Annotated in this window: 55 protein-coding genes, 2 pseudogenes and 1 riboswitch; of the genes and pseudogenes, 34 read left to right on the top strand and 23 right to left on the bottom strand. The window is 62.7% G+C overall.

Translation table 11 applies throughout. The annotated features are described in order from the left end of the window. Positions 1–35: 35 nt before the first annotated feature. Together aroC and ribB are read left to right on the top strand one after the other, a co-directional pair. Positions 36–1,142 (top strand): chorismate synthase, encoded by a 1,107-nt coding sequence (gene aroC, locus FJW04_RS15100; protein ID WP_140715016.1) that lies wholly within the window; start codon positions 36–38, stop codon positions 1,140–1,142. A 149-nt stretch (positions 1,143–1,291) separates the two neighbouring features. Then, positions 1,292–2,392, top strand: a complete 1,101-nt coding sequence (gene ribB / locus FJW04_RS15095) for a 3,4-dihydroxy-2-butanone-4-phosphate synthase (protein WP_015318814.1) — start codon at positions 1,292–1,294, stop codon at positions 2,390–2,392. Positions 2,393–2,411: 19 nt separating this feature from the next. Here ribB and FJW04_RS15090 read toward each other — a convergent pair whose 3' ends face one another. Next, complete coding sequence (locus FJW04_RS15090) at positions 2,412–3,632, bottom strand: MFS transporter (protein WP_140715014.1); 1,221 nt, start codon at positions 3,630–3,632, stop codon at positions 2,412–2,414. A gap of 120 nt (positions 3,633–3,752) precedes the next feature. Here FJW04_RS15090 and FJW04_RS15085 point away from each other — a divergent pair, with 120 nt between their 5' ends. Further along, positions 3,753–4,361: a TetR/AcrR family transcriptional regulator gene (locus tag FJW04_RS15085; RefSeq protein ID WP_140715012.1), complete on the top strand. Its 609-nt coding sequence runs from the start codon at positions 3,753–3,755 to the stop codon at positions 4,359–4,361. A gap of 90 nt (positions 4,362–4,451) precedes the next feature. Then, entirely contained in the window at positions 4,452–5,435 is a 984-nt protein-coding gene (locus FJW04_RS15080) for a hypothetical protein (protein ID WP_015318811.1), read from the top strand. Between the two features lie 116 nt (positions 5,436–5,551). Here the strand turns inward: FJW04_RS15080 and bluB are convergent. Beyond that, positions 5,552–6,157 (bottom strand): annotated as a pseudogene (bluB, locus tag FJW04_RS30300) (5,6-dimethylbenzimidazole synthase); the annotation flags it as partial. A gap of 71 nt (positions 6,158–6,228) precedes the next feature. Then, positions 6,229–6,411, bottom strand: a riboswitch (cobalamin riboswitch). Between the two features lie 178 nt (positions 6,412–6,589). On the opposite strand from bluB, the gene FJW04_RS15070 reads away from it, so the two are divergent. The 6 genes from FJW04_RS15070 to FJW04_RS15045 all read left to right on the top strand — a co-directional run bounded on the left by FJW04_RS15070 (position 6,590) and on the right by FJW04_RS15045 (position 11,544). Beyond that, complete coding sequence (locus FJW04_RS15070; RefSeq protein ID WP_140715008.1) at positions 6,590–7,516, top strand: histone deacetylase family protein; 927 nt, start codon at positions 6,590–6,592, stop codon at positions 7,514–7,516. A 3-nt stretch (positions 7,517–7,519) separates the two neighbouring features. After that, entirely contained in the window at positions 7,520–7,771 is a 252-nt protein-coding gene (locus FJW04_RS15065; protein ID WP_015318808.1) for an exodeoxyribonuclease VII small subunit, read from the top strand. 91 nt (positions 7,772–7,862) lie between these two features. Next, positions 7,863–8,129, top strand: a complete 267-nt coding sequence (locus tag FJW04_RS15060) for a DUF2277 domain-containing protein (RefSeq protein WP_015318807.1) — start codon at positions 7,863–7,865, stop codon at positions 8,127–8,129. Between the two features lie 39 nt (positions 8,130–8,168). Next, positions 8,169–9,089 carry a pirin family protein gene (locus tag FJW04_RS15055; RefSeq protein ID WP_140715006.1) on the top strand — a complete coding sequence of 307 codons (921 nt, stop codon included), beginning with the start codon at positions 8,169–8,171 and terminating at the stop codon, positions 9,087–9,089. A gap of 75 nt (positions 9,090–9,164) precedes the next feature. Then, complete coding sequence (gene dxs / locus FJW04_RS15050) at positions 9,165–11,102, top strand: 1-deoxy-D-xylulose-5-phosphate synthase (protein WP_015318805.1); 1,938 nt, start codon at positions 9,165–9,167, stop codon at positions 11,100–11,102. Between the two features lie 148 nt (positions 11,103–11,250). Continuing rightward, entirely contained in the window at positions 11,251–11,544 is a 294-nt protein-coding gene (locus FJW04_RS15045) for a hypothetical protein (protein ID WP_015318804.1), read from the top strand. Here the strand turns inward: FJW04_RS15045 and FJW04_RS30295 are convergent. Further along, a pseudogene (locus FJW04_RS30295) lies at positions 11,541–11,941 on the bottom strand (GFA family protein). The gene FJW04_RS15045 and the pseudogene FJW04_RS30295 overlap by 4 nt on opposite strands. 174 nt (positions 11,942–12,115) lie before the next feature. On the opposite strand from FJW04_RS30295, the gene FJW04_RS15035 reads away from it, so the two are divergent. Then, complete coding sequence (locus FJW04_RS15035; protein ID WP_140715004.1) at positions 12,116–12,880, top strand: TlyA family RNA methyltransferase; 765 nt, start codon at positions 12,116–12,118, stop codon at positions 12,878–12,880. Next, positions 12,877–14,121, top strand: coding sequence for a class I SAM-dependent RNA methyltransferase (locus FJW04_RS15030; protein WP_140715002.1), 1,245 nt, complete (start codon positions 12,877–12,879; stop codon positions 14,119–14,121). Before FJW04_RS15035 ends, FJW04_RS15030 begins: the two co-directional genes overlap by 4 nt. 222 nt (positions 14,122–14,343) lie before the next feature. Here FJW04_RS15030 and FJW04_RS15025 read toward each other — a convergent pair whose 3' ends face one another. From FJW04_RS15025 to FJW04_RS15015, 3 genes are all read right to left on the bottom strand, one after another. After that, on the bottom strand, positions 14,344–15,027 hold the full coding sequence (locus FJW04_RS15025) for a transglutaminase-like cysteine peptidase (RefSeq protein ID WP_181172947.1): 684 nt from the start codon (positions 15,025–15,027) through the stop codon (positions 14,344–14,346). A 235-nt stretch (positions 15,028–15,262) separates the two neighbouring features. Beyond that, positions 15,263–16,675, bottom strand: coding sequence for a metalloprotease TldD (tldD, locus tag FJW04_RS15020; protein ID WP_140715000.1), 1,413 nt, complete (start codon positions 16,673–16,675; stop codon positions 15,263–15,265). 171 nt (positions 16,676–16,846) lie between these two features. Then, entirely contained in the window at positions 16,847–17,407 is a 561-nt protein-coding gene (locus FJW04_RS15015) for an invasion associated locus B family protein (protein WP_015318798.1), read from the bottom strand. Between the two features lie 377 nt (positions 17,408–17,784). Here FJW04_RS15015 and coxB point away from each other — a divergent pair, with 377 nt between their 5' ends. From coxB to FJW04_RS14945, 15 genes are all read left to right on the top strand, one after another. Continuing rightward, positions 17,785–18,651 carry a cytochrome c oxidase subunit II gene (gene coxB, locus FJW04_RS15010; RefSeq protein ID WP_015318797.1) on the top strand — a complete coding sequence of 289 codons (867 nt, stop codon included), beginning with the start codon at positions 17,785–17,787 and terminating at the stop codon, positions 18,649–18,651. 38 nt (positions 18,652–18,689) lie between these two features. After that, complete coding sequence (gene ctaD, locus FJW04_RS15005; protein ID WP_015318796.1) at positions 18,690–20,342, top strand: cytochrome c oxidase subunit I; 1,653 nt, start codon at positions 18,690–18,692, stop codon at positions 20,340–20,342. 76 nt (positions 20,343–20,418) lie between these two features. Beyond that, entirely contained in the window at positions 20,419–21,363 is a 945-nt protein-coding gene (locus FJW04_RS15000; protein ID WP_140714998.1) for a heme o synthase, read from the top strand. A 2-nt stretch (positions 21,364–21,365) separates the two neighbouring features. Continuing rightward, positions 21,366–21,527, top strand: coding sequence for a hypothetical protein (locus tag FJW04_RS14995; protein WP_015318794.1), 162 nt, complete (start codon positions 21,366–21,368; stop codon positions 21,525–21,527). After that, complete coding sequence (locus FJW04_RS14990; RefSeq protein WP_015318793.1) at positions 21,527–22,159, top strand: cytochrome c oxidase assembly protein; 633 nt, start codon at positions 21,527–21,529, stop codon at positions 22,157–22,159. The genes FJW04_RS14995 and FJW04_RS14990 overlap by 1 nt, the downstream gene beginning before the upstream one ends. Position 22,160: 1 nt before the next feature. Further along, a complete protein-coding gene (locus FJW04_RS14985) occupies positions 22,161–23,042 on the top strand; it encodes a cytochrome c oxidase subunit 3 (protein WP_015318792.1) in 882 nt (293 codons plus the stop codon). 160 nt (positions 23,043–23,202) lie between these two features. Continuing rightward, positions 23,203–23,355, top strand: coding sequence for a hypothetical protein (locus FJW04_RS29940; protein WP_181172946.1), 153 nt, complete (start codon positions 23,203–23,205; stop codon positions 23,353–23,355). Positions 23,356–23,376: 21 nt separating this feature from the next. After that, the gene (locus FJW04_RS14980; protein WP_015318791.1) at positions 23,377–23,763 is read left to right on the top strand and encodes a DUF983 domain-containing protein; all 387 of its coding nucleotides are present in this window, start codon (positions 23,377–23,379) and stop codon (positions 23,761–23,763) included. Next, a complete protein-coding gene (locus FJW04_RS14975) occupies positions 23,760–24,515 on the top strand; it encodes an SURF1 family protein (protein WP_181172945.1) in 756 nt (251 codons plus the stop codon). Before FJW04_RS14980 ends, FJW04_RS14975 begins: the two co-directional genes overlap by 4 nt. 88 nt (positions 24,516–24,603) lie before the next feature. After that, complete coding sequence (gene ispH, locus FJW04_RS14970) at positions 24,604–25,614, top strand: 4-hydroxy-3-methylbut-2-enyl diphosphate reductase (protein WP_015318789.1); 1,011 nt, start codon at positions 24,604–24,606, stop codon at positions 25,612–25,614. Positions 25,615–25,620: 6 nt separating this feature from the next. Continuing rightward, positions 25,621–26,598 carry a homoserine kinase gene (locus FJW04_RS14965; RefSeq protein ID WP_140714996.1) on the top strand — a complete coding sequence of 326 codons (978 nt, stop codon included), beginning with the start codon at positions 25,621–25,623 and terminating at the stop codon, positions 26,596–26,598. Continuing rightward, entirely contained in the window at positions 26,595–27,128 is a 534-nt protein-coding gene (gene rnhA / locus FJW04_RS14960) for a ribonuclease HI (protein ID WP_015318787.1), read from the top strand. The genes FJW04_RS14965 and rnhA overlap by 4 nt, the downstream gene beginning before the upstream one ends. Before the next feature lie 57 nt (positions 27,129–27,185). After that, on the top strand, positions 27,186–27,719 hold the full coding sequence (locus FJW04_RS14955; RefSeq protein WP_281405545.1) for a histidine phosphatase family protein: 534 nt from the start codon (positions 27,186–27,188) through the stop codon (positions 27,717–27,719). 122 nt (positions 27,720–27,841) lie between these two features. After that, positions 27,842–28,123 (top strand): type II toxin-antitoxin system ParD family antitoxin, encoded by a 282-nt coding sequence (locus FJW04_RS14950; protein WP_140714993.1) that lies wholly within the window; start codon positions 27,842–27,844, stop codon positions 28,121–28,123. Beyond that, entirely contained in the window at positions 28,113–28,424 is a 312-nt protein-coding gene (locus tag FJW04_RS14945) for a type II toxin-antitoxin system RelE/ParE family toxin (protein ID WP_140714991.1), read from the top strand. Before FJW04_RS14950 ends, FJW04_RS14945 begins: the two co-directional genes overlap by 11 nt. 4 nt (positions 28,425–28,428) lie before the next feature. Here the strand turns inward: FJW04_RS14945 and FJW04_RS14940 are convergent, their stop codons facing one another. From FJW04_RS14940 to FJW04_RS14930, 3 genes are all read right to left on the bottom strand, one after another. Further along, complete coding sequence (locus FJW04_RS14940) at positions 28,429–28,905, bottom strand: DUF2938 domain-containing protein (protein WP_140714989.1); 477 nt, start codon at positions 28,903–28,905, stop codon at positions 28,429–28,431. Between the two features lie 93 nt (positions 28,906–28,998). Continuing rightward, positions 28,999–29,481, bottom strand: coding sequence for a peroxiredoxin (locus FJW04_RS14935; RefSeq protein ID WP_015318782.1), 483 nt, complete (start codon positions 29,479–29,481; stop codon positions 28,999–29,001). A 77-nt stretch (positions 29,482–29,558) separates the two neighbouring features. Beyond that, positions 29,559–30,365 (bottom strand): protein-disulfide reductase DsbD domain-containing protein, encoded by an 807-nt coding sequence (locus FJW04_RS14930; protein ID WP_140617285.1) that lies wholly within the window; start codon positions 30,363–30,365, stop codon positions 29,559–29,561. 172 nt (positions 30,366–30,537) lie between these two features. Between FJW04_RS14930 and FJW04_RS14925 the strand changes: the two genes are divergently transcribed. Further along, complete coding sequence (locus FJW04_RS14925) at positions 30,538–31,146, top strand: YqgE/AlgH family protein (protein ID WP_015318780.1); 609 nt, start codon at positions 30,538–30,540, stop codon at positions 31,144–31,146. Positions 31,147–31,299: 153 nt separating this feature from the next. Here the strand turns inward: FJW04_RS14925 and FJW04_RS14920 are convergent, their stop codons facing one another. Then, on the bottom strand, positions 31,300–32,121 hold the full coding sequence (locus tag FJW04_RS14920; protein WP_181172944.1) for an MBL fold metallo-hydrolase: 822 nt from the start codon (positions 32,119–32,121) through the stop codon (positions 31,300–31,302). Positions 32,122–32,189: 68 nt separating this feature from the next. Here FJW04_RS14920 and FJW04_RS14915 point away from each other — a divergent pair, with 68 nt between their 5' ends. Further along, positions 32,190–33,080, top strand: a complete 891-nt coding sequence (locus FJW04_RS14915; protein ID WP_140714985.1) for a LysR family transcriptional regulator — start codon at positions 32,190–32,192, stop codon at positions 33,078–33,080. Positions 33,081–33,129: 49 nt separating this feature from the next. On the opposite strand, the gene FJW04_RS14910 is transcribed toward FJW04_RS14915, so the two are convergent. The 4 genes from FJW04_RS14910 to thrC are packed head-to-tail and all read right to left on the bottom strand — an operon-like array spanning position 33,130 to position 39,335. Then, positions 33,130–36,018 carry an EAL domain-containing protein gene (locus tag FJW04_RS14910; protein ID WP_140617282.1) on the bottom strand — a complete coding sequence of 963 codons (2,889 nt, stop codon included), beginning with the start codon at positions 36,016–36,018 and terminating at the stop codon, positions 33,130–33,132. Between the two features lie 3 nt (positions 36,019–36,021). Next, entirely contained in the window at positions 36,022–36,618 is a 597-nt protein-coding gene (locus FJW04_RS14905) for a GNAT family protein (protein WP_140661409.1), read from the bottom strand. Between the two features lie 12 nt (positions 36,619–36,630). Next, positions 36,631–37,923 (bottom strand): pitrilysin family protein, encoded by a 1,293-nt coding sequence (locus FJW04_RS14900; protein WP_140617280.1) that lies wholly within the window; start codon positions 37,921–37,923, stop codon positions 36,631–36,633. Between the two features lie 14 nt (positions 37,924–37,937). Beyond that, positions 37,938–39,335 (bottom strand): threonine synthase, encoded by a 1,398-nt coding sequence (gene thrC / locus FJW04_RS14895; RefSeq protein WP_140714983.1) that lies wholly within the window; start codon positions 39,333–39,335, stop codon positions 37,938–37,940. 129 nt (positions 39,336–39,464) lie between these two features. On the opposite strand from thrC, the gene FJW04_RS14890 reads away from it, so the two are divergent. Further along, complete coding sequence (locus FJW04_RS14890) at positions 39,465–40,196, top strand: hypothetical protein (protein ID WP_140661407.1); 732 nt, start codon at positions 39,465–39,467, stop codon at positions 40,194–40,196. A gap of 42 nt (positions 40,197–40,238) precedes the next feature. Here the strand turns inward: FJW04_RS14890 and FJW04_RS14885 are convergent, their stop codons facing one another. Further along, positions 40,239–40,928 (bottom strand): HAD family phosphatase, encoded by a 690-nt coding sequence (locus FJW04_RS14885; protein ID WP_015318772.1) that lies wholly within the window; start codon positions 40,926–40,928, stop codon positions 40,239–40,241. Positions 40,929–41,106: 178 nt separating this feature from the next. On the opposite strand from FJW04_RS14885, the gene FJW04_RS14880 reads away from it, so the two are divergent. Next, complete coding sequence (locus FJW04_RS14880) at positions 41,107–42,240, top strand: site-specific DNA-methyltransferase (RefSeq protein ID WP_140714981.1); 1,134 nt, start codon at positions 41,107–41,109, stop codon at positions 42,238–42,240. 65 nt (positions 42,241–42,305) lie between these two features. On the opposite strand, the gene FJW04_RS14875 is transcribed toward FJW04_RS14880, so the two are convergent. Together FJW04_RS14875 and mutY are read right to left on the bottom strand one after the other, a co-directional pair. Next, positions 42,306–42,917, bottom strand: a complete 612-nt coding sequence (locus FJW04_RS14875) for an HAD family phosphatase (RefSeq protein ID WP_140714979.1) — start codon at positions 42,915–42,917, stop codon at positions 42,306–42,308. 15 nt (positions 42,918–42,932) lie between these two features. Continuing rightward, complete coding sequence (mutY, locus tag FJW04_RS14870; RefSeq protein WP_140714977.1) at positions 42,933–44,048, bottom strand: A/G-specific adenine glycosylase; 1,116 nt, start codon at positions 44,046–44,048, stop codon at positions 42,933–42,935. Positions 44,049–44,101: 53 nt separating this feature from the next. Here mutY and FJW04_RS14865 point away from each other — a divergent pair, with 53 nt between their 5' ends. The 3 genes from FJW04_RS14865 to smc all read left to right on the top strand — a co-directional run bounded on the left by FJW04_RS14865 (position 44,102) and on the right by smc (position 49,196). Beyond that, entirely contained in the window at positions 44,102–44,602 is a 501-nt protein-coding gene (locus tag FJW04_RS14865; RefSeq protein WP_140714975.1) for a DUF721 domain-containing protein, read from the top strand. 268 nt (positions 44,603–44,870) lie between these two features. Further along, positions 44,871–45,614 (top strand): DsbA family protein, encoded by a 744-nt coding sequence (locus tag FJW04_RS14860; protein ID WP_140617272.1) that lies wholly within the window; start codon positions 44,871–44,873, stop codon positions 45,612–45,614. A gap of 123 nt (positions 45,615–45,737) precedes the next feature. Beyond that, positions 45,738–49,196 (top strand): chromosome segregation protein SMC, encoded by a 3,459-nt coding sequence (gene smc, locus FJW04_RS14855; protein ID WP_140714973.1) that lies wholly within the window; start codon positions 45,738–45,740, stop codon positions 49,194–49,196. Positions 49,197–49,408: 212 nt separating this feature from the next. On the opposite strand, the gene FJW04_RS14850 is transcribed toward smc, so the two are convergent. The 6 genes from FJW04_RS14850 to FJW04_RS14825 all read right to left on the bottom strand — a co-directional run. Beyond that, positions 49,409–49,777, bottom strand: coding sequence for a VanZ family protein (locus FJW04_RS14850; RefSeq protein WP_140617270.1), 369 nt, complete (start codon positions 49,775–49,777; stop codon positions 49,409–49,411). Between the two features lie 224 nt (positions 49,778–50,001). Further along, entirely contained in the window at positions 50,002–50,781 is a 780-nt protein-coding gene (locus tag FJW04_RS14845) for a GGDEF domain-containing protein (protein ID WP_246673831.1), read from the bottom strand. A gap of 121 nt (positions 50,782–50,902) precedes the next feature. Then, entirely contained in the window at positions 50,903–51,562 is a 660-nt protein-coding gene (locus FJW04_RS14840; RefSeq protein WP_246673829.1) for a thermonuclease family protein, read from the bottom strand. 49 nt (positions 51,563–51,611) lie between these two features. Then, entirely contained in the window at positions 51,612–52,814 is a 1,203-nt protein-coding gene (locus FJW04_RS14835) for an ABC transporter substrate-binding protein (protein ID WP_140714971.1), read from the bottom strand. A 27-nt stretch (positions 52,815–52,841) separates the two neighbouring features. Next, positions 52,842–53,210, bottom strand: coding sequence for a hypothetical protein (locus tag FJW04_RS14830; protein ID WP_140714969.1), 369 nt, complete (start codon positions 53,208–53,210; stop codon positions 52,842–52,844). Between the two features lie 72 nt (positions 53,211–53,282). Then, a partial coding sequence (locus FJW04_RS14825) for a type I secretion C-terminal target domain-containing protein (RefSeq protein WP_140714967.1) occupies positions 53,283–55,820 on the bottom strand: 2,538 nt, incomplete at its 5' end.

The following is a 55,820-nucleotide window of genomic DNA, read 5'->3' as shown; positions in this document are numbered from 1 at the left end:
TTCAGCCGGTTTCGATGCCGGGCAGGGCACTTTCCATGTCTCACAACACGTTCGGCCATCTTTTCCGCGTCACCACCTGGGGCGAGAGCCATGGCGCGGCGCTCGGCTGCGTGGTCGATGGTTGTCCGCCGGGTATCCGTTTCACGCGCGATGAAATCCAGGCCGAACTCGACAAGCGCCGCCCGGGTCAGTCGCGCTTCGTCACGCAGCGCCGCGAGCCGGACGAAGTGAAGATGCTCTCAGGCTTCGTCCTCGACGAGGACGGCGCGACGATGATCACCACCGGCACGCCGGTGTCGATGTTGATCGAGAATGTCGATCAACGCTCGAAGGACTATGGCGAGATCGCCCGCCAGTTCCGGCCGGGCCATGCCGACTACACCTACGACGTCAAATACGGCATACGCGACTATCGCGGCGGCGGCCGCTCCTCGGCACGCGAGACCGCTGCCAGGGTCGCTGCCGGCGCGCTCGCCCGCAAAGTGGTGCCGGGCATGGTGGTGCGCGGCGCGCTCGTGTCGATGGGCGAAAAGTCGATCGACCGCGCCAACTGGAACTGGAATTTCATCGGCGATGCCGAGAACCCGTTCTTCACGCCGGATCCGGCTTCGATTCCTGTTTTCACGCGGTATCTCGACGGTATCCGCAAGGCCGGTTCCTCGGTTGGCGCGGTGATCGAGATCGTCGCCGACGGTGTGCCTGCCGGCCTCGGCGCGCCGATCTACGCCAAGCTCGACCAGGACATCGCGTCCGGCTTGATGTCGATCAACGCCGTCAAGGGCGTCGAGATCGGCAATGGTTTCGAGGCCGCCCGCATCACCGGCGAACAGAATGCCGACGAGATGCGCATGGGCAATGACGGCAAGCCGGTGTTCCTGTCCAACAATGCCGGCGGCATCCTGGGCGGCATCTCGACGGGCCAGGCGATCGTCGCCCGTTTTGCGGTGAAGCCGACTTCGTCGATCCTGACGCCCCGGAAGTCGATCGACAAGGACGGCAACGACGTGGAGGTGATGACCAAGGGTCGCCACGATCCCTGCGTCGGCATCCGAGCCGTGCCGATCGGCGAGGCCATGGTTGCCTGCGCCATTGCCGACCACTATCTGCGGCACAGAGGACAGACGGGGAAGGGAGGGGAATAGGGCCGTAGGGCAGTAGGGCAGTAGGGCAGTAGGGCAGTAGGGCAGTAGGCAGTAGGTTACGCAGCCAGCCGAAACAGCCAGGATTTTCCTTTCCCCTACTGCCTTACTGCCCTATTCCCCTACTGCCCTGCGAGCAAAGCGAGCGTTCCATGCCTTATGACCAGAAGAAGATCGTCGAAGCCATCCGCGCCTTCGAACGCGGCGAGATCGTCGTCGTCATGGACGATGACGGGCGCGAGAACGAGGGCGACCTGATCGTCGCCGCCGTCCATTGCACGCCGGAGAAGATGGCCTTCATCGTTCGCAACACGTCGGGTATTGTCTGCACGCCGATGCCGCGCGAGGAGGCTAAACGGCTGAACCTCGCGCCGATGGTGGCCGACAATGATTCGGCTCACACCACCGCCTTTACCGTCAGCGTCGACTTCAAGCATGGCACGACGACAGGCATTTCGGCCGACGACCGCACGCTGACCGTGCGCAACCTCGCCAACGGCAATGTCGGCGCCTCCGATTTCGTCCGCCCTGGCCACATCTTCCCGCTCATCGCGCGCGAGGGCGGCGTCTTGATGCGCTCGGGTCATACCGAGGCGGCGGTCGATTTGTGCAAGCTCGCCGGCCTGCCGCCGATCGGCGTGATCTCGGAACTGGTCAACGACGACGGCACCGTCAAGCGCGGCCCGCAGGTCGCGGCTTTCGCCGAGGAGCATGGCCTCAAGCAGGTATCGGTCGCCGACCTCATCGCTTACCGGCAGCGCAAGGAGACCCTGGTCGAGCGCGTCGCCTGCTCCGACATCGAGACGCTGGGCGGCAAGGCGCAGGTCTTCACCTACACGCTGCCCTGGGACACGATGCATCACGTCGCCATCGTCTTCGGCGACATCCGCGATGGCGAGGAGGTGCCGGTGCGGCTGCATTCGGAGGATGTGGTGACCGACGTGTTCGGAACCAGCCACCGGCTCGACGGCATCATGAAGGCGATGGGCGAGCGCAAGCGCGGCGTCATTGTCTATCTCAGGGAAGGCTCGGTCGGCGTTGCCCACCAGGAGCGCAACCGGCCGGCGCCAGGCGACCGCGAGGACCATGAAGAGGCGCGCCGGCGCGAGAGCGAATGGCGCGAGATCGGCCTTGGCGCCCAGATCCTGAAGGACCTCGGCATTTCATCCATTAACCTGATTGCCTCGCGCGAACGCCACTATGTCGGCCTCGAGGGTTTTGGCATTCACATCGCCAAGACCGAGATCCTCTGATCTCGACAAACCCTGCCTGTCACTCGGCCGGGATTGCCGCCTCGCATCCTTCCAACTCGCATTCGTGGGTGGCGAGGCTGCGCTGGCCGAGCAGCACCGTGATCAGCGCGATAGCGCCTGACGTCACCGAGACCCAGAATCCGTTCTGGGCGCCGAATGCATCCACCACGGCGCCGGCGGCGAAGGAGCCCAGCGCCATGCCGATGCCGATCCCGGTGGTTACCCAGGTGATGCCTTCGGTCAGCATCGCTTCCGGGACATGCCGCTCGATCAGGCCGAAGGCGGTGATGAAGGTCGGCGAGATCGCCACGCCACTGATGAAGACAGTCAGCGCGAGCGCTGGCACGGTGCTGGCGGTAAGCGGCAGCAGTGTGCCGAGCGCGACCAAGGCAACCGCGATGGCGAGCTGGCGTTGCAGCGGTGCTTTCAGGTTGAGCGCGCCGATGATGATGCCGAGCACGAAGGAGCCCAGCGCATAGACGCCGATGACGAGACTGGCAGTGCCCGGCTGGCCGAGTTCCTTGGTGATCGCCACCGTGCTCACCTCCGTCGTCGCGAAGGTCGCGCCGATGAAGATCATGGCGAAGGTGATGATTTGGACCGGCCCCAGGCGGATTGCCGAGCCGCTGGAGCCATGGTCCACCGGCCGCACTTGCGGCTCGGTCGAACGCTGCAGAATGAAGGCTGTCGAGCCCAAGGCGAGGAACAGCGTGCTGACGGCAACGCCCGCTTCCGGGAACAGCGCGGCGCTGAGGCCCACAGATAGCGATGCGCCGGCAATATAGACCAGTTCGTCCGCCGCCGACTCGAAGGCGAAGGCGGTGTTCATCTCGGGCCGGCCCCGGAAAATCTCGGTCCAGCGCGCCCGCACCATGGCCGGCATGCTTGGCATCGCCGCGGCCAGCAGCGCCGACGCGAACAGCGTCCATACCGGCCAGTCTTGATTGGCCGATGCGATCAGGGCCGCGAATGCGAGCACGGAGATGATGGTGGTGGGTACGACAACCCGCGTCTGGCCGAGGCGGTCGACCAACCTCGATATCTGCGGCGCCAGGAAGGCATTGGCCAAGGCGAATGTCGCCGAAACCGCACCCGCCACCCAGTATTCGCCACGCGTCTGCGACAGCATAGCCACGATGCCGATCGGGGCCATGGCGATCGGCAGGCGCGCCATGAAGCCGGCGGCGGCAAAGCCCCTGGCTCCGGGAGCGCGAAACATTTCCGAATAGGGGTTTTGCATGATCCTGTTCCTCGACAAGGGGCGATTCAACAATTACATACGAGACGTATAAGTGTTAAATAGAGCATACGTCGCGTATGTCAATTGGCATACGGAGCGTATGTAAGTAAGGCCGGAAGCATGCATCGACCGCGCAAGGAGATGATCGCCGAAACACGCGCCAAGCTGATCACCGCGGCACGCCAGGCTTTCGGTACCATCGGCTATGCCGAAGCGTCGATGGATGATTTCACCGCGTCGGCCGGGCTGACGCGCGGCGCCCTTTATCATCACTTCGGCGACAAGAGGGGACTGCTTGAGGCGGTTATCGCCGAAATCGACGCGGAAATGGCGGCCCGGGTGAATGAGGTCGCGTCGCGGGCGCCGACCCGCTGGCAGCATTTCGTCGACGAATGCACCACCTATATCGAAATGGCGCTGGAGCCGGAAATCCAGCGCATCATGTTCCGGGATGGTCCGGCTGTGCTGGGCGATCCGGCACTGTGGTCGAATGCCAATGCCTGCGTCGGTTCAATGACCGATCATCTGACAGCGCTGCAGCGGGAAGGGGTGGTCGTCCCCGGCGTCGACCCGGAGTCGGCAGCGCGGCTGATCAATGGGGCGAGCAGCCAGGCCGCGCAGCGCATCGCCAATTCGCAAGATCCCGAAACGACATCGAAGATGGTGGTGGCCGCGTTCAAGCAATTGCTCGAAGGCCTGCTGAAAAAGCCGGAAGCGCTTTCAAGATGAACCACCATGGCAGTCCCGCCACTGCCTGCAATTGACAATAGCCGGTTTGAGCGCATCCTCCGCAGCCATCTCTGAGGGGAGATTCGGGGCATGTGGGATTTCGATATCGGCAGGTCGGTGTCCATCATGATGCGGACCTGGCCTTTCATTGTCTTTCGCATGATCGTCTATTTCGGCATCACGCTGGCCTACATCGTGGCCACCGGCACCGGCGCCTCCGTCGGCTATGGCGTCGGCCATATTTCTACCGATCCCGACGGACCATTGTCTTTTGCGATGTGGGGTGGCGTGGTCGGTTTCGGCATCGTCTCGATCGCCGTCTACTGGATCCGCGAATACATCCTCTACGTCGTCAAGGCGGGCCATATCGCCGTCATGGTGCATCTGATCGACGGCAATGATATTCCCCACGGCCAGAACCAGATCGCCTACGCGAAAGAAGTCGTGACCGAGCGTTTTGCCGAGGCCAATATCCTTTTCGTCGTCGACCAATTGGTCAAGGGCGCCATACGCGCCATCACCGGCCTGCTCGGCGGCATCGCGGCCTTCCTGCCCATTCCTGGCCTGAGCGGCCTGGTTTCGTTCCTCAACACGGTGATTCGCCTGTCGCTGACCTATGTCGACGAGATCATTCTCGGCTACAACATCCGCATCAGTTCGTCCTCGCCGTTCGAAACCGCGCGCCAAGGCGTTGTGCTCTACGCCCAGAACGGCAAGACCATGGTCAAGAATGCCGTCTGGCTAGGGGTCATCATGTGGGGCGTGTCGTTCGTGATTTTCCTGCTGATGCTGGCTCCGGCAGCCGCTATTCTTTACGTCATGCCCGGGCAGCTCGCCGGCTGGGCTTTCGTGCTGGCAATCGTCTTTGCCTGGGCCTTCAAGGCGGCCTTCATTGAGCCGTTCGCCATTGCCTGCCTGATGCAGGTCTATTTCAAGACCATCGAGGGTCAGGTGCCCGATGCCGCCTGGGACGCCAGGCTGGCCGAAGCCTCGTCGAAGTTCAGGGAACTCAAGGACAAGGCGCTCTCCACTTTCGGCGGTTCGCGCTGGGGCACGGCCGGCGCGACGCGCTGATCGGCTAGGCTCGCGGGCGCACCGGCGGCGGTACAGAGCCACGCCACTGCTGATTTGAGCGGCGCTTCGCCTTGTCCGCGAAAAGTCTCGCTCATGATAAGCTCGGGCAACGGCAGCCGCCGGCCCCAGCCGTGTGTTTCGAGATCCGGCTTCGGTGCGAATTCGGAAACGCGGCCGACGCAGAGATAGGCGATCGGCGTCACTTGATCGGGAATGGCCAGCAAGCTTTTCAGCGCTTGCGCCTCGATGATGCTGACCCAGCCGACGCCGACGCCCTCGGCGCGTGCCGCCAGCCAGAAATTCTGCACCGCGCAGACCGTGCTGTAGAGATCCATCTCCGGATTGTGCCAGCGCCCCAGCGGCGAGCCTTTCGAGCGCTCGCGGTCGCAGGTGATGCAGATGTTGAGCGCGCTTTCGCAAATGCCTTCGAGCTTGAGCTTGCGGTAGAGCGCCTGCCGTTCTGCCTCGATTTCAGGCAGTTCCCGTTCTCGCGCGGCCAGGAACAGGTCGCGCACTTCCGCCCGCCGCGCGGCATCGCGAATGACGATGAAATTCCAAGGTTGCATGAAGCCGACCGATGGCGCGTGGTGGGCGGCAAGCAGCAGCCGCGCCAGCACCTCGTCGTCGATGGCCTCCGATGTAAAATGGCTGCGGACGTCGCGCCGCGTGAAGATGGCGCGGTAAACAGCGTCGCGCGCAATCTGGTCAAATCCATCGCCCATTGGAGTGGTCATAGCTTCCGGCATCGCTTGTCCCCTTGCGATTGCAACCGATGTCATCCGCCTGACCATGCGGATGACGATGCCTGCCAGGCCGGTCTTCTGGCTCGGGATCAACCCGCGTCCGGTGCCTTCCCGTCATCGACAGTGGCATTTACCGGCGCGGTCCCCCTCACAGCGTTGGGCACGCCACGGAGTTCAACCGTGTTCCCGATTCTCCCGCCAGGGCATTTGCAGCCAAGTGGAATCACTTGGCGTCGCAGAATGCGGCTAAAACAAACAGACCGGCAGGCACCAGGCAGTAGCGGCAGTCTTACTCCGAAGGGCCGGCGACGCCAATGCCCGCAGCGACATCAATGGACGCAGGTTCGATTTTCCCCAGCGATCAAGCCGCGACGCATGGCCATCACGGCGCCGGGGCACTAGATAGGGGGCATGGCCACCCGTCTCTACACGCACCCGATCTTTCTCGAACACATCACCCCGCCCGGTCACCCTGAGCGGCCCGACCGCCTGCGCGCCATCGAGCGCGTGCTCGACGACGAAGCTTTTGCCGCGCTTGACCGCGTCGAGGCACTGCAAGGCGACGAGGCGACCATCCTCTACGCGCATCCCGCCGATTTCGTCGCGCGTGTCCGCGCCGCCATCCCCGACGAAGGCATTGCCCGCATCGACGCCGACACCACCGCCAGCCCGAAAAGCTGGCAGGCGGTGATTACGGCGATCGGTGCCGCCAATGCCGCCGTCGACGACGTCTTTGCGGGCCGCGCCGACAACGTCTTCGTCGCCGCCCGCCCGCCCGGCCACCATGCCGAAAAGACCACGGCCATGGGCTTCTGCTTCTTCAACACGGCGGCAATCGCAGCGCGCCATGCGCAGAGGAAGCATGGCGCCGAGCGTGTCGCTGTCGTCGACTGGGACGTGCATCACGGCAACGGCACCCAGGATATTTTTTGGGACGATCCCTCGGTGCTCTATTGCTCGACGCACCAGATGCCGCTTTATCCCGGCACGGGCGCGAAGAGTGAGACCGGCGCCGGCAACATCGTCAATGCGCCGCTGGCGCCTCGGACGGGCAGCGAGGTGTTTCGCGATGCGTTCCTGTCGCGCGTGCTGCCGGCACTCGACAATTTCGCGCCGGATCTGATTATCGTTTCGGCCGGCTTCGACGCGCACCATCGCGACCCGCTGGCGGAAATCAATCTGACCGAAGACGATTTCGACTGGGCGACCGGCCAGCTGATGCAGCGCGCCGCAATCCACGGCGGCAACCGGCTCGTCAGCCTGCTCGAGGGCGGCTACGATCTGCAGGGATTGGCATTTTCGGTCGCCGCCCATGTCGGGCGACTGATGAAAGGATGAATGATGACCGGTGAGATCAACGAAGACGTCAAGGCGATGAGCTTTGAACAGGCACTCGACGCACTGGAGAAGATCGTCGATGATCTGGAGCGTGGCGACGTGCCGCTCGACCAGTCGATCCGGATTTACGAGCGGGGCGAGGCGCTGAAGGTCCATTGCGACCGGCTGCTGAAGGCCGCCGAGGACAAGGTCGAGAAGATCAGGCTGTCGCGCGACGGCAAGCCGGTTGGAACCGAGCCGCTCGACGCGGACTGAGGTCCGGAGCAGCCTACCGGTTTTTGGACACGATCATCATTGAGGATACAGTTCGTCCCGATTGAAACGGACAAGAGGAGATACGGAAGCGATGTGCAGAAACATCAAGACCCTGTTCAATTTTGATCCGCCGGCAACCAACGACGAAGTCCGCGACGCGGCACTGCAGTTTGTCCGCAAGCTGAGCGGCACAACGCGGCCTTCTGCCAAGAACCAGCATGCGTTCGATCATGCCGTCGAAGCCATCGCGGCATCCGCACGCGAATTGCTCGATTCCCTCGAAACCCACCAGCATCCGCGCAATCGCGAAGAGGTGGCGGCCAAATTAAAAGCAAAAGCGGCGATCCGGTTCGCCTGATATGCCCAAGCGCCCATTGACCGCTGACGAGGAGAGTTCATGAGCTTCTTCCCCGGCAAGGACCCTGAGGCCGGCGATGCCTTCGCCAGCGACCAGATCGAGTTGATGGTTATCCCCAACGCCAAGGACATTGGCGGTTTCGAGGTGCGTCGCGCCTTGCCGACAGCCAAGCGGCGCCTGGTCGGGCCGTTCATCTTCTTCGATCGAATGGGCCCCGCGATCATGCGTGCCGGCCAGGCGCTCGATGTTCGTCCGCACCCGCATATCGGCCTGTCGACCGTGACCTATCTGTTCGACGGCAAGATCAGGCATCGCGATTCGCTCGGCACCGAGATGGTCATCCAACCCGGCGACGTGAACCTGATGACGGCTGGTCGCGGCATCGTCCACTCCGAGCGCACGCCGCAGGAATTGCGCGGCGCGCCGATGTCGATCTCCGGCCTGCAGACCTGGTTGGCTCTGCCGGACGGCAAGGAAGAGGTGGCGCCGGTGTTCGAGAACACAGCGGCGCTGCGGCTTCCCGAAATCGACGCCGAAGGCGTCAGCGGCCGCGTCGTCATCGGTGATTTCCAGGGTTTGCGGTCTCCGGTGCGGGCCGATTCCGAGACACTCTATGCAGATTTGCGGCTGGCGCCCGGCGCCAGCGTCAAGATCCCGGCCGATGCCGAGGAGCGCGCCATCTACACGCTGGAGGGCGAGGTCTCGATTTCGGGTGATGTCTTTCCAGCGGAACGGCTGCTGGTGTTCCGGCCCGGCGACGAGATCGTCATATCGTCATCGACGGGTGCGCATTTCATGCTGTTCGGCGGCGCGTCTCTCGGTTCGAAGCGCTACATCTGGTGGAATTTCGTTTCCTCGTCCAAGGAGCGCATCGAGCAGGCCAAGCAGGAATGGAAGACCGGCCGCTTCGATATCGTTCCTGGCGATGAGAAAGAATTCATCCCGCTGCCGGAAGGCTGAGAAGATCGGTGAGGGGCTGACCGTCCGCGTCAGCGACACGCATTTACTTTCGCCGGCCGGCGGCCTATCCCGCCGATGAACAGAAAGTCTGGGCCCAACGTGAACGCAACGCCGCATACGCCGCTTCTCGATAGGGTTCGCGTCCCGGCCGACCTGCGCACGCTGGCCGAGAGCGACTTGCCGCAATTGGCATCAGAGCTTCGCCTCGAACTGATCGACGCGGTGTCGCGCACCGGCGGCCATCTCGGTGCCGGCCTTGGCGTGGTCGAACTGACCGTGGCGCTGCATTATGTCTTCAACACACCCGATGACCGGCTGATCTGGGATGTCGGCCACCAGGCCTATCCGCACAAGATACTGACCGGCCGTCGCGACCGCATCCGCACCTTGCGCCAGGAAGGCGGGTTGTCGGGCTTCACCCGCCGAGCCGAGAGCGAATATGACCCGTTCGGCGCCGCCCACTCCTCGACATCGATATCGGCCGGCCTCGGCATGGCCGCCGCCCGCGACCTCTCAGGCGGGCGCAACAATGTCATCTCCGTCATCGGCGACGGCGCCATGTCGGCCGGCATGGCTTATGAGGCGATGAACAATGCCGGCGCGCTCGATGCGCGCCTCATCGTCATCCTCAACGACAATGACATGTCGATCGCCCCGCCAACCGGCGCCATGAGCGCCTATCTGGCGCGTCTGGCTTCCGGCAAGGCCTATGTCGGCCTGCGCGACTTTGGCAAGAAGCTGACCTCCTATCTCGGCAAGCGGGCCGATCGAGCCATCACCCGCGCGGTCGAGCATGCGCGCGGTTACGTCACCGGCGGCACCTTGTTCGAGGAACTCGGCTTCTATCACATCGGCCCGATTGACGGTCACAATCTGGAGCATCTCATCCCGGTCCTGAAAAATGTCCGTGACAACGGCAAGGGTCCGGTGCTGATCCATGTCGTCACCCAGAAGGGCAAGGGCTACGCGCCGGCGGAAGCGGCCGCCGACAAGTATCATGGCGTCAACAAATTCGACGTCATCACCGGCGCACAGGCCAAGGCGCCGGCCAATGCACCGGCCTACACCAAGGTGTTTGCCGAAAGCCTGATCCAGGAGGGCCGCGAGGACGACCGCATCGTCGCCGTCACCGCCGCCATGCCGGGCGGCACCGGCCTCGACCTGTTCGGCGAGGTGTTTCCGTCAAGGACTTTCGACGTCGGCATTGCCGAGCAGCATGCGGTGACCTTCGCCGCCGGCCTGGCGACGGAAGGCTACAAGCCCTTCGCCGCGATCTATTCGACCTTCCTGCAGCGTGCCTACGATCAGGTCGTCCATGACGTCGCGATCCAGAAACTGCCGGTGCGTTTCCCCATCGATCGCGCCGGCTTTGTCGGCGCCGACGGTGCCACCCATTGCGGCGCGTTCGACACCACCTTCCTGGCAAGCCTGCCGGGCTTTGTCGTAATGGCCGCGGCCGACGAGGCGGAATTGCGTCACATGGTGCGCACCGCCGCCAGCTATGACGACGGGCCGATCGCCTTCCGCTATCCGCGCGGCAACGGCGTCGGCGTCGACATGCCCGAGCGCGGCTCTGTTCTGGAGATCGGCAAAGGCCGCGTCGTCCGGGAAGGCAGCAAGGTTGCCCTCCTGTCCTTCGGCACAAGGCTGCAGGATTGCCTCATCGCGGCCGAGGAACTCGGCGCGGCCGGGCTTTCCACCACGGTCGCCGATGCCCGTTTCGCCAAGCCGCTCGACCAGGATCTGATCCGGCGGCTGGCCCGCTCGCATGAGGTTCTGGTGACGGTGGAGGAGGGCGCAATTGGCGGCTTCGCCAGCCATGTGCTGCAATTCCTCGCCCATGAAGGACTGCTCGAAAGCGGCCTGAAGGTACGCCCGCTGGTGCTGCCGGATGACTTCACCGACCACGCCAAGCCAGAGAAGATGTATGCCGATGCTGGCCTCGACGTCGCCGGAATCGTGCGCACCGTATTCACCGCGCTCGGTCATACGGTCCGCGCCCAGCGCGCCTGAATCAAAACCTCAACAGCTTGAATCAGTTTGCCGGCTCGATTTTATAAGGCATTGTTAACGTTGCCGTTTGGCGTTTTGCTTACCCTGTCCCTTGGCCGTTTTTCAACGCCGCCCTGCTAGATCACAGCCAGGCAGGGAGACAACGAGAATGAAGACGCTTCTGTGCGGCGCGGCCTTCTTGGCGGTGATGGTCGTACCGGCTGCCGCCGAAACGCCCTACGACCGCAATCTCGAAAAGGCGGCGATAGGCATTGTCGCCGGCAAGATGGGCGATATCCGCGGCGGCTTTTCCTACAAGCAAATTCCGCAGCTTGTGGTGCCGCCGGATCCTTCGCCTGTATCACCTGTTGCGACCGGGCATGCGCGTGAGCAGGCTTCAGGCGGTCGAGACGACGGTTTGTCTCCAGCCATCGAGCGCCAGGCTCCGCGAACCATCTTCTAAAACCACATGTCGCGTACGCAGCGGCGTCGCGCGGCAGATCGTCGTACGTGTCGAGACCATCGAAATGGTCGATCGGCAGATCGGCGACGGCCTCGGGGGGCGCCAGCCGGACATTGACGGCCATGCGTCTTCGACCCGAGGCGCTGGCGCGCAGTCCGCGCCAGCCGAGCACGCAGGCGCAACGCGGGCAGAACAGGATCTCGAGCGACGGGTCTTCCTGTCCGGCGCGCGTATAGCTGCCCATTGGCCCCGAAACGCGAATGCGTTCGTCGACATAATCATAGGCCCAGAGCGTGCCATAGCGGCGGCAAAGCGTGCAGTTGCAGGCCGTCACCGGGCCGGGGTCGCCCTCCAGCGTCCAGTGGGCGGCGCCACAGTGGCAGGTTCCCGTCAGCATTCGTTCTCCTTCGAGTTGCGACAAACAGAGGGCTCTTCGTGACCAATATTCTGCCGGACCCGGCATGATGGGCGCAAGCCGCAGCCTGGTTCGATGCACCAGCCGCTCTCGTAGGATCACTTTGGTCCATCTAATGTCCTTGCCTTCACCGCGGGCTTTCGTCAGAGAAGGCCGATGAACTCGCCTCTGCCAGCCAGCACACGCCAGCGGCTCGACGACCTGCTCGTCCAGCGCGGGCTGTTTGCCAGCCGCTCGCGCGCCCGCGACGCGGTGGAGCGCGGCACGGTGACGGTCGACGGCGCCATAGCCCGCAAGCCCGGCCAGAACGTTTCGCCGCAATGCGTTGTCGCCATCGACGATCCGGCGCAAACCTATGTCTCGCGCGCCGCGCTCAAGCTGATCGCCGGGCTCGACCATTTCAGCCTCGACCCGGCCGGTCGCGAGGCCCTCGACATCGGCGCCTCGACCGGCGGTTTCACCCAGGTGCTGCTCGAACGCGGCGCGTCCCATGTCACGGCAATCGATGTCGGGCATGGCCAGATGCATCCTGATGTCGGTGGTGATCCGCGCGTGACCGTGATCGAGGGCCTGAACGCGCGCGATCTCACCGTTGCCGATCTTGCCGGCCGCAATCCGGATTTCATCGTTTCCGACGTCAGTTTCATCTCGGTGAAACTGGCGCTGCCGCCGGCACTCGCCATTGCCAATCCCGGCGCCGGTGCGATCTTTCTGGTCAAGCCGCAATTCGAGGCCGGTCGCGAGGCGATCGGCAAGGGCGGTTTGTTGAAGGATCCCTTCGATGCCGCCCGTGTCGCGGGCCTGCTGCAGGATTGGCTGGATGCCGTTCCCGGCTGGCGCTCGCTTGGCCTGCATCTGTCGCCGATCGAAGGTGGCGACGGCAATCGCGAATTCCTGCTCGGTGGGATCAAGGACCGATGAGCGTACGCTTCACAATACGAAAGCTCGGATCGCAGGGCGACGGCATCGCCGAAACCGAGAGCGGCGATCTGTTCATTCCCTTCACGCTGCCAGGCGAGATCGTCACCGCCGCGCGCGAGCGGGATCGCGCCACGCTGATGGCGGTGCTGGAAGCCTCTCCGCTGCGCGTCGAACCAGCCTGCCGCCATTTCACCGAATGCGGCGGCTGTGCCCTCCAGCATTTCGAGACCGAAGCCTATCGCCGATGGAAACGCGAAAAGGTGGTGCACGCATTGAAGGGCAAGGGCATCGAGTGCGAGATTGGCGAACTGGTCGCCTGCGCGCCGCAGTCGCGCCGCCGCGTCGTGCTTGCCGCCCGGCGCACGGACGCAGGCATGCTGCTCGGCTTCAATCGCCATCTGTCGCCCGAGATCATCTCCATATCCGAATGCCCGATCTCACTGCCCGAGATCGTCGCGGCACTCGGCCAGCTGAGGGCGCTGGCCGAATTGATATGCGCCACCACCAAATCGTTCCGGATGGCGGTCACCGTTACGGGTTCCGGCCTCGACATCGCGGTGCACGAGTCAGGCAAGCTCGGCGAACACCAGCGCCGTATCGCCTCCAACTTTGTCGTTGCGCAAGGCTTTGCCAGGCTGTCCATCGATGACGAGATCGTCATCGAACCAAGGAAGCCCGTGGTCATGTTCGGCAGTGTTGCGGTCGCCGTGCCGCCCGGCGCCTTTCTGCAGGCGACGGAGGCCGCCGAACGGACCATGGCCGAGATCGTCGGCGGACATCTGAAGCGTGCAAAAAAAATTGCCGATCTCTTTGCCGGTTGCGGCAGCTTTGCCTTGCGGCTGGCGGCGAAATCGGAAGTCCATGCGGTCGAAGGCGACGCGGCCGCGCTTTCGGCGCTCGACCGGGGATCACGTTTCGCGACCGGCCTCAAGCGGGTGACGGGCGAACGACGCGACCTGTTTCGCCGGCCACTGACCTTCAAGGAGTTGAACGCCTTCGACGGCCTTGTCTTCGATCCGCCGCGCGCCGGCGCCGAAGACCAGTCGAAGCAGATCGCCCGCTCGGATGTTCCATACGTTGCCGCGGTGTCCTGCAACCCGGTGACGCTGGCCCGCGACCTGCGCATTCTCATCGACGGCGGCTATACCTTGACCAGCGTGACGCCAATCGATCAGTTCCTGTGGTCGCCACATGTCGAGGCGGTCGCCTTGCTGGAAAAACCCAAGAAGAGGCGCGGCTGAGCACGTTTCGTTCAGACTACTGAGCCACAGAAAACCGCGCTTCCCAAGCGCTGCTGCGGGATCCTCCGGTTAAAGCGACTCCAGGAAGAATGGGTAGCGGTTTTCCGTCCGGAATTGCGTCGAAATGAAGAGAGAGCGGTTCAGCGATTCTATCAAACACCGAACCGCTCTAAAAAAGCCGCCGAAGGCCTGTAATGCCTGAACCGTACGGTCCAGGCAGGCTCAATCTACGAGCTTTGCAGCATTCGCGAAGGTTTTCGGCGTGCCGCCTCGCTGGTTGACCGACTGCCAGACATTCGGATTCTGCTGCGATTGACGTTTCAGGAAGTAGTAGCCGGTTGCATTCCAGGGCCTGATTTGGTCGACCATATTGTCGAGGACAAGATCGCCTTTATCGGTTTTCACCGTCAGGACGGTGTGGCCCTCATTGTTGAGATCGCGCACGACCGTCATCAACAGCGCTTGCCGGGGAAATCCAGCCTCTTGAAGGAGCTTGCGTTTGTAGAGGGCGTAGATCTTGCAATCGCCTTTGCCGTCAACCGGATAATCCCAATGGTCCGCCATCGTGCCCCAGTGATCGAAATTGCTGACGGGTTTGATGGCGCTGTTCGCCTTCTGATTTATCCGCTTGAGGATGCGGAAGGTCCGCGCTGTCAGCTTGACATTCGCGGCCGGCAGAGCCGGCACCTTGCACTCTTTTGGGCGGCGATGACAGAAATCGATCCAACCGTAGGGGACGCTGGTGCTTCCACCCACGGAGGCAGAGCGCGACCCATCCATGGAAGATTGGGTCGATCGCGACTTGAACAAAGTCGACTGGGCCGACGCCGGACTGGCTAGCAGCGATGCCGCACCAATCAACGAAACAAAGCCAAGCAGGAGAGCCAGGACGGGGGAGTGCCGCATTGCCAAAACCACCACCGCAACGAGGAACTGGTGCTGCGTTCGTGCGCGAGAGGCAGCCCAGGCAGTCAAAGACCTAATAATTTGTTAATGTGGATTGTGTCCACTTCAAGGTCCCGGCCGCCGAAAAGCCGGTCCCTGTCAGGCCGGCCCCTGTCAGGATGACAATGGGCATGGTGGAGGGCGCCTGCATCCGGAAACGTCACGGCGGGCGATGACACCGGAACGGCACCGAGTTTCAAACCCGCGTGCCGCCGACCGTCATCTGGTTCATCCTGAGATGCGGCTGGCCAACGCCGACGGGTACGCCCTGGCCGGCCTTGCCGCACATGCCGATGCCGTTGTCGAGCTTCATGTCGTTGCCGACCATCGAGACGCGGTGCATGGCATCAGGCCCGTTGCCGATCAGCATCGCGCCTTTGATCGGCTGCGTCACCTTGCCGTTCTCGATCATGTAGGCCTCGGTGCAGCCGAACACGAATTTGCCCGACGTGATGTCGACCTGGCCACCGCCGAAGGATACGGCGTAGATGCCGTTCTTGACGGAGGCGATGATTTCGTCCGGCTCCATGTCGCCTGAGGTCATGTAAGTGTTGGTCATGCGCGGCATCGGCTGGTGCGCATAGCCTTCTCGCCGGCCATTGCCGGTGGCTTTCATGCCCATCAGCCGGGCATTCTGCCGGTCCTGCATGTAGCCGACCAGTTTGCCGTCCTCGATCAAGACGTTGCGGGCCGAAGGCGTGCCTTCGTCGTCGACGGTGAGTGAGCCGCGCCGCTCTGGGATGGTACCGTCGTCGACGACCGTCACCCCCTTGGCGGCCACCTGCTGCCCCATCAGGCCGGCGAACGCCGACGTCTTCTTGCGGTTGAAATCGCCTTCAAGACCATGACCGACGGCTTCGTGCAGCATCACGCCCGGCCAGCCATTGGATAGCACGATGTCGAAAGTGCCTGCCGGGGCCGGGATTGCCTCCAGGTTGACCACCGCTTGCCGGAGTGCCTCGCTGGCGGCGTGCTTCCAACTATCCTCGATCAGGAATTCGCCGAATGCCTTGCGCCCGCCCATGCCATAGGAGCCGCTTTCCTGGCGGTCGCCGTCGCCGACGACGACCGAGACGTTGACGCGGACCATCGGCCTGATATCGCGCACTATCTGGCCGTCGGCACGAACGATCTCGATATGCTGCCAGGATGCGGCGATCGAGGCCGTTACCTGGCGCACGCGTGGATCCTCGGCGCGCAGCCAGGCGTCGATTTCTTGCAGCAGCTTCGCCTTGGCCTCGAAGGAAGGCGAGGGGATCGGGTTCTCGTCGCCGTAGAGATGGCGGTTGGTACGGGCGGGGGCTGCCGCAAGCGTGCCGGAATAGCCACCCTTGACGGTCGAGACGGCTTCGGCCGCGCGCAGCAGCGACGCCTCGGACAGGTCGCTGGAATGAGCGTAGCCGCTGGCCTCGCCGGCGACGGCCCGCAGGCCAAAGCCCTGGTCGGTGTTGAAATTGGCGGTCTTCAGCTTGCCATTGTCGAACATCAGCGCTTCGCTCTCGCTGTATTCGAGGAAAAGCTCGCCGTCGTCCACGCCCTTGATGGTGTCAGCGACGATCTGCTTGATGCGGTCGTCTGAAATGTCGAATTGGCCGATCAGGCTGTTCATGGCGCGTCCGTCCGTGGGATGTTTGCTTTCCCCCGATGTAGGCGTGAAGCCGCGCCCACACAATCGGCAATGACGAATTGGCGCCGACGAATGATTTCGTTCGCTAAACACAAGGCATGCGTCTGGGGTCGGCAAAAGCCGCGTCCAGGCTGGTACAGCGTGAAGCCGCGATCAGGGCAGAGCGGCGAAGCCTTCGGCGAAACCCTTGAGGTCGACGGGAATGCCGATACCCTCTTCCGGGGTCTGGAAAACGATGAATGTTGCCGACGTCCCGGTCTTCAGCGTGTCGAGCAGCGGCTTTTCGAGAATGACCTCGGCATAACAGCCGTCCTGGAAGCAGCGCACGAAATAGGCGCGGCCAATGTCCTTGCCGTCGACGTTGAGCCCGAGGCCGTTCGGCAACAGCACGCCGAGCGGCGCCAGCACGCGCAGGATCTCGGCCTTGTTGTCGGCGGTGCGCAGCACGACGACCGAAAGCCCCATCTCCGGACGATCCTCGGCGACGACGTTCTGCATCATCACGCATTGTTCCGAGGTGGCGCCGGCCGGCGTGTCGCAGATGATCGACCATGCGCCATGGGTCGAGCGCACCGTGCCGCTTGGCTGGGCAGCATTGGCGTTGCCGGCGATGGACAGACCGGCCGCGCACAGGACCGCGAGAAACAGGGCGTTTGCCAAGGTTCTCGAAAGGCCCAGTCGCGTATGCCTCAGTCTCGAAAGCCAAGAGTTCATGACGGCTCCATTGCGAATCACGGCACTTTAAGCCGCGCCAATGCCAAGTAAAGGACGAGACCGTGGCCGAACTGTCCCTAAAAAGGCAATGCGGCGCTTTTCCTGCCAAATTCGCCTGAATTACGACGCTTTGCGGGTGTCGCCGGCACAAGGCGTGCGGCCCGCCGAACATACGCGATTCGCCACTACGGCCATTGCCCCGGAAGAGCCACGTCAGCTTGCGCGCAAAAATGCCGCACGGTTTCGACCGCTCCTTTCTTGCGGAGGGAAAAAGAGTATGGTTTGAACCAGCTTGAGACTGTCCGGGATTCCCGTCCCGGCATTGTTCGTTATTCTCGCGGGCACAGCCGGTGAGAGACTGGGAGACGAAGAGGGCGATGAGAAAATTCCTAGCGAGCACCGGTGCTGCTGCCACGTTCCTCGCCTGCGGATCCGCTTATGCGGACCAGCCCAGGCCGTGGGAGACCGGCTTCCAGGCGCCTGCGACCGACATGATGCGGCAGATCGAGTGGTTCGGAAACTACACGATGTGGTTTATCATCCCGGTCACGGTCCTTGTGCTGTTTCTGCTGATCTACTGCATCGTCAAATTCCGCGCGAGCGCCAATCCGACCCCGTCCAAGACCAGCCACAACACGCTGATCGAGGTGATCTGGACCATCGGCCCTGTCGTCATCCTGCTTTGCCTCGCCATCCCCTCGTTCCAGCTCCTGACTGCCCAGTATACGCCGCCGGAAGAGGCGAAGCTGACCGTCAAGGCAACCGGCAACCAGTGGAACTGGGATTACGAATACCAGACCGACAACACGCTCGCCTTCAATTCGGCCATCCTTCAGGATGGCGATCGTGCCAAGGCCGGCAAGGAGGATCGCGCGGTCTATCCGCGCCTGCTCGCCGTCGACAACGAGCTGGTCGTGCCGGTCAATACGATGACCCGTGTGCTTGTCACCGCGACCGACGTGATCCATTCCTTTGCCGTGCCGTCCTTTGGCATCAAGATCGACGCCGTTCCCGGCCGCACCAACGAGACCTGGTTCAAGGCGGAGAAAGAAGGCCTCTATTACGGTCAGTGCTCGCAGCTCTGCGGCAAGGACCATGCCTTCATGCCGATCGCCGTTCGTGTGGTGTCGGACACGCAGTTCAAGACCTGGCTGGCCGCGGCCAAGACCGATCTGCCAGGTGCCAACAAGACGCTCATGGCCGAGGTCGATGGCCAGAACAAGGTAGCGGCCGCCGGCAACTGATGTCGCGGGTTAGCAAGATTTAGGGAACGGAGCGGAACATGGCAGACGCTGCAGCTCACGACGGGCACGACCACAAGCCGTATCATGGCTGGGTGCGCTGGGTTTATTCGACCAACCACAAGGATATCGGTACGCTCTACCTGATCTTCGCGATCATGGCCGGCATAATCGGCGGCGCGCTTTCGGTCGCCATCCGCATGGAGCTGCAGGAGCCTGGCATCCAGATCTTCAGCGGTCTTGCGCAGATGGTCTATGGCATGAACGGCGACGCCGCGATCGACGGCGGCAAGAGCATGTACAATGCGTTTGCCACCGCGCACGCGCTGATCATGATTTTCTTCATGGTCATGCCGGCCCTGATCGGCGGTTTCGCCAACTGGATGGTGCCGATCATGATCGGTGCTCCCGATATGGCGTTCCCGCGCATGAACAACATCTCATTCTGGCTGCTGCCGCCGGCGTTCATCCTGTTGCTCACCTCGATGTTCGTGCCGAGTGCGCCTGGCGCCTTTGGCGTGGGCGGCGGCTGGACGCTCTATCCGCCGCTGTCAACTTCGGGCCAGCCCGGACCGGCCATGGATCTGGCGATCCTGTCGATCCACATCGCCGGCGCCTCCTCGATCCTCGGCGCCATCAACTTCATCACCACCATCTTCAACATGCGTGCCCCCGGCATGACGCTGCACAAGATGCCGCTGTTTGCCTGGTCGGTGCTGGTCACCGCCTTCCTGCTCTTGCTGTCGCTGCCGGTTCTGGCCGGCGGCATCACCATGCTGCTCACCGACCGCAACTTCGGCACGACCTTCTTCGCGCCTGACGGTGGTGGTGACCCGATCCTGTTCCAGCACCTGTTCTGGTTCTTCGGTCACCCGGAAGTCTACATCCTGATCTTGCCGGGCTTCGGCATCATCAGCCATATCGTCTCGACCTTCTCGAGGAAGCCGGTATTCGGTTACCTCGGGATGGCCTACGCCATGGTCGCGATCGGCGCGGTCGGCTTCATCGTCTGGGCGCACCATATGTATACGACGGGCCTGTCGCTCGATACGCAGCGCTACTTCGTCTTCGCCACCATGGTCATCGCGGTGCCGACAGGCGTGAAGATCTTTTCCTGGATCGCAACCATGTGGGGCGGATCGATCTCGTTCAAGCCGCCGATGCTGTGGGCGCTGGGCTTCATCTTCCTGTTCACCATCGGTGGCGTCACCGGTGTCCAGCTGGCCAATGCCGGCCTCGACCGGTCGCTGCATGACACCTATTTCGTCATTGCCCACTTCCACTACGTACTGTCGCTGGGCGCGGTGTTCGCCATCTTCGCCGGCTGGTACTACTGGTTCCCGAAGATGACCGGCTACATGTACTCGCCCGTCATCGCCAACACCCATTTTTGGGTCATGTTCGTCGGCGTGAACCTGATCTTTTTCCCGCAGCATTTCCTCGGCCTCGCCGGTATGCCGCGCCGCACCATCGACTATCCTGACGCGTTTGCGGGCTGGAACATGGTTTCGTCCTACGGTTCGTATATTTCGGCCGTCGGTGTGGTGATCTTCCTCTATGGCGTGTTCGAAGCCTTCCAGAAGAAGCGGATCGCCGGCGCCAACCCGTGGGGTGAGGGTGCTACCACGCTCGAATGGCAGCTGCCTTCGCCGCCGCCGTTCCACCAGTGGGAGCAGCTGCCGAAGATCAAGTGAGGCGGCTCCCCGCTCGAATACAAAACCGCCGGCCCGCCGGCGGTTTTGGCCAACGGAATGATGGACTTGAGTACGCATGGCCCTAGTCGACAAAACCAGCATTGACGAAGCGGGCTTCCGTATGTCGGAAGCCACGGCGGGCGATTTCTTCGCCCTGTTGAAGCCGCGCGTCATGTCGCTGGTGGTGTTCACCGCCTTTGTCGGACTGGTCGCGGCACCGATGACCATCAATCCGCTGCTGGCGGTGATCGCCATCCTTGCCATTGCGATTGGGGCCGGCGCCTCTGGCGCGCTCAACATGTGGTACGACGCCGACATCGACGCGGTGATGACCAGGACCGCTAGCCGCCCGGTGCCTTCCGGCCGGATCCAGCCGCACGAGGCGCTGAGCTTCGGCCTGGTGTTGTCGGTGCTGTCGGTGATGACGCTGGGCGTGTTGGTCAACTGGTTGTCGGCGACGCTGCTGGCCTTCACCATCTTCTTCTATGCCGTGGTCTACACGATGTGGCTGAAACGCTCGACACCGCAGAACATTGTCATTGGCGGTGCAGCGGGCGCCATCCCGCCGGTTATCGGCTGGGCCGCGGTGACCGGGTCGGTCAGCCTCGAAAGCATCATCCTGTTCCTGATCATTTTCCTGTGGACGCCGCCGCATTTCTGGGCGCTCGCGCTGTTCAAGTCCGAGGACTATGGCCGCGCCGGCATCCCGATGATGCCCAACGTCGCCGGCCATGCATCGACCCGCCGTCAGATTTTCGCCTACGCGCTGGTGCTGGCCCCGGTCGGCGTGCTGCCCTGGCTGCTCGGCTATACGACGCCGTTCTACGGCGTGGCCGCCTTGCTGTTGGGGGCTGGTTTCGTCTGGTATGCGTGGAAAGTGCTTGGCATGGCCGACGATGACCGCGTCATGAAGCCGGCCAAGGCCCTGTTCGCCTATTCGCTGCTCTATCTCTTCGCAATCTTCGCCGCCTATCTGGCTGACAGTGTCGTCGAACGCGCGCTTGCCATGGGTGGGGCATGACCATGGCCGAGAAAGAACTCGAAACGGTCACCTTGACCGATCGCCAGAAGAAGGCCCAGCGCAGCCGTTCCATCGCCATCGGCGTGGCGCTGGCGGTGCTGGTCGTGATCTTCTACATCGCGACAATCGTGAAGTTCGGCCACAATTTGTCGGGCTCGATGTGATGAGCGCCGAGACGTCCAAGAAGACGGTAGGCAAGACCGGCAACCGCGTTGTCGCGGTTGTCTGCCTTGCTTTCTTCACCGGCATGATCGGCATGGCCTATGCAGCCGTGCCGCTCTACAAGATGTTTTGCCAGGCGACCGGCTATGGCGGCACGACGCAACGTGCCGAGAAGCAATATGCCGGCCGCGTGCTCGATCGCGAGATCACCGTTCGTTTCGACGCCAACATCGCCGGCGTGCCATGGGAGTTCCAGCCGGTCCAGCGCTCGATGACCATGAAGATCGGGCAGACCGTGCAGGCGCATTATCAGGCGACCAACAAGTTCGATCGCCCCGTCACCGGCCGCGCAACCTTCAACGTGCAGCCGGAACTGGCGGGTCCGTACTTCAACAAGGTCGAATGCTTCTGCTTCACCGATACGACGCTGAAGCCGGGCGAGACGCTGGACATGCCGGTCCTGTTCTATGTGGACCCCGACATCGTGAATGTGCCGGAACTGAAGGACGTGAAGACGATCACCCTGTCCTATACGATGTTCCCGGTCGAGAAGACCAAGCCGGTGGCGTCGTCCGGGCCGGCCCAGGGCAATAGCAAGACAGTTTCAGATACCGAAGGAAATCTCGGGGGTTGATATGGCAGACGCGCACGCAAAACCACACCATGACTACCATCTCGTCGACCCGAGCCCGTGGCCTTTTCTGGGATCGGTAGGGGCGCTTGTCACCGCTTTTGGCGGTGTCTGCCTCATGGAATACCTGAAAGGCGGCTCCTTCCCGATCTTCGGCGTCAACATCGCCAATCCGTGGCTGTTCTTCATCGGCATTGTGATCGTGCTGTACACCATGTTCGCCTGGTGGTCGGACACGATCAAGGAAGCGCATGAAGGCCACCATACGCGCGTCGTGTCGCTGCACCTGCGCTACGGCATGATCATGTTCATCGCCTCGGAGGTGATGTTCTTCGTTGCCTGGTTCTGGGCCTATTTCGATGCCAGCCTTTTTGCCGGTGAGGTGCAGAACTATGCGCGCCACACGTTTACCGGTGGTGTCTGGCCGCCGAAGGGCATGGAGGTTCTCGATCCCTTCCATTTGCCGCTCTACAACACCATCATCCTGCTGCTGTCGGGCACCACGGTCACTTGGGCGCACCACTCGCTGATCCATGGCGACCGCAAGGGCCTGATCAACGGCCTGGTGCTGACCGTCGGGCTTGGCATGCTGTTCACCATGGTGCAGGCTTACGAGTACATGCACGCGCCGTTCGGCTTCAAGGACTCCATCTACGGCGCCACCTTCTTCATGGCGACCGGCTTCCATGGCTTCCATGTCATCATCGGCACCATCTTCCTGCTGGTCTGCCTGATCCGGGCGATGAAGGGCGACTTCACCCCCAAGCAGCATTTCGGCTTCGAGGCGGCCGCCTGGTATTGGCACTTCGTTGACGTGGTCTGGCTGTTCCTGTTCGCCTCGATCTACGTCTGGGGATCGGTCGGCGCGGTGATCGAAGGCCACTGATTCAGCCTTCTGGATTTCGAGTTCGTTAGGGCGGCCGCGGCGACGTGGCCGCCTTTCTTCTTTTCGGCGCAAGGATCGCCAATCGATGAAAGATGCGGCTGACTTCAATTTGCGCATTTTAACGTCTTGGCATTCCGGCTCTTGCCGCTGAGAAGGTCTGGTGCGCGTCCACGAAGCGAAGCGGTTTGGCTGGTGGGGCTGGCTGCTTCAATTGGTCGACTGGACCGATGGCCGCATTGGGCTTACGGATTCCGACATGGACCAAATCTGGGCGATGGTGGCCGATGGGGCGCCGATAGAGATCGAGCAATAGCCATGAATTACGGCACTACGCATGAGTGAAGACAAGGCGATCTGGCCTCCGATCGATCCGATTTCGGCCGGCCTGCACGGCCGCTGCCCGCGTTGCGGCGAGGGGCGGCTGTTTTCCGGCTTTCTCACCGTCGGCAAGCGCTGCGTCAATTGCGGCCTCGACTATTCCTACGCCGATGCCGGCGATGGACCGGCCGTGTTCGTCATCCTGATCATCGGCTTCATCATCGTCGGTCTGGCGCTCTGGGTGGAAGTGACGCTGAGCCCGCCGCTCTGGCTGCATCTGCTGATATGGATCCCACTCGCCCTGGTGCTGTGTCTCACGGCGCTTCGGCTAATCAAGGGCGTGCTGCTCACCCTGCAATACAGCAACAAAGCAGCCGAGGGTCGGCTGGATCGCGGCGAATGAGCGAAGCGTCCCTGAAAGACCGCGGCCATTCGCGGCCACGATCGGCACTGTTGTTCGTCCTTGGCCTTGTGTTGTTCTTGATTCTGCTGGCGCTGGGCACCTGGCAGGTCCAGCGCCTGCACTGGAAGGAAGGCCTGCTGCAGACCATCGACCAGCGCACCCATTCGGCGCCACGACCGCTTTCCGAGGTCGAGAAGGAATTCGCCTCGACCGGCGACGTCGACTACACGCCGGTCACTGTCACCGGCACTTTCCTGCATTCCGGCGAGCGGCATTTCTACGCGACTTGGGAAGGGGATGCCGGCTTCAATGTCTATACGCCGCTGGCCCTCGACGATGGCCGTTTCGTCCTAATCAACCGCGGCTTTGTTCCTTACGACCTCAAGGATGCGGCGAAGCGCGCCAAGGGACAGGTAACGGGCAGGGTCACGGTCACCGGGCTTGCCCGCAACCCGCTGCCGGCAAAGCCCTCCATGATGCTTCCCGACAATGATGTGGGGAAGAACATCTTCTACTGGAAGGACCGCGACGTCATGGCCGCGAGCGCCGGCCTGCCGGCTGGGTTCACCTTGGTGCCGATCTTCATCGATGCCGACAAGACGCCAAATCCCGGCGGCCTTCCGGTCGGGGGTGTCACCATCATCGACCTTCCGAACAGCCATCTGCAATATGCCGTCACCTGGTACGGGCTTGCCGCGGCACTCGCCGCGGTGCTTGTCCTCCGGCTTCGCCGGCCCGCGAAAGAGGAATGAACGCAAGCGACGCCTCTCTTTCCACCGATACCCTTGACAGGGCAGGGGTAGGCACCTCATTTCGGCGCTGACCAACCGGCAGGATTTGATGCTTCACACAATCGCCAAGCCTCCTCTGACGATCCGGCTCTGCCAGCCGCGCGGTTTTTGCGCGGGCGTCGACCGTGCCATCCAGATCGTCGTGCTGGCGCTGAAAAAATATGGCGCCCCGGTCTATGTCCGCCACGAAATCGTCCACAACCGCTATGTCGTCGAGGGGCTGCAGAGCCTTGGGGCCGTCTTCATAGAGGAACTTTCCGAAATCCCGGCCGAACATCGGCAGTCGCCGGTCGTCTTCTCCGCGCACGGTGTGCCCAAGTCCGTGCCGGCGGATGCGCAGGCGCGCAACCTGTTCTATCTCGACGCAACCTGTCCGCTGGTCTCCAAGGTCCACAAGCAGGCGATGCGTCACCAGCGGCTTGGCCGCCATGTGCTGTTGATCGGTCATGCTGGGCACCCCGAGGTGATCGGCACAATGGGGCAGTTGCCGGAAGGCGCGGTAACGCTGATCGAGACCGAAGCCGACGCAGCCCGGCTTGTACCGGCCGATCCAAAAGCACTTGGTTTTGTCACCCAGACCACGCTCTCGGTCGAGGATACCGCCGGCATCATCCGCGCGTTGCAGGAGCGCTTTCCGGACCTGCAGGCGCCGGCGGCGGAATCGATCTGCTACGCCACCACCAACCGCCAGGAAGCGGTCAAGGACACCGCCCCGGGTGCTGATCTCTATCTGATCGTCGGCGCCCCCAATTCCTCGAATTCGCGCCGCCTTGTCGAAGTTGCGGAACGGGCAGGTGCCTCGATGTCGCTTCTCGTGCAGCGCGCCGCTGAAATTCCGTGGAATGATATCGGCACCATTTCGACGCTCGGCCTGTCGGCGGGAGCATCGGCGCCGGAGATCATCGTCGACGAGATCATCGACGCGTTCCGCCAGCGTTTCGACGTCACCATCGACCTGGCTGTCACGGCCACCGAAACAGAGGATTTTCCGGTCATGCGGGTACTGCGCGATGTCGAACTGACGCCGGCCGACATGGCCTTCGTCAATGGAACCGCGTGAACGGCCATGGCGGTCTATACCGACGTTGCGGAGGGCGAACTCGGCGCTTTCCTGAAGCACTACCCGGTCGGCGATCTCCTATCCTACAAGGGCATCGCCGAAGGCACCGAGAATTCGAACTTTCTGCTGCACACCTCGAGCGGCTCCTACATCCTGACGCTCTATGAAAAGCGGGTCGAGAAGGCGGATTTGCCGTTTTTCCTCGGGCTAATGGGCCATCTCGCCAGCAAGGGGGTGTCCTGCCCGCTGCCGGTGACCGCGCATGACGGCAGCGTCATCGGCACGCTGGCCGGCCGGCCGGCCGTGATCATCACCTTCCTCGAAGGACTTTCGCTGCGGCGACCGGCCGCAACGCATTGCGCCGAGGTCGGCAAGGCGCTGGCGGCGCTGCACCTGGCCGGCGCCGACTTTCCGATGACGCGTCCGAACGCGCTCGCCCTCGACGGCTGGCGCAAGCTTTGGGATGCGTCTCGCGGCCGCGCCGACGAGGTCGAGCCGGGCCTTGCGGCCGAGGTCGATGCCGACTTTGCCGATTTCGAGCGGAACTGGCCCAAGGGCCTCCCCGAGGGCATCATTCATGCCGATCTGTTCCCGGACAATGTCTTTTTCCTGGGCGAGAAGCTTTCGGGGCTGATCGATTTCTATTTCGCCTGTGACGATCTCTATGCCTATGATGTCGCCACCTGCCTCAACGCCTGGTGTTTCGAGAAGGATTTTTCCTTCAACCTTACCAAGGGCAAGGCACTGCTTGCCGGTTATCAAAGCGTGCGCCCCCTGAGCGATGACGAGAAAGCGGCGCTGCCGATGCTGGCGCGCGGTTCGGCGCTACGCTTCATGCTGACCCGGCTTTACGACTGGCTGACCGTCCCCGATGGCGGACTGGTGATGAAACGCGACCCGTCCGAATATATCCGAAGGATGCGGTTCCACCGGGCGATCAGATTTCCTTCGGAATATGGATTGGCCGAAAACGGGGTGTCATGAGCAAGCAGGTTGAAATCTTTACCGATGGCGCCTGTTCGGGCAATCCCGGCCCCGGCGGCTGGGGCGCCATCCTGCGCTTCAACGGCACCACCAAGGAACTCTTCGGCGGCGAGGCCGAAACCACCAACAACCGCATGGAATTGCTGGCGGCCATTTCGGCGCTGAATGCGTTGAAGGAGCCTTGCACGGTCGAGCTTCATACCGACAGCAAATACGTCATGGACGGAATTTCCAAATGGATCCATGGCTGGAAGAAGAATGGCTGGAAGACCGCCGACAAGAAGCCGGTCAAGAACGGCGAACTCTGGCAGGCGCTGGACGAGGCCAACCGGCGCCACAAGGTCACCTGGAACTGGGTGAAGGGCCATGCCGGCCACATCGAGAACGAGCGCGCCGACGAGCTGGCTAGGGAAGGCATGGCGCCGTTCAAGAAAGGGCCTTTCAGGCCGGTAGTGTCGGCGCCAAAGCCGGATGTCCAGGCAAAGCAGCCGCTGGCCCCGAAGGCGCGTCGTTCGACCCAGAGCTATTGAGCTTCTGGCATTCGCTGCGCCAGGCCGACAGGAGAATTTCTGTTATGCCGATCGCCTATTACATCACCCGTGCCGGATTGGGGTCTGTCCGACATCGGTCGTGCCAGGGCGCATGCAATGCTGAACCAGCCGTGGATCGCATCGATCGGGCGTGTGGTGTCGTCGGGCGAACGCAAGGCCGTTGAAACCGCCGAGGTGCTCGGGCGGCACCTCGACCTTGCGGTGCAGGTGAGGGAACGGATGCATGAGAACGACCGGTCGGCGACGGGTTTCCTGCCGCCTCCGGAGTTCGAGGCGGTCGCCGACCGGTTCTTCGCCAATCCGCACGAAAGCATTCGTGGCTGGGAGCGGGCCATCGACGCACAGCAGCGCATCGTGAGCGAGGTCGAGGCCGTCCTCGGTGCCGGCGGCGCCGGCAACATCGCCCTTGTCGGACATGGCGGTGTCGGCACGCTCCTGCTGCTGTCGCTCAGCGGCAGACAAATCAGCCGCGAAGCCGATCAGCTGGCGGGCGGCGGCAACTATTTCGCCTTCGTTACCCACACGCGCCAAATTATTCATGGATGGCGACCGATCGACAGGCTGTCCTGATCGGCGTACCGCAGCCGTACTCGTAGCGCAAGGACAGGCTCTTCTCGCGACATCGCAGTTGCTCGAGGATGTGGATGGGAGTAATATTTCCCACTATCGAGCAATGCAAGAGAGGACGCAGCGTGGCGAACGTTGAAAAAATGAGCGTGGCTGTGACCCCACAACAGGCAGCCCTGATGCGCGAGGCCGTGGAGGCGGGCGAGTATGCCACTGCAAGCGAGATCGTGCGTGAAGCGATGCGGGATTGGCTGGCCAAGCGCGAACTGCGGCATGACGATGTTCGTCGGCTGAGACGGTTGTGGGATGAAGGCAAGGCAAGCGGGAGACCGGAGTCTGTGGATTTCGACGTGTTGCGAAAGGAAGCTCGGCGAGAGCTGACGGAAGCCTCGCGGAATGGCCGTTAGGCTAGTCTGGTCACCCGCGGCCAAGGCTGACCTCATCGACATCTACGTGACGATAGGCAGCGAAAACATACGGGCGGCCGATCGTTACTACGATCAGTTAGAAGCGTGGGCCATGCAGCTGGCAGACCAGCCGCGCATGGGTGTCAGGCGACCGGATATCAGGCCTTCCGCACGAATGCTGGTGGAGGCGCCTTTTGTACTGCTCTACGAAACGATTCCAAACACGGACGATGGCCCAGTGGAGTGGGTTGAAATCGTCCGTGTGGTCGACGGGCGGCGGGATCTGAACAGTCTGTTCTAGCTGTCTACCGGATCAGCAGCGCCGTACCGTAGAGCCCGAGCGCGAACACCGTGTGCGAGACCAGATTGAGGGCGCGGACCCGCATCGGATTCGGCCGCTTCGAGGCCGCCCAGCCGGCGCCCATGCCTGGCGCCAGCAGGAACCAGCCGGCGCCGACGGTAACGATGCCGAGGATGAAGGCCGGCAGGAAGGTCGGCGCGGCCAGCCAGCCCGCGCCCGCCAGCATCACCAGGATTATGCCGTAGGCGATGCCGACGAAGTAATGGAAGGCCCAGCCCAGCGCCTGTTCATACGCGTAGGGCGCCGCATCGCCGACATCGTCGTGAAACACCTTGTCGCGGAGGTGCCAGACCCAGCGCCCGACCGGCCCCCAGTTCGGGCGTGGCTGGCCGAACGCCTTGTGCAGGAAGAAGGCCCAGAGATCCATCAGGACGGTCGCGCCGACGCCGATCGCGACAGCGCGCCAGAAGATGTCAAACATCGTAGGATCCCCCCGAAAACCGGCAATTCTGGAGCGCGGCTGCTTGTCACGCGAGGCCGGCCATTGCGGCCTCGCGTGATTGGCCGTCGAAGTTCAGAGCTGGCCCAGAATATGAGCCGCGCCGGACTCGTCGACGCCGGGTTTGGTCTCGACATTGAGCGCGGTAACCTTGCCGTCGTCGATAATCATCGAAAACCGCTTCGAGCGCAGGCCCATGCCGCCACCGGAATAGTCGGCGTCGAGGCCGACCGCCTTGGCGAAATCGCCATTGCCGTCGGCGAGGAACAGGATCTTGCCTTCGCCGCCGGTGAAGCGCGCCCAGGCGCCCATGACGTGGACGTCGTTGACCGAAACGACGGCGATGGTGTCGACGCCGCGCGCCAGGATCGCGTCATGGTTCTCGAGATAGCCGGGCAGGTGGTTGTTGCTGCAGGTCGGCGTGAAGGCGCCGGGAACGCCGAACAGCACCACTTTCTTGCCCGGAAAAATCTCGGCCGACGTGATCGGCTTGGCGCCGTCCGCGGTCATGGTCTTGAAGGTCGCCTCGGGCAGCTTGTCGCCAACGGAGATGGTCATGAATTCCTCGCTTGGGATGGGAAGGACGCGTGCTTGCGTAGCGAACTCAGCGGCTTCCTGCAACCATCGCGGCGTCTTCAAGGGAAAGGCAGCAACCCTTCGACCGCGCCCGCCGAACTCGTCAACGTGTAGTGAAGCCCGCCGTCGGTCGGCGTCGTCGAGGGGCGATCGAGGATCGGCACGGTGAAGATCAGCTTGCCGTCCTTTTCCGAGCGGGAAGGTGTGCCGAACATATAGTCGCGCTCGCCGGCAACGAAGAAATCCGCTGCTTGCGGATCGCCAGGAAAACTTGCCTCGACAACCAGCGTCTCGTGATCGCCGGGCAGCACCTTGATGCCGAAGTCAGGCTTTGCCGCCGCCGGCAGTGCGGTGAAACTCGCCTTCACCAACGCCGCGTCGTCGGCATTATCGGGATCGGAAGCGGGGTCGACGCTCAGCCGTGTCTGCACGGGGATGCAGATGGATTCACAAATGCCGAGAAAGACGTCGGCATCGATGACCGCCGGCTGGTTCGGCGTCCCCAGCGTGAACGTCACGGGCAAGGAAACCGGATAATTGTAACCGGCCCATTTGCCATAGCCATCATCGTGGCGCTGCGGCGCGGGAAAAGACAGTGTCGCATCGGTTATATTGGTGCTGGCCGAGACGTCGAGCTGCGGCGGCACACCTGCATCGCCCGGGTCGCGCCAATAAGTCTTCCAGCCGGGTTTGAGCGCGATATCGAGAACACCGTGTATGCGGCCAGCGTCGTCCGGCTTGCCGGATGTCACCAGCCGCACCTTGCCGCCTTCGCTGTTGTACCAGGCGGATGAGGAGGCGCTGGCGGGGAGGGCGGCCGCCAATCCAATGGCGGCGCCGAGCAACAGGATTTTCAAGCTTTGCATGGCGGTGATTTGATCGTCCCTTCGTGGCCGCGCAATGATTTCATGGCCGTGCTGATATCATATTTGCGTGACCTTTGCGGGCAAGCCAAGGCCGGACTCGCAATATGAGCTTTGGTCGAATCCGCTACGGCGCATCTTTTCGGCGCCGGGGAAACGCGTTACCTTCCCTGGCATGGATTTGTTGCGCCACAAAAAGACAGCCGCCGGCCGCGGCTTTCTCGACGATCAGTTCCTGATTGCCATGCCTGGTATGAAGGACGACCGTTTCACGCGCTCGGTCATCTACATCTGCGCCCATAGCGATGAAGGCGCGATGGGCCTGATCATCAACCAGACGCAGCAGATGCTGTTCCCGGACCTTCTGGTACAGCTTGGCATCATGAACGAGCAGGAGGCGATCCGCCTGCCGGCACAGGCGCGCGATTTCGTCGTGCGCAATGGCGGGCCTGTCGACCGCAGCCGGGGCTTCGTCCTGCATTCGGGCGACTACCGTGTGGATTCCTCGCTCACCGTTTCCGACGACATCTGCCTGACCGCGACCGTCGACATACTGCGGGCGATATCGTCAGGGCGCGGGCCGCGCCGCGCGCTCATGGCGCTCGGTTACTCCGGCTGGGGCGCCGGCCAGTTGGAAACCGAGATCGCTGAGAACGGCTGGTTGACCTGCCCGGCGACGCCGGAATTGCTGTTCGATGCCGACATCGAACGCAAATACGACCGGATTCTCGCCTCCATCGGCATCGATCTCGCCCATCTCAGCCTGGCCGCCGGGCACGCTTGAGCCTCGTCTTTGCCGGCCAGGGTCCCTTCGCCAGGTAAGGCGCAGCCGGAACGCTGCGCCGTTAGCGCAATCTCATCCCATGGCGATGCGCGAGAGCTGTTCAGGCTTGGAATTGCGTAAACAGGCGAAACCGCGTGTCCGGCTTGTTATCCGCTATGCCGGCTCATAGCCGTACGCTCCGTCCTCACGCATCACGCGGCCGATGCCCGGCCAGCCAAGGTGCGCTCCGGCGATCCATGTTCCAGCCTCGGCCGCGTCGAGGAAAACCTTCTGGCGCGTTGCGCGTGCGATCGCTTGGTCGTCGTCATAACCCCAACTCAACGCGGGATTGCCAAACTGCAATGCCGGCACATGAACGATGTCCCCGAAGAACAGGAAGCGGGCCTCGTCCGTGTCGAATGCGTAGCCGATGTGACCGGGAGCATGACCCGGCAGGGCAACTGCTCGCAGTCGCTTGGCCACCTGGTCGCCATTCCGCACGGGCTTCAACATGGATCTGAACCGCGCAAGGTCTGTTTCGGCGAGAAAGCTCTCGACAGCCTCCTCGGCGATTACGATCGCCTTCAAATTCGGAAAGAGCACCCGGTCGTCCGGCGTCAAAAGCCCGTACACATGATCCTGGTGGGCATGGGTGAGCGCCAAGACCGTGATCGAGGCAGGATCGATGCTGGCTTCGGCTAGTGTCTGCTCGAGGCGTCCTGTTGTTGAGGCCCAGCCTCCTCCTCCACTGTCGATCAGAATGCCGTCAACGCCTGGACCCGCGAGGGCAAAGCAATTGACGGACAGGCGGAGCGCCCCTGCCTGCGCGACTTGCGGCACCGGTTTGTCGCGCGGATCGCGCAGAAGGTCCGCCGGCATCTCAATATAGCCGTCCGAGAGCGACCAGACCCGCCAGGCGCCGGCGGTGCAGCCGAGGACGTTATCGCTGCGGAATGTTACGATCATAGAGTACCTCAATCTGCCGTTGCCGATCAAAGCTAGGATAGAGTCACCTATGAGGATAGGCCTGTTGCACAGCAAGGCCTCATGAGTGATACTCATGAATGATGAGAAGCGAACTGAACGAACTCGCCGCGTTCGCGATGGTCGCCCGGGAACGAAGCTTTACACGAGCCGCGGCAAAACTAGGCGTGTCTCAATCTGCGCTGAGCCACACTATCCGTGGGCTCGAGCAGCGGCTCGAGCTACGGCTTTTGGCTCGAACGACGAAGAGCGTCGCGCCAACAGCCGCAGGGGCCGCTCTCTTGAAAGACCTGTCTCCGGCGCTTGAGCAAATCGCTGCTGCCCTTGACGGAGCGCGAAGCCTCAGGCGGCGCCCTGCGGGGCGCCTTCGAATTGTGATGTCACGCTCGGCCGCCGTAATGGTGCTGCTGCCACGGCTCGCGGCATTCGCGCAGGCCTACCCCGATATCGTTCTCGACGTTGTCACCACGACAGGCCCTGTAGACCTCGTTGCCGGCGAGTTCGATGCCGGTATCCAGCTCGGCGAATATATTCAGAAAGACCTGATCGCGGTACGCGTCACGCCGGAGTTGCGGCTGGCTGTGGTGGGATCGCCTGGTTATTTCTCATCACGAAGAATCCCCCAAAAGCCGAGGGATCTCAAGGATCATCAATGCATAGCCCTGCGTCTTCCAGGTGGTCCATCTCGGTGGGAGTTCGAGCGTGCGAGAAAGTCGGTCACGATCAACGCCAGCGGCTCGCTCATAATCGACGATACTCACCTGGTAATTGAGGCGGCGCTCGCCGGCGTTGGTCTCGGTCTCGCCTATGAAGAGCAAGCCGCGGAGTATATCGCGGAGCGACGGCTTGTCCGCGTCCTGGAGGAATGGACGCCGCCAATCGCAGGCTTTTTCCTGTATTATCCCAGTCGTCAGCTTCAGCCAGCGGCGCTGTCAGCATTGGTCAATGCGCTGCGACTCTCGCAACAATAGTGATGCATGTCGTTGTTCCGGAACCGAGGACACTTCCGGGTGACAGGCATTAGGCCTGCGTGAGCGGATACTGCTCCTTCAGCGTCTTCAGCACCTGGTCGCCCGGCATCGGCGCGCCGAACATGAAGCTCTGGACATATTCGCAGCCCATCTGGCGCAGCTCCAGCGCATCGCGCTCGTCCGATATGCCCTCAGCGACCACCGAAAGGCCGAGCTCATGCGCCATGTTGACCATGGATTTGAGCAACACCGCGCGTTTTGGCGTGCTGTCGTCGACGAAGCTCTTGTCGATCTTGATGGTGTCGAACGGGAACCGCGTCAGATAGGCGAGCGATGAATAGCCGGTGCCGAAATCGTCCAGCGACAGGCCGATGCCGAGCTGCTTGAGCTTGGTCAGCACATGGGCCGTCTGCTCGGGGTTGTCCATGACCAGCGACTCGGTCAGTTCGAGCCGGAAGCAGCGCGGCTTCAAATTGGCGCGCGCGATCACGGAACGCACGTCGCTGACCAGGTCGCGGCGGATGAGCTGGCGGCTTGACAAGTTGACCGACACCGACAGCGGCGCGTCGCCGATCTGCTTTTGCCATCCTGCCAGATCCTCGGCCGCCTGCTGCATGGCAAACAGCCCAAGTTGCACGATCAGCCCGCAGCTTTCCGCGACCGGGATGAAATCGGCCGGCGGGATCATGCCGCGGCGCGGATGGTCCCAGCGCAGCAGGGCCTCGAAGCCGGCGACGCTGCCATCCTCGAGCCGCACGATCGGCTGGTAGGCCAGCGTGAATTCGCGCCGCTCGATGGCGCGCCGCAGATCGGATTCGAACTGCAGGCGATCGGTGCCGACGGTGCGGAACGCCGGGCGGAACGGCTCGATCCTGTCGCCGCCGAAGCGCTTGGCCTGGTGCATGGCGAGCTCGGCGTCCTTGACCATGTCCTCGGCCGAGGTTTGCGCCGAGGTCCAGGTGATCAGGCCGATCGAGGCGGTCAGCACGATCTCGCGCTTGGCAAAGGTGATCGGATTGTTGATCGCATGCTTGATCGCATCGGCCACGCCGGCGATGCGGGCAGGGTCCTGCTCGGACAAAAGCATCAGGGCGAACTGGTCGCCGGCGAAGCGCGACAGCGAATCCTTCGGCTTCAACAGCCGGTGCAGACGGCGCGCTATGGTGAGCAGGATGGTGTCGCCGGCCGAGATGCCGAGCCCGTCATTGACCTGCTTGAAGCGGTCGATATCGATGACGAAGACGGTCGGCCGCACCTTCTCTTCGGTGCGGGCGATCGAAATGATCGCCTCCAGCCGGTTCATGAACAATTCGCGGTTCGGCAGGCCGGTCAGATTGTCGTGCACGGCGTCGTGCAGCAGCCGTTCCTCGGATTTCTTCTGTTCGGTGACGTCGACCATGGTACCGACGCAGCGGATGACCTCGCCGTCCGATCCGATGACGGGTCGCGCGCGCAGGGCAAACCAGTGATAGTGCCCATCGGCGCCACGCAGGCGGAAATTCTGCGACACCCGGCCGCGGCGATGTTCCAGCACCACGTCGAGCGTGGTGCGGAACGTGTCGCGGTCGTCGGCATGCAACACCGGCAGCCAGTTGCGGGCGGCGCCCCCCAGGCTGTTGGGCGCAAGGCCGAGCTGGATGCTGACGTCGGGTTTGGTCACCACGCGGTCGCGCAGCACGTCCCAATCCCACACCGTATCGCCCGATCCCGCGACCGCCAGCGCCTGCCGCTCGAGGTCGGAGAACAGCCCCTGATGCAGCGCACCGCCAGCAAAGGCGTGCTGCATGACGGTGAAGCCGATCAGCAGGATGATCAGGATCAAGCCGCCGCCAAGTGCCGGCTGGGCGATGTCGTTATCGAGCATGCCGGTGATCGCCATCCACGATCCGCATAACCACAACAGCACCATGACCCAGCTGGGCACCAGCATGATCGCTCGGTCATAACCACGAATACCGAGGAAGATGATCAAGCCGAGCCCGGTCAGTGCGGTCGCGGCAAACGAGATGCGGGCGATGCCGGCGGCGACCGCCGGATCGACGATTGCGACGCCGGCGATCAAGAGCAGCCCCAGAATCCAGACCAGGGCGCCGTAGCTGAAATGGCCGTGCCATCGGTTGAGGTTGAGATAGGCAAACAGGAACACCACGAAGGTCGCTGCCAGCGCCACCTCGGTGCCGGCCCGCCACATCTGCTCGTTGCCTGGCGAGATCTCGATGACCTTGTTGAGGAAGCCGAAATCGACACAGATATAGGCAAGCACCGCCCAGGCGAGGGCCGCCGTCGCCGGGAACATCGACGTCCCCTTGACCACGAACAGGATGGTCAGGAACAGCGCCAGAAGGCCGGCGATACCGATGACGATGCCGCGAAACAGCGTGTAGGAATTGACCGAATCCTTGTAGGATTCCGGATCCCAGAGGTAGACCTGCGGCAGCTTCGGCGAGGCGAGTTCGGCGATGAAGGTGATCACCGTGCCGGGGTTCAGCGTCACCCGGAACACGTCGGCGTCGGGGCTGGTCTGGCGGTCGAGCGCGAAGCCTTCGCTGGGCGTGATGGCGGCGATGCGCGTAGAACCCAGATCCGGCCAGAAGATGCCGGAATTGACCAGCCGGAAGTGCGGCGCCACGATCAGCCGGTCGAGTTGCTGGTCGGTGGTGTTGGCGAGCGCGAAGACAGCCCAGTCGCCGGTCGAGCGGGCATCGTTGGCTTCGACCTCGATCCGCCGCACGATGCCGTCCGGCCCGGGCGCGGTCGACACCTGGAAGTTCTCACCCTGGTTGCGGTAGATTTCGACGGCGCGCGAAAGATCGAGCGCGACATCGTCGCGGGCGATCTTGATCGGTTCTACGGCAAAGGCCGACGAAGCCGCGCACAGCGTCAGCATCGTCGCCAGAAGAAAGGCGAACAGCGGCCCGTTTCGCAGGGAATTCGTCAAAAATCAGTCCTTCGTTCCAGCGCCCGGCGGATCGTCGGCGATCCGGGCGTAGAGGTAGTGATCCTGCCAGATGCCGTTGATCCTGAGATAGGATCGCAGAAGTCCTTCGCGCCGGAATCCGGCTTTTTCAAGCACGCGGATCGACCTGATATTGTCGGGAATACAGGCGGCTTCGATCCGGTGCAACCTCAGCGTATCGAAGGCGAAGCGGGCCACCACCTTGACCGCGTCTGTCATCAGGCCGCGGCCGCCGAAGCGCTCGCCGATCCAGTAGCCGACATGGCCGCTTTGCGAGACGCCGTGGCGTATGTTGCCGAGCGTAATGCCGCCCGCGAGCTTGCCGCTCGACTTCTCGAAGATGAAGAAGGCGATCGCGGTTCCCTGTGCGTAGTCCTCGCGATAGCGGCTGATGCGCAGGCGCCATGCCGTGCGGTCGAGTTCGTCCGGGGTCCAGCGCGGCTCCCATGGCTCCAGGAACGCCCGGCTTTCGCCGCGCACCGCCGACCACTCGCGGTAGTCGTTGGTGAACGGCACGCGCAGCGTGACGAGGTTGCCCTTCAGTGCCGGCAGGTCACGGCGAAAGAAAGGGAGCGCGAACACGGCGCTTGGGACTTAGACGGCGAGCCTGCGGGCCGTGGTCTGCGTGCCCGGAAGCGAATCGAGGATCGCCTCGTATGGTGCCAGCGTACCCACGGGCCCGACAGCGGTAAGCGTCGGCTTGGTCGAGAACATCCGCGACGACAGGTCGGTAAGGCGCTCGATCGTCAGCGCCGCCAGGCGCTCCATCAGCTCTTCCTTCGCGATCGGCCTGCCGAAAAGGAGTAGTTGCCGCGCGATCTGCGAGGCGCGGCTGGCCGGGCTTTCGGCCGACATGATCAGGCCGGCCCGATATTGGGCGCGCGCACGGTCGAGCTCTTCCTGCAGGATGCTCTCGCCGGCCTTCTGCAACTCGTCGATGATGACAGGCACCAGCTTGGCGATGTCGCTTTGGCCCGTCGCGGCGTGAACGCCGAATATGCCCGTATCGGAAAAGCCCCAGTGGAAGGCGTAGACCGAGTAACAGAGGCCGCGTTTTTCGCGGACCTCCTGGAACAGGCGCGATGACATGCCGCCGCCGAGGATCATCGACAGCACCTGCGAGGCGTAGAAATCCCGCACATGGTAGGCGCGGCCCTCGAAGCCCAGCACGATCTGCGCGTCCATCAGGTCGCGGTCCTCGCGGAAGTCGCCGCCGACATATTGCGCGTATTGCGGGATGGTGCTGTCGGCCTTGCTGCGGAAACCGCCGAGCCGGTTTTCGACCTCGCGCACGAACTTGTCGTGCTTGATGTCGCCTGCGGCCACGATCACCATGCGCTCGGCGCCATACTGGCGTTCTATGAAATCGTGCAACTGCTTGGAGGTGAAGGATTTTACCGTTTCGGGCGTACCCAGGATCGAGCGGCCGATGGTCTGGTGGCGAAAGGCCGTCTCGGTGAAACGGTCGAAGACGATGTCGTCGGGCGTGTCGTGCGCGGCGCCGATCTCCTGCAGGATGACGTGCTGCTCGCGCTCAAGTTCCTGCGGGTCGAATTCGGACTCCTGCAGGATGTCGGACAGGATATCGACGGCCAGCGGCACATCGTCGGAGAGCACCCTGGCGTAGTAGGATGTGGTCTCGACGCTGGTGGCCGCATTGATCTCGCCGCCGACGTCCTCGATTTCCGAGGCGATCTCGAAGGCGCTTCGCCGCTTCGTCCCCTTGAACGCCATGTGCTCGAGCAGATGGGCCATGCCGTGCTCGTCTTCGCGTTCATTGCGGGCACCCGACTTGACCCAGGCACCCAAGGCAACCGATTCGATACTTGGAAGGGTTTCGGTGGCGACTGTCAGGCCGTTCGACAGACGGCTTACCTCAACACCCATATGGCTCGTACTCCCTAACGCGCCGCCCGCGCGCGGCGACTGACGTAATCTTCCACCATTTTGAGGTCGGATGGAAGTACCGTGTATTTTTCCTCGAATGTCATCAATCCCCCTAGCCATGCGGGCAGGGCGGGCGAGACACCGCTGGCGGCTTCGACGGCGGCCGGGAATTTCGCCGGATGGGCGGTGCCGAGCACCACCATCGGCACGGCGCCCGCAGCCCTGGCCGCCGCCACATGCATGGCTGCCGCCGTATGTGGATCGAGCAGATAGTTGCTGTTTGCCAGCGTCGAGCGGATGGTGGCGGCAACCTCGTCCATATCTGCGCGGCCGGCGTCGAATTCGGTTCGCATACCGGCGATTTCCGCGGCTTCGATGGTGAAGGCGCCCGATTGTTTGAGGCCGGCCATGTAGCGCCGCACCGTTGCGGCGTCGCGGTTTGACGCCTCGAAAAGCAGACGTTCGAAGTTCGACGAAACCTGGATGTCCATCGACGGCGAGGTGGTCGCAAAGACCCCTTTGGTCCGGTATTCGCCGGTCGCGAAGGTGCGTGCCAATATGTCGTTGTCGTTGGTGGCGATGACCAGCCGGTCGATCGGCAGGCCCATCTTCTTGGCGGCGTAGCCGGCGAAGATATCGCCGAAATTCCCGGTCGGCACGGTGAACGAGACCGGCCTGTCCGGCGCGCCGAGCGACAATGCCGAGGAGAAATAATAGACGATCTGGGCCATGATGCGTGCCCAGTTGATCGAATTGACCCCCGACAGCGACACCTGGTCGCGGAAGCCGTGATCGTTGAACATGTCCTTCAGCAGGCCCTGACAGTCGTCGAAATTGCCCTCGATCGCCAGCGCATGGACATTTTCAGCCTTCGACGTCGTCATCTGCCGCTGCTGCACCGGCGAGACGCGACCATGCGGAAAAAGGATGAAGATGTCGGTGCGGCTGCGCCCGGCAAAGGCGTCTATGGCCGCGCCACCGGTATCGCCCGACGTGGCGCCGACGATGGTGGCGTGCTGGTCGCGTTCGGCAAGCACATGGTCCATCAGCCGGGCAAGCAACTGCATCGCCACGTCCTTGAACGCCAGTGTCGGCCCATGAAAGAGTTCGAGGACAAAAGTGTTGGCGCCGGTCTGCACCAGCGGGCAGACGGCCTCATGGCGGAAGGTGGCATAGGCTTCGCGGACCAGGCGCTCGAAGACCGGCGCGGCGATCTCGCCGCCCAGGAACGGCATCAGCACGCGTATGGCCAGGTCGGCATAGGCGAGGCCGCGCATGGCTCGGATCTCAGATGGCGAGAAATGCGGCCATTCGCGCGGCACGTAGAGGCCGCCATCGCGCGCCAGGCCCGCCAGGACGGCGTCGGAAAATCCAAGCGCGGGCGCTTCACCGCGGGTGCTCACATAATGCATGTCACAGATCCGTTTGCCGCCTGTTTTTCCGTTCACCACAAGGTGGTTAATTTCTGCACCGGCTCTAGTCGCATTTTTGCCGCGCGGTTGATATACGTCACCAGCTTTGCGAGAGGGAAGTGCAGTTTCATGGCGTTTCGTATATCAAGTGGTCGCTTTTTGGCGGGTCTTGCGCTCACCGGCTTTATGCTTGCCGCCGCAGGCTGCCAATCAGGCGACAATGGCATCCTGAACCTCGGTTTCGGCAAGAAGGATCCGACGGCGCCACCCCCGCCGCAGGACCCCAAGGTGCTGGCCAGCCAGCTGAACGCCTATTGCCCAAGGGTGACGGTGCGCGACGGCACGGCCTTCTTCAATACCTATGTCAACGAGGTGCAGAAGCCCAAGCCGAAGCTCAAGAAGACCGGCGATGCCGCTGCGGATGCCGCGGCCCAGGCCGCCGCTGACGCCGCTGCTGCTACGCCGCCCGACGATTCGGCGAGGATTATTTATCAGGCGTCGATCAGCGACGTGACCCGCGATTGCAGCCGTGCCGACGGACAACTGACGATGAAGATCGCGGTTGCCGGCAAGATCGTGCCAGGACCGAAATTCACGCCCGGCACCATCACCATGCCGATCCGCACCGCGGTCATGCATGGCACCGACGTGCTTTATTCGCAGATCCACCAGTATCAGGTTCAGGTGACCGATCCCTCGGTCGCGACCCAGTTTGTCTTCACCGATTCCAATGTGGTCGTACCGGCGCCGACGGCGCAGGACTATCAAGCCTATGCCGGTTACGACGAAACCGCGCCGAAGGCGACGACCGACAAGCCGAGGAAGAAGACCCACAGGAAGAAGACGGCCGCGACGAACTAGGCGGCTGTCGGCCTGGCGTGCCTCCAGCCGGACGCACGCATCTCAGGCATCCGCCGACCACTCCGACAGAGCGGCAATGACACTCTTCAGTTCCGCCCAGCGGCGGATCACCGTCTCGGCACCGGCCTCTGTCAAGGCGTCGGCATGGCCGGGATAGCTGTGGCTGGCGCCCGTAAAGCCGATCACGCGCATGCCGGCGGCCTTGGCGCCGGTGACGCCGTGCACGGAATCCTCGATGACGAAGGTGTTCGCCGGGTTGACGCCGAGCTTTTCGGCGGCATGCAGGAACACGTCTGGTGCCGGCTTGGTCTTTCCGGTCGGCGTTTCCATCGCCGAGAAGATGCGCCCGGCGAAGAACGGCAGCAGATGCACCTTCTCCAGCATGAACTCGATCCGCTCCGAACGTGAGTTGGAGCAGATGCAGCGTTGCGACGTGACCGAGGCGACCGCTTCGCGCACGCCTTCGATGGCGCGCACGTCGCTGCGCAGTTTGCGGTCGACCAGTTCCTCGGCGCGGTCGATCAGCGACACCTGGAACGGGATTTTGGACTTCTCCTCGATTCGTATCAGGATGTCCTTGAAGGTCAGGCCGGCATAGGTCTCGGCAATCTCCTCCGCCGAGATTTCGTATCCGGCCAGGGTTATCAGTTCAGCTTCGACCCGCGCGGCGATGATTTCGGAATCGACGAGCACGCCGTCGCAATCGAAGATGACAAGATCTGGCTGGGGCATGGTGATCCGGACGATGGAGGGTGGAGGAATGGCCGCTCAGGGCTCAAGCGGCGCGGCATACACCAATGGACACGGCTTCGCAAACTCCTCCACGGCATCGATAAAGCTTCACCGAATATTTACGCTGATCGGTAACCATAACGGGCAGTAAACAGTAACGCGTGCCTTGGGTGTAAAAATGTCAGCCGTGCGTCTTCTCGACGAGCTCTCCCACGCTCCCCAGCAATCCGAATGGCTGGACACGATCCTGAAAGGCGACTGCGTCGCGGCGCTCGACCGCCTGCCGGAAAAGTCGATCGACGTCATCTTTGCCGATCCGCCCTACAATCTGCAGCTCGACGGCGACCTGCACCGTCCCGACCAGTCCAAGGTCGATGCGGTCGACGACGACTGGGACCAGTTCGAGAGCTTCGAAGCCTATGACGCTTTCACCCGCGCCTGGCTGCTGGCGGCACGCCGCGTGCTGAAGCCCAACGGCACCATCTGGGTCATTGGCTCCTATCACAACATCTTCCGCGTCGGGGCCAAGATGCAGGATCTCGGCTTCTGGATTCTCAACGACGTGGTCTGGCGCAAGACCAATCCGATGCCGAATTTTCGCGGCCGCCGCTTCCAGAACGCGCATGAGACGATGATCTGGGCTTCGCGTGACCAGAAGGGCAAGGGCTACACCTTCAACTACGAAGCGCTGAAGGCGTCGAACGACGATATCCAGATGCGCTCCGACTGGCTGTTCCCGATCTGCACCGGCGGCGAGCGCCTGAAGAATGAGAATGGCGACAAGCTGCATCCGACTCAAAAGCCCGAGGCGCTGCTTGCCCGTATCATGATGGCGTCGACCAAGCCGGGGGACGTCGTGCTCGACCCGTTCTTCGGCTCCGGTACGACAGGCGCGGTTGCCAAGCGCCTCGGCCGTCACTTCGTCGGCATCGAGCGCGAGCAGGCCTATATCGACGCCGCCAATGAGCGCATCGATGCCGTGCGGCCACTCGACGAAGCGGATCTCACCGTGCTTACCGGCAAGCGCGCGGAGCCGCGCGTCGCCTTCGTCAGCCTGATCGACACCGGGCTGATGACGCCTGGCGCCACGCTCTATGACGCCAAGAAGCGCTGGGCCGCCAGGGTTCGCGCCGATGGGACCGTCGCGATTGGCGACAGCGCCGGCTCGATCCACAAGATCGGCGCCGAGGTGCAGGGACTGGACGCCTGCAACGGCTGGACCTTCTGGCATTATGAGCGCAGCGGCGGGCTTACCCCCATCGACGAACTGCGCCGCATCGCCCGGCTTGGCATGGAACGGGCAGGGGGCTGACCCCCTGCAGCCTGCCTCATATTCGTTGATTCAAAGTCTCACCGGATCGCCGCAAGCGATGGAGATCACACTCTGATCCCCAATCGCTCAAGGTCTGCTTTAAGCGTGCTGGCATCGGTGAACAGCACCGCTTGCCAGCCGGCGGCCTTGGCGCCGTCGACATTTTTCTGGCTGTCGTCGATGAACAGCGTCGCCGACGGCTCGAGGCCGAACGCGGCCACGTGATGGTCGTAGATGCCACGATCCGGTTTGATCTTGCCGATCTCGCCCGAGATGGTGACGCCGCGCGGACGATCGAGGAAATCGAAGCGCTCGCGCGCTTCGGCCAGCGTGTCGGAAGCAAAGTTGGTCAGCATCGTCACATCGTGGCCGCTGTCGATCAGGCCGAGCATGATGGCGACACTGTCGTCATAGGCATGCGGTACCATCTCGTGCCAGTGGCGACGGAAATTGCGGATGTTTTCGGCGTGCTCGGGGTGCTCCGCGATCAGCAGCGCTTCGGCCTCTTCCCACGTCCGGCCGCGATCCTGCTCTATGTTCCAGTCATGCGTGCAGATATTGTCGAAGAACCACTTTCTCTCTTCGTCGTCGGGAATGAGGCGGCTGAAGGGAATGTTCGGATCGTAATGGATCAGCACCTTGCCGATGTCGAAAACGATGTGGCGGATTTCAGTCATGGGGCCTCTTTGCACTCAATGGCGAGGTTTTTTCGTCGCGCCGGGTATCGCAGCCTCGATTGCCTTTTTCATGACGGTGGGCAGCGCCTCGCCTGAAATCTCATGGGCGGGCGACCAGAAATACCCTGCCAGGGCATCACCTTTGATGTGGGCACGAAAGACTTCGAGCTCGAGCGCGAAATGGGTAAACACATGCCCGATTGTTCCGGCGCGCCGCCAGTCGCCGGCAAAGGGCGCTGCCGCCTCTGTGGTGGCTCCGTCCATCCGCGCCGTCCAGGCGGTGGTCGGCACTTCCGTCATGCCGCCGAGCAGCCCTTTCTCTGGCCGCTTGCGCAAAAGAATGGCACCGTCGTCACGCATGGCAACGAAAGCAGCCCCCCGCCGCAGCGGTTTGTCGGCCTTTGGCAGCCGCACCGGGAAATTTTCGGGATCTCCTGAAACAACGGCGCTGCAGTCCTCGCGCAGCGGGCACAGCATGCAGCGCGGCCGGCGCGGCGTGCATATCGTGGCGCCGAGATCCATCATCGCCTGGGCGAAGTCGCCGGGCCTTGTCGCCGGCACCATGCACTCGACATGGACCCGTATCTCGGCCTTGGCTTCGCTGAGCGGCGTCGTGATCGAAAACAGCCGTGAGATGACGCGTTCGACATTGCCGTCGACGACGGCGGCGTGGCGGTCGAAGGCGATGGCCGTTATTGCCGCCGATGTATAGGCGCCGATCCCCGGCAATTCTCGAAGTCCGATCTCGGTGTCCGGAAACCGGCCGCCGCGCGCCGCCACCAGATCCGCGCAGGCCTTGAGGTTGCGGGCGCGGGAGTAATAACCGAGCCCCGCCCAGGCTTTCATCACATCCTCCGTCGGCGCCGCGGCCAGCGCTTCGACATCGGGCCATTTCTCGACAAAGGCGAGGAAGTACGATTTCACCGCTTCCACGGTGGTCTGCTGCAGCATCACCTCCGACAGCCAGATACGGTAGGGATCGGGCCGCACACCGCGTGCGTGCTCGCGCGGCGTCACGCGCCACGGCAATTCGCGATGATGCGCGTCATACCAGGCGAGCAGGCGCGACGCCGTATCATCCGAGATGACCTTGCTGGTCTGGGCCTTGCGGGTCTGGTCTGCTGGTGCCATTGATCTTGCGTTGGCCTGGCCGGTATCTGCTGGGTCGTGGCTGGAGAACGCACATGGCAGGGAAAAGGCGCTTCGGCAATCCCGTTCCGGTGAGCGATCTCGCCACCGACATCCTCGACCCGGTGCTGCGCAAGCGGGCAGGCATCTCGATCGGTCTCGTCCAGTCGTGGGAAGAGATTGCCGGACCGCGCTTGGCCATCCACTCGCGGCCCGAAAAGATCCAGTGGCCGCGCCGCCTGCACGAGGATGATCCGTTCGAGCCGGCCGTACTGGTCATCGCCTGCGAAGGCATGGCCGCGCTTCATCTGCAGCACGAGACCGGCGAGATCATCAACCGGGTGAACGCCTTCCTGGGTTTCAGGGCGATAGGCCGCATCAGGATCGTGCAGAAGCCGATAAGCTCGGGAAGAGCCCGGCCCAAACCCACCCTCAGGGCGTTGAGCGCGGCCGAAAAGGCGAAATTGTCCGATACTGTCGGGCTTATAGAGGATGACGGGCTGCGCGCCTCGCTGGAACGGCTGGGGACGACCATTCTGGGCGCAAGGAAAGCCTAGACGGCTGCAATGACCCCGGGGACTATTCCGAGGCCGTCTGGCCAAGGGCGAAGTGGAACGGTTACAGTTGCCCCGGTCGGCCCAAACGGAGACGATCCCCTTGGTTCTGATTGGAAACGGTCATAGGTTTGTCGTTAATCTCGCGCATTCGTGATCGCCCTTGTCAGGTTTCACGATTGGATTGGGGACAGGGATGCCTTAATTCGCGCCAACTCTCGCCTTTTCGTGCCTTTGCATTGCAAAATCCAACCCTTATCAGGTGATTCGTATGAGCCGTCCCCCGTTTGGCCAAAGCTTCTCTCGCAGAAACGTCCTGACATCGCTGGCCGCCATCCCGGCGGTGGCCCTGCTCGCCGCCTGCAGTGATTCCGGCGAAGAGGCGAAGGCCGCGGATGTCAAACCCGCGAATCCGGCAACGCCCGCAAAGCCGGCCACGCCCGCCGCGGTCCAGGTACCGGAAGCGCAGGGCACCGTCGACATGACCGAACTGATGAAGCCGGGCGCGCTGCCCGACAAGCAGCTCGGCAAGGATGACGCCAAGGTCACCATCGTCGAATACGCCTCGATGACCTGCCCGCACTGCGCGCATTTCGCCGAGACCACCTTTCCGGATTTGAAGACCAAGTACATCGATACCGGCAAGGCGCGCTACATCCTGCGCGAATTCCCATTCGATCCGAGCGCCGAAGCCGGTTTCATGCTGGCGCGTTGCGCCAAGGATAACTATTTCCCGATGGTCGACGTGCTGTTCAGGCAGCAGGCGAACTGGGTCGGCGTGTCGAACACCAAGGAAGCGCTGCTGCAAATTTCCAAGCTTGCCGGTTTTACACAGGAGTCCTTCGAGGCCTGCTTGACGGACCAGAAACTTCTGGACGATGTGAGATCGGTTCAGAAGCGTGGCGCCAATGAATTCAAGGTCGACTCGACGCCGACCTTCTTCATCAACGGTAAGACCTACAAAGGGGCGATGTCGATTGAGGAAATGTCGGCCATCATCGACCCTCTGCTCTGACATCGGCTCAGTGCTGAAGCGGCAGCGCTCCGGCGCTGCTTGCCTCTCTATCCGTTCGCGCGCTCTGCGTCCTATCGCAAAACCTCGGTACACTCTTCCCGAACCGGTGTATGAGGCGCGCGAATGAAGTTTTCGCGCCTCCGCCTCCTTGGTTTCAAGTCCTTCGTCGAACCCGGCGAGTTCGTCATCGAACGCGGCCTGACCGGCATTGTCGGGCCGAACGGCTGCGGCAAGTCGAACCTGGTCGAGGCGCTGCGCTGGGTGATGGGCGAAAGCTCCTACAAGAACATGCGCGCGTCCGGCATGGACGACGTCATCTTTTCCGGCTCGGGCACCCGTCCCGCCCGCAACACCGCCGAAGTCACGCTTTTCCTGGACAACAGCGACCGCTCGGCTCCATCCGCCTTCAACGATGCCGACGAACTGCAGGTGTCGCGCCGCATCGAGCGCGAGGCCGGCTCGCTCTACCGCATCAACGGCAAGGAAGCGCGCGCCAAGGACGTGCAGCTTCTGTTCGCCGACCAGTCGACCGGCGCGCGCTCGCCCTCGATGGTCGGGCAAGGCCGTATCGGCGAACTGATCCAGGCCAAGCCGCAGGCCCGTCGCGCCCTGCTCGAAGAAGCGGCCGGCATTTCCGGCCTGCACACCCGTCGCCACGAGGCGGAATTGCGGCTTAAGGCGGCCGAGCAGAACCTCGAACGCCTGGACGATGTCGTGGGCGAGCTGGAAAGCCAGATCGAAAGCCTCAAGCGCCAGGCGCGCCAGGCTTCCCGCTTCAAGAACCTGTCGGCCGACATCCGCAAGGCCGAAGCAACGCTCTTGCACCTGCGCTGGACGCTGGCCAAGACACAGGAAGGCGAGGCGCGTTCGGCGCTGGCCACGGCAACGGCGCTCGTCGGCGACCGCGCCGCCACGCAGATGAACGCGGCCAAGGAGCAAGGCATCTCCGCCCATCGCCTGCCTGACCTGCGCGACGCGGAAGCCGCGGCTGCCGCGGCTTTCCAGCGCCTGTCGATCGCCAGGTCGCAGATCGAGGAAGAAGCTGGCCGTATCCGCAACCGGCAGGCCGAACTCGAACGTCGGCTGCAGCAGCTCGACGGCGACATTGCCCGCGAAGAGCGGATGGTGCGCGACAATGCCGACGTTCTCGAGCGCCTGCGTGCGGAAGAGGCCACGCTGAACTCCGAAAACGCCGGTGCCGCCGAGCGTGAGGCCACCACCCGCGCTGTATTCGAACAGGCCGCCTCGACGCTTGCGCAAAGCGAAGCCAAACTTGCCGCGCTGACCGCCGAGCGCGCCGAGGCCGCCGCCTCGCGCCACCAGATCGAACGGACTTTGCGCGAAACCGCGGAGCGTCGCGACCGCTTCGCCCGCCAACTCGCCGACGTCGACCGCGAATTGTCGGACATCCTCTCCAAGGTCGCCGGCTTGCCGGATCCGGCCGAGAAGCAGGTACTGGTCGAGCAGGCGATGGCATTGCTGGAGGAGTCCGAGGCAGCGGTGGAGCAGGCTGAACAGTCGGTCATCGACGGCCGTGGCGCTGAAAGCGCTGCCCGCCCGCCGCTTCAGGACGCCAAGGCGGAGCTGGCGCGGATCGAAACCGAAGCGCGCACGCTGGCCAAGATCCTGAACGCGGCCAGCGGCGATCTCTTCCCTTCGGTGCTGGAGCAGATCAGCGTCGAGCGCGGCTTCGAGACGGCACTGGGGGCCGCCCTTGGCGAAGACCTCGACGTGCCGCTCGACCGCAGTGCACCGGCGCATTGGGGCGAAAGCGAAATCCAGCCCGGTGATGCCGCGCTTCCGGAAGGGATCAAGAGCCTTGCCAGCGTGGTTCGCGCGCCGGCGCAACTAGCCCGACGTCTTGCGCAGATCGGTATCGTCGAGGCCGCTGACGGCCGCCGGTTGCAGGGGTTTCTGGCTCCAGGCCAGCGCCTGGTTAGCCGCCAGGGTGCGCTGTGGCGCTGGGACGGCCTGACCGCCAGCGCCGATGCGCCGACCGCCGCGGCACAAAGGCTGGCACAGAAGAACCGGCTTGCCGAACTCGATGCCGAAGCGGTGCAGGCGACGCTTGTGCTGCGCCAGGCCGAGGAAGCGCTAGCGCAGGCCGAGCAGGCGCTCCGCCAGGCAAGCGAAGCCGAACGCAACACGCGCCAGGCGGGACGTGAGGCCCAGCACCGGCTGGACGCCGCCCGCAATGCGCTGGCCGAGGCGGAAAAGGCCGGCGGTGAACTATCGAGCCGGCGTGCCGCGCTGGACGAGGCGCGCGCCCGCATCGTCGACAGCCATGAGGAGACGTCAGCGGCTTTCGTCGAGGCCGAGATGCTGCTGCAGGATGCGCCCGACCTCGGCGACCTGCAATTGCAGCTCGAACAGTCCTCGGCCAATGTCTCGCGCGACCGCGCCGCCCTTGCCGACGCGCGCGCCGTCCATGAGGGCTTGCGGCGAGAAGCCGAGGCACGCACACGCCGGCTTGATGCCATCGGTGCCGAACGCAGCAACTGGCTGGTGCGCGCCGAAAACGCCTCGACGCAGATCGCATCGCTCGCCGAACGCAAGGCAGAGGCCGAGGCCGAGCGCGAACGGCTGGCCGATGCGCCCGACGAGATCGACGCCAAGCGGCGTGCGCTGCTGTCGCAACTCACCGAGGCCGAAAGCTTGCGCAAGGCGGCCGCCGACCGGTTGCAGGAGGCGGAGAACAGGCAGGCCGAACTGGACAAGGCAGCCACATCAGCCATCCAGTCGCTGGCCGAAGCGCGCGAAACCCGCGCCCGCGCCGAAGAACGGCTGACGGCGGCCGACGAACGCCGGCTGGAGGTCGAGGCGCGCATCCAGGAAACGTTGAACACGCCGCCGCATCTGGTCATCCGCCACACCGGCCTGGAAGCCGACGATCCGATGCCCGAAATGCCCGAGATCGAACGCCAGTTGGATCGGCTAAAGGTCGAGCGCGAACGGCTCGGCGCCGTCAATCTGCGTGCCGAGGAAGAGCAGAGGGAGCTTTCCGAGCGCCTGGAGGCGATCGTTTCCGAGCGCGAGGACATTATCGAAGCGATCCGCAAGCTCAGGCAAGCGATCCAGAGCCTCAATCGTGAAGGCCGCGAACGGCTGCTGGCCGCCTTCGATGTCGTCAACAGCCACTTTCAGCGACTGTTCTCGCATCTGTTCGGTGGCGGCACGGCGGAATTGCAGTTGATCGAATCCGAGGATCCGCTGGAGGCGGGCCTGGAGATTCTTGCCCGACCGCCCGGCAAGAAGCCGCAGACCATGACGCTGCTGTCTGGCGGCGAGCAGGCGCTGACGGCGATGTCGCTGATCTTCGCTGTCTTCCTGACCAACCCGGCACCGATCTGCGTGCTCGACGAAGTCGATGCGCCGCTCGACGATCACAATGTCGAGCGCTTCTGCAATCTCATGGACGAGATGGCCAAGACCACCGAGACGCGTTTCGTCATCATCACCCACAATCCCATCACCATGGCCCGCATGGACCGGCTGTTCGGCGTGACCATGGCCGAGCAGGGCGTCAGCCAGCTTGTCTCTGTTGATTTGCAGGCGGCAGAGGCGATGCGCGAGGCGAGTTGACGCGTCCGACCGCCACCGCGAGGTGGAGCGTCCGGCAGCCATCGGCGGACCGCTTAGGTTTTCTGATCGTGTCCGTGAGACCGGTGTTTGGCCGAGGCCCAGAGGAAATAGAGCGGGCCCATTTTCAGCACAGGCACACGACGATCCCGCTCGCGATCGCGCAGTTCGCGGTAGACCTTCACCTTCAGCGGCAACTTGCTGATTTGGCTATCTCAATGCACGCGTCGCGAAATCCAGTTCGCGCAGATTGCCGCCAGAAGTCCGCAAGCCATGCCGACGCAATCGGCGATCCAGTCGAACACGTCGAGATCACGCTCTATCAGCGACGTGCCCTGGAGGATTTCGATCGCGGCTCCAACCAGGGCGAGGAAGATGATCAGCCTCGTCTTGCGGCCCGGCCAGCCCAGACTTCCCAGAAACGCCAGGATCGCGAAGGCGCTCGCATGGTTGGCCTTGTCGTAGTGGAAGCCGATATCGATGCCGAATTCGTCGAGGCGAGATATCGGCAGCAACGCGAGCACCAAGACCGCAATGAGCGTGGCGATAAAGGCAATCCGCTCGGCGGCTGAGTAAAATTTCATTCTGTTCCGTCGATACACCAGCCATCGAGGTCGGGTCCGGAGATCTTGGTCAGGTGGCATGCCGGTGTAAGCGGCAGGCTGGCGTCCATGGCCACGATTGCATAAGCCGGCTTCGAAAAGCAACGAGCCCGTCTCGCGATCACGAGGGGATCCCAAGGCGTGCCCGCCCATTTGCCGGGCAGGGCACGCCTTCCGCCTATTGGCGATAGAATGGTGCCGGCTCGTCAGATTGAAGCGCGTTGAATACGCGACAGTCCAAAACCGCTTTTGCCCGACAAGCTCTCTTCGGCAGGCCGGAACATGTCCTCGAAGTCCAGGTCCTGCTCGAAAACCACGCCCCCGACGGACACGGCCAGGATCTCCTCGGCTCCCTGAGGGGCGAAATAGACCTGCGAGACAGTGGCACGGATACGCTCGCCAACCGTCCTGGCTTCGGCCTCGCTCGTTCCGGGAAGGAATACACCGAACATGGAGGCACCTATGCGGCCGACGATGTCTTGCGAGCGCACGCAAGACCGGATGGTTGAAGCGATCAGGCGCAAGGCCTCGTCGCCCCAGTTCAGGCCGAAGCGCAAGTTGATGGCGTTCAGGTGTTCAGGATGAATGACCAGGAACGCGCCCGATCGCTCGCCTTGTGGGGAAGACCTGATCGCCCGTCTCTCGATCAGCGACGAGAAGACCCTCCCGTTCAGGCAACCGGTCAGCGTATCGAAGGTCGCGGCCCGGTTGAGTTCCCGCCGATAGCGACGGATCTCGGCCAGTTTCAGGCCTATGAACACAAACAGCGGCAAGCAGATCACCACAGGCAAAAGTGTTGCCGTGATCATGCCGCGCCCGAAAGGCGTCAGCGTCTCGCTGAACAACAGCAGATAGTTCAGGACGAGGGACACGCACAGGCTGCCGACGGTTCCAAGAAATGCCAGCCAGGCAATGGTCTTCCATTCATGATGGGCCGGGACATCAGCTGCTGCATTGCTCATCGTCGATCTCCGTTCGATCGCCAAGCATAAGACCGGCAAGTTACGATTTCGGTTTCGAAGAACAATACAATTTGACACGTCGGGTTAGATCGCCAAGCTTCTGAACGGAGGATGCTGCCCTTTGTGGCGAATCCGGTGCTGTCGCCTATGGCGGGCCAAAGATTCCCATCTCCGCCGCCCTGGCTGTTGCTTCGGCCTTGCCATAGATGCCGCTCGGCAAGGCCAGCGCCCAGCCATTCGATACCAGCCAGGCACCGACATCCTGTTTGCCCAGCCTGCATGTCACCGCGACAGGGAAGCGGTCGACCACCGGAGGCACGAAGCAGTTCAGCGCTCGCCCGCGCATCCAGTTGTTGAAAGCCGCGTAGGCTCGCTGTCCGCATGGCCACGCGCTCTCGTGAAACAGGCAGACCCTGTCGGTCTGGACGCCCTGGGTTCCACTGATGAACAGTTTCCGCCCCATGGAGTCGAAACCAGCCGACGACGTGGCCACTGGATCGTAAAGCAATGTTTCCCGCCAATCCCTGGGCATCGATGACTTGGGGCGTGATGCGAGGCCGAGGTCGCCAAGCGGCAAACGAGGTTCCACCCGCTCCATCTCCGATCCCTCGATCTGCGGCGGTGCGATGAGATCCTCGGCAATCTTGCGGGCTGAGTTGACGATCGATCGAGCCGGATGTCGCGCGACGTCATCGCCGACGTCAGGTGCTGGGTCGGTGAGGCTTCGTTCGACGGGGAACAGGGTCGCTGCCTTGACCAGCAGCAGGATGCCGATGAGAAGCTCGAGGCCTGCGAGCGCGATCATGATGCGAACGCGCCCCCGATCTCCCATCGGGCCGCCCGCGCCCAATTCGCTAGAAGCTGGACGTCGATTTGGCAACCAGTTTGAGCGCACCTTTTTCTATCCGGTAAAACGGCATCGAGCGTTCGCTGGATCCATCCGCGCGGAACCTGAACAAGCCGGTCGATCCGCGAAAGCCATTCGGGTTCTCGAAAACCTGCCTACTGAAACCGTTGGGTCCGGCAGCGCTTGCGATGCCCGCGGTCAGCGCGACCATATCATAGGCATAAGCGACATTGACGTCGGCCTGGTAATTGAAGCTTGCCTTGAAACGATCCGAAATGGGGCCTGTTTCATGTTGGTCGAGCGTGGCGATATAGGCGCCTTCGAAAAGCGGACTGGTCGGGTGCTCCAGCCAGCGGTTCGTGCCAACCACGGAGGTTGATTTTCCAGGGATGCCTTTTGCCTTCAGGGCGATCAGGATTGGCGATGGATTGCTGTCGCCGCTGGCGACGATCACGGCGTCGGGGGCGTCAACCAGCGAGCCCATGTCCGCGACCGCCTTTGCCGCGCTGTCGGCGCTCGTGTAGGGGATGGTGATCGCAAGTGCGGCGCCGTACACGCTGAGGCTGTTGGCGACGTGTTTTTCGGCAATATCGGCACCCGCGCCCGCTGGCACCAGCAGGACGAATTTCTTGCCGCCCTTGGCCGCGATTGCGCCGGCGCCCGCCGCGGCGCTGTCCGCCTCGCCAAGGCATACCGCATAGACGCCCGGGCCGCCGGCAAAATTGTCCGCGAGAGCCAGAACCACCGGCCGGTTCGAGCCCGACAGTTTCGCGACATGCTGCGCTGCCGGCAGTTCGGTCGGACCGATGACCACTTTCGCTCCCGAAGTTATGGCCTTTACCGCCAGTTGCTGGGAGTAAGCCGCGTCTCCCCTTGTGTCCTCGACGGTAAGCGTCAGCAGGGGATTACCGAGGTCCGTCATGGCGAGCTTGGCGGCGTCGAGCATCTTTTTGCCGTTTTCGCCCGCTGATCCGGAAGCGGACAGCGGCAGCAGCATGGCGACTTTCGTGGGTCCCGTGCCGAGGGACTGCGTCGCCTGGCTTGCGTTTGCCACAGCAACAACAGCAGCCGGCTGACTGGCGACCTGGATGGCAGCGGGGTCGAGCGCGTCCGACACCGAGCCTTTGGATTGGCAGCCGAGCAGCGATAGCGCCAGCGCGCAAGCGACCACCCATGTCCGCAGGCGGTGAACCTGCCGGTCAGATTCCATTTTCTGCCAGCGCTTTCGCTCTTGCGGTCAGTTCATGTACTCGACCATGCGGTCGTGAAAACACTCGCATTTATTGAGCGTGTCTTCGTCCTTGTAGTTGGTCTTCAGGTAGCCGTAAGCCATGCCGCAGGCGACCTTGGCTTCCGATGCCCAGACGAAGACCGGCCGGGATGAATGGATCCATTCCGGGCTGTTGGCGACGGCAACCGACTCATCCATCAGCTTGACGACCTGTTTCGTGAGGTCGACCGTGTTGTCGGTCAGCACGAGGTTGGAAGTGCCGACGGTGCGGCAATAATCGGCCACGGGTCCCTCGATGATGTCGGCGGCAAAGCCGGTCGATCCTGCCAACAGCAGCGCCGTGGCCGAAATCAGCAACCTTGAACGAATTCTCATGTAAGCCCCTCTCCAATTTGCCATTTCATGTCCCGCTAATGCATAGCATGGGAGCACGAGCGCGCAGAAGCGTTAAATCGTGACATTGTGCTGCGTGTGTGTTGCGTCGTCATAGAGGATGTTGATGGTGCCGGCCGCGGGCGCGTTCTGCAGTACAGCCACATCCACGAAGTTTGCCGCGTTGCCTGAGCCGCTGGTGTCGACGCTTACCGTGCTGGTCGCGCTGTTGTAATGCACGTAGTCGGCGATATTGCCCGCGGCGGCTTTGTCGAACAGAGCGGTCAGATCGATCTTATCGCCCTCGGCGCCATGGTAGTCGGCGATCAGATCCTTGATGTTCAGATTGTCGATCTTGAACGTGTCGGCTCCCGAAGTGCCGTCGATGGCCATCGACTGCTGCGCCGGGGCAACCAGCGAAGTATCAAGTTCCACCTCGACATAGTTGCCGCTTGTGCCGTCGGCCATCTGGAAAGTGCCGTTGCCGGTCACGGTCTGCCCGTCGATTTCGCCGACAGCCGGCTGCGCTGCCGTGCTGATGGAGACAATACCGTTGTCGGCGAGGTGCGACAATTCCCCGGCGTCGCTGGTGCCGTTGGCATTGGCGTCCTTCCAGATCAGCAGGCTGCTGAACGCCGCGTCGTTGTGATCGATGACGCCGTCATGATTGCTGTCGAGCGATGCCAAAGCGGCCGCGCCGCTGGCGAAGTGGCCGCCGTCGAAGTTCGGCGTGAACAGTTCCGTGCCATCGTCGATCTTGCCGTCATGGTTGAGGTCGACCGCCAACATGCCATCATTCGATGTGTTCCAGGCGATCTGTTCCTTGGTGCCATCGCCGTTCATGTCGAACTGAACACCGTGGCTGACATCGGAGAAGGCAAAGCCATTGTGATTCAGGTCGAGAATGATGGGATCGATCGACCCTCCGATGAGGGTGTTCAGGTTCGTAACCGTGACATTCTGCAGGTCGACCAATGCTCCCACGCCGGCATTCGTGGTTGTCTGAGTATAGACGTAGGTGTGGTTTACCCCTGAAATCGTTGCCGTGAATGCGAGCGTCGCCCCAGCGTTGCCGATGTCTGTGCCCATAAGATACTGGACAGCCGCGGCAACGCCTGACGTTGTGGTGATAGCCAAGGGCGAGGCGCCGGCATCGGTTCCGAAGAAACTGGCGATGCCATTCGTGACGAAATGAGATTCAACAGTATCTCCACCGATCGTCAAGACCGAGTCACCTGCGCCGTCGACGAGGCCGGCTGTGGCAGCCACCAGCGCACCCGGCAGGGTCAGCTTGTCGGTGCCGGCGACGAAGTCGGTGATGATGTCGTAGCCCGAGATCGTACCGGCATTGCCCGACCCTCCGATGACGGGTGTCGAATCGCCCGTTCCGATCAAGAACGTGTCGTTGCCGCCTCCGCCGGTCAGGAAATCACTGCCACCCCGTCCGACGATCGTGTCATTTCCGCCGCCACCGGACAAATGATCAATCCCTGACGTTCCATAGATCTGGTCGCCCAGCGTTGCGTTTCCATTCACTGTGATGCCGGGATCACCGGGGTCATGCGAGAAGAAGGAGAAGCTGACGTTGCGAGCCTGATAGTTGCCGCCATTGTTGTCGAAATAGGACAATGTCCAAGAATCGCCGGCTGTCGGTGGGTGTGCGATCAAGTAGCTCGCGAGCGTTGTAGCGGTGGCGTTGCCGGCGGCGTCGAGCAAGAAAATGTGATCGTAGTCGACGGTGGCTTTCATCAACCCCGTAGTCGCATCGAAAAACCAGCTCTGCTCGAATGTTCCGGCGGTCAGGTCATCTTCGACAACCGCAAAGTGATTGGCCCCTATGATTATTTCGACCTGGACCTCCTGTTCGCGGTGAGACCCCGCACTGGCGTCTCCGAACGCGCCGGGATTCCGTTCCGACAAAGGAATGGGCGTCGCGAATGGACTCTCCTGGAAGTCGGTATAGACCACCACTGTCGCGCCATGAGGATCGGCTGCTATGGCGTTTACCGTGGCTTGGGACAGAGTCAGCGTCGTTATCTGGTCATTTCCCGACGTAAGCGGGCTGCTTCCATTGCCAATCTGTGACGTGTCACTGGGCAGGCTGGTTGGCGGCACTTCGTGGATGCCGACCGTCTGCGTGACATGGATAGTACCGTCATAGACATCTAGCGACAGGCTCTTGTCGACTGTATCGGTTACCGTCGTTGTCGGCTTGTAAACCAGGTCGTCTAGAAGGTTAATTCCAGCGGATGGATTATAGAGGACGGTTCCAGTGGTCAGGGCGACATAGTTCACGCCGTCGAAGTAGAATGTTCCGGCAGGGATCGTTCCTGTAGCGGTGACGATGAGGTTGTCACCATCGGCATCCGACGGGACCGTGACCAGCAAGGGATATCCATTGGGAAAGGTTGGCGTGCCCAATACTTGCTGCCCCGGGTCGCTGGACATCCAGTTATGAGTGTCCGCGACAATCGGTGCAGTGTTGACGTCGGCGACGTTGATGGTCAGTGTCGTCGTCGACAGGTCGCCGTCGCCGTCCTTGATGGTGTAGACGAACACGTCGGTGGCATCCGAGGTGATGTTGTTGGCCGTCGACTGATAGGTGTAGGAGCC

This window comes from Mesorhizobium sp. B2-7-3, from assembly GCF_006440715.1.
Classification (GTDB): domain Bacteria; phylum Pseudomonadota; class Alphaproteobacteria; order Rhizobiales; family Rhizobiaceae; genus Mesorhizobium; species Mesorhizobium australicum.
Note: the sequence above shows the minus strand (reverse complement) of the source record. Positions and strands in the feature narration are given on the sequence as shown.

Excerpts from the sequence above, each read along its gene's own strand:
- FJW04_RS14880 (WP_140714981.1), top strand. The coding sequence starts at position 41,107 with ATGTCAGCCGTGCGTCTTCTCGACGAGCTCTCCCACGCTCCCCAGCAA.
- FJW04_RS14890 (WP_140661407.1), top strand. The coding sequence starts at position 39,465 with ATGGCGTTTCGTATATCAAGTGGTCGCTTTTTGGCGGGTCTTGCGCTC.
- FJW04_RS14840 (WP_246673829.1), bottom strand. The coding sequence starts at position 51,562 with ATGATCGCGCTCGCAGGCCTCGAGCTTCTCATCGGCATCCTGCTGCTG.
- coxB (WP_015318797.1), top strand. The coding sequence starts at position 17,785 with ATGAGAAAATTCCTAGCGAGCACCGGTGCTGCTGCCACGTTCCTCGCC.
- FJW04_RS14945 (WP_140714991.1), top strand. The coding sequence starts at position 28,113 with ATGGCCGTTAGGCTAGTCTGGTCACCCGCGGCCAAGGCTGACCTCATC.
- FJW04_RS14930 (WP_140617285.1), bottom strand. The coding sequence starts at position 30,365 with ATGCAAAGCTTGAAAATCCTGTTGCTCGGCGCCGCCATTGGATTGGCG.
- FJW04_RS14835 (WP_140714971.1), bottom strand. The coding sequence starts at position 52,814 with ATGGAATCTGACCGGCAGGTTCACCGCCTGCGGACATGGGTGGTCGCT.
- FJW04_RS14975 (WP_181172945.1), top strand. The coding sequence starts at position 23,760 with ATGAGCGAAGCGTCCCTGAAAGACCGCGGCCATTCGCGGCCACGATCG.
- FJW04_RS14940 (WP_140714989.1), bottom strand. The coding sequence starts at position 28,905 with ATGTTTGACATCTTCTGGCGCGCTGTCGCGATCGGCGTCGGCGCGACC.
- tldD (WP_140715000.1), bottom strand. The coding sequence starts at position 16,675 with ATGAACAGCCTGATCGGCCAATTCGACATTTCAGACGACCGCATCAAG.
- FJW04_RS15080 (WP_015318811.1), top strand. The coding sequence starts at position 4,452 with ATGTGGGATTTCGATATCGGCAGGTCGGTGTCCATCATGATGCGGACC.
- FJW04_RS15035 (WP_140715004.1), top strand. The coding sequence starts at position 12,116 with ATGAACTCGCCTCTGCCAGCCAGCACACGCCAGCGGCTCGACGACCTG.
- FJW04_RS14830 (WP_140714969.1), bottom strand. The coding sequence starts at position 53,210 with ATGAGAATTCGTTCAAGGTTGCTGATTTCGGCCACGGCGCTGCTGTTG.
- ispH (WP_015318789.1), top strand. The coding sequence starts at position 24,604 with ATGCTTCACACAATCGCCAAGCCTCCTCTGACGATCCGGCTCTGCCAG.
- FJW04_RS14985 (WP_015318792.1), top strand. The coding sequence starts at position 22,161 with ATGGCAGACGCGCACGCAAAACCACACCATGACTACCATCTCGTCGAC.
- ribB (WP_015318814.1), top strand. The coding sequence starts at position 1,292 with ATGCCTTATGACCAGAAGAAGATCGTCGAAGCCATCCGCGCCTTCGAA.
- FJW04_RS14965 (WP_140714996.1), top strand. The coding sequence starts at position 25,621 with ATGGCGGTCTATACCGACGTTGCGGAGGGCGAACTCGGCGCTTTCCTG.
- FJW04_RS14900 (WP_140617280.1), bottom strand. The coding sequence starts at position 37,923 with ATGGGTGTTGAGGTAAGCCGTCTGTCGAACGGCCTGACAGTCGCCACC.
- FJW04_RS14915 (WP_140714985.1), top strand. The coding sequence starts at position 32,190 with ATGATGAGAAGCGAACTGAACGAACTCGCCGCGTTCGCGATGGTCGCC.
- FJW04_RS15025 (WP_181172947.1), bottom strand. The coding sequence starts at position 15,027 with ATGCGGCACTCCCCCGTCCTGGCTCTCCTGCTTGGCTTTGTTTCGTTG.
- FJW04_RS14995 (WP_015318794.1), top strand. The coding sequence starts at position 21,366 with ATGGCCGAGAAAGAACTCGAAACGGTCACCTTGACCGATCGCCAGAAG.
- aroC (WP_140715016.1), top strand. The coding sequence starts at position 36 with ATGTCTCACAACACGTTCGGCCATCTTTTCCGCGTCACCACCTGGGGC.
- FJW04_RS14980 (WP_015318791.1), top strand. The coding sequence starts at position 23,377 with ATGAGTGAAGACAAGGCGATCTGGCCTCCGATCGATCCGATTTCGGCC.
- FJW04_RS14860 (WP_140617272.1), top strand. The coding sequence starts at position 44,871 with ATGAGCCGTCCCCCGTTTGGCCAAAGCTTCTCTCGCAGAAACGTCCTG.
- FJW04_RS14850 (WP_140617270.1), bottom strand. The coding sequence starts at position 49,777 with ATGAAATTTTACTCAGCCGCCGAGCGGATTGCCTTTATCGCCACGCTC.
- smc (WP_140714973.1), top strand. The coding sequence starts at position 45,738 with ATGAAGTTTTCGCGCCTCCGCCTCCTTGGTTTCAAGTCCTTCGTCGAA.
- FJW04_RS14990 (WP_015318793.1), top strand. The coding sequence starts at position 21,527 with ATGAGCGCCGAGACGTCCAAGAAGACGGTAGGCAAGACCGGCAACCGC.
- FJW04_RS15085 (WP_140715012.1), top strand. The coding sequence starts at position 3,753 with ATGCATCGACCGCGCAAGGAGATGATCGCCGAAACACGCGCCAAGCTG.
- FJW04_RS15000 (WP_140714998.1), top strand. The coding sequence starts at position 20,419 with ATGGCCCTAGTCGACAAAACCAGCATTGACGAAGCGGGCTTCCGTATG.
- FJW04_RS15030 (WP_140715002.1), top strand. The coding sequence starts at position 12,877 with ATGAGCGTACGCTTCACAATACGAAAGCTCGGATCGCAGGGCGACGGC.
- ctaD (WP_015318796.1), top strand. The coding sequence starts at position 18,690 with ATGGCAGACGCTGCAGCTCACGACGGGCACGACCACAAGCCGTATCAT.
- FJW04_RS15055 (WP_140715006.1), top strand. The coding sequence starts at position 8,169 with ATGAGCTTCTTCCCCGGCAAGGACCCTGAGGCCGGCGATGCCTTCGCC.
- rnhA (WP_015318787.1), top strand. The coding sequence starts at position 26,595 with ATGAGCAAGCAGGTTGAAATCTTTACCGATGGCGCCTGTTCGGGCAAT.
- FJW04_RS15045 (WP_015318804.1), top strand. The coding sequence starts at position 11,251 with ATGAAGACGCTTCTGTGCGGCGCGGCCTTCTTGGCGGTGATGGTCGTA.
- FJW04_RS14865 (WP_140714975.1), top strand. The coding sequence starts at position 44,102 with ATGGCAGGGAAAAGGCGCTTCGGCAATCCCGTTCCGGTGAGCGATCTC.
- FJW04_RS14875 (WP_140714979.1), bottom strand. The coding sequence starts at position 42,917 with ATGACTGAAATCCGCCACATCGTTTTCGACATCGGCAAGGTGCTGATC.
- FJW04_RS15065 (WP_015318808.1), top strand. The coding sequence starts at position 7,520 with ATGACCGGTGAGATCAACGAAGACGTCAAGGCGATGAGCTTTGAACAG.
- FJW04_RS14935 (WP_015318782.1), bottom strand. The coding sequence starts at position 29,481 with ATGACCATCTCCGTTGGCGACAAGCTGCCCGAGGCGACCTTCAAGACC.
- mutY (WP_140714977.1), bottom strand. The coding sequence starts at position 44,048 with ATGGCACCAGCAGACCAGACCCGCAAGGCCCAGACCAGCAAGGTCATC.
- FJW04_RS14925 (WP_015318780.1), top strand. The coding sequence starts at position 30,538 with ATGGATTTGTTGCGCCACAAAAAGACAGCCGCCGGCCGCGGCTTTCTC.
- dxs (WP_015318805.1), top strand. The coding sequence starts at position 9,165 with ATGAACAGAAAGTCTGGGCCCAACGTGAACGCAACGCCGCATACGCCG.
- FJW04_RS15060 (WP_015318807.1), top strand. The coding sequence starts at position 7,863 with ATGTGCAGAAACATCAAGACCCTGTTCAATTTTGATCCGCCGGCAACC.
- FJW04_RS15015 (WP_015318798.1), bottom strand. The coding sequence starts at position 17,407 with ATGAACTCTTGGCTTTCGAGACTGAGGCATACGCGACTGGGCCTTTCG.
- FJW04_RS14885 (WP_015318772.1), bottom strand. The coding sequence starts at position 40,928 with ATGCCCCAGCCAGATCTTGTCATCTTCGATTGCGACGGCGTGCTCGTC.
- thrC (WP_140714983.1), bottom strand. The coding sequence starts at position 39,335 with ATGCATTATGTGAGCACCCGCGGTGAAGCGCCCGCGCTTGGATTTTCC.
- FJW04_RS15090 (WP_140715014.1), bottom strand. The coding sequence starts at position 3,632 with ATGCAAAACCCCTATTCGGAAATGTTTCGCGCTCCCGGAGCCAGGGGC.
- FJW04_RS15070 (WP_140715008.1), top strand. The coding sequence starts at position 6,590 with ATGGCCACCCGTCTCTACACGCACCCGATCTTTCTCGAACACATCACC.